The following is a 54489-nucleotide window of genomic DNA, read 5'->3' as shown; positions in this document are numbered from 1 at the left end:
CGGCGCGAGCGACAGGCCCGGGACGCTGGAGACGGAGGCCGGCCCGGGCATGGGCGAGGCCGAGAGCGACGTCCGCGAGCGCGTCCAGCACCTCGGGACGGGCGGGCACGGCGACCTCGGAGACCGGGCGCCGGAGTCGGAGGGCGCCGAGGCCCGAGCGGACGTGCGGCGGCGCGTCCAGGGCGTGGGCACGGGCGCGAGCGAGGCCGCCGGGACGCTCGGGACGGACCCGGCGCCCGACACCGGCGGCGCGCGCAGGGACGTCGAGCGGCGGGTCCGGCACCTCGGGACGGGCGCGAGCGGCACCGCCGGAGACAGGACGGCAAGCGAGGAGTGAAGACCTGCCGCGTCGCCGGACTCAGGAAGGCGTGGAGGCGGTGAGCGGAGAAGAGGCCGCCGGGGTGGGAGCCGTCGTCGCGGTGAAAGAGGCGTAGCCGGCGACGGTGCGGGGCGGGGGCCCGTCCACTTCTTCGCCGGGCGGCCGGTTCTCGGGCATGCTCGCCTGGTCCCCGTCGGGTTCTTCCGCAAGCGGCATGACTCGTCTCCCCGAGGCGGCCGAAGTGATCGGTCCGCTCTACCGCACCGCGCCCGGTCTAAACATTCCCCTGGTCGTCAGGGCGGCGCGCCGGCCCGCCGGGGCGCATCCGCCAGGGGCTCGGGATCAGGGTGCGGGCGTGGGCGGCGGCTGCGAGGTGGGCCGGGTCGCCGGTCCGGTCGAAAGCTTCGACGGCGGTGTCGGTGAACTTCAGGACGTGCTCGTCGCCGTGGTCCGCCGCGCGTTCCAGCGCTGCGGCGGGGGTGAGCCCGGCGGGTTCCGGATGCGGGGCCGGATCGGCGGGGGCGTAGGTCGCGACGATCGCGGCGGCCGCCGCCCACGCGGCCGCGAAGCCGCCCGTCCACAGCCGCGCCGGCAGCACCGGCAGGATGTGCCGGACGGCGTTCGGGGCCGTGGCGGCGTGCACCAGCAGGACGGGCGCGGCGCGGCCGAGGCCGAGGTACGCCGAGACCGCCGCGTCGACGAGGGATTCGAGGCGCTCGGGCACCTCCTCGGCCGACGCCGGGCCGCGCAGCCGGCGGACGCTCGCCGGCCAGCCGGACGTCCCGGCGAGCCGGTCCAGGCGGTGCGCGATGTATCCGCTCTGGTCCGCCAGGCGCGCGACGCCGCGGAGGGCGTCGGCCGGTGCGAGCACTCCCCCGGGCGGGACTGTCCCCGGCAGCTCGCGGTACCGCGCGGCCCAGAAGGCGAGCCCGTGCGCGAGCTCCTCGACCAGCTCCGGCGCGGGCGAGGCGCCGGGGGCGTCGCGCAGGGCCCGTACGGCGTGCCCGACCCGGATGACGCCGTGCGTCGACCCCGCCACGATGCCGGGGAGCAGGCGCGGCCACCATTCGGTGAGGACGTCCGTCCACGGCCGCTCGCGCAGCTCGGTGCGGAAGAAGCGCGTCCAGGCGGGCAGGCGCCGGGCGGACCCGAGCGCCGCGCGCCAGTCGCGGCGGGAGATCTCCGCGCCGGAGGAGGGCGGCTCCGCGAGGCGCCGCACGTAGCGGTCGAGCCAGCGGTCGACGTCGACGTCCAGGCCGCGCCGCACGATGACCTCGACCGCCATCGGCCCGTGGTTGGTCATCCCGTGGTCGCCCTCCTCGTCGCCGCCGAACTCCGGGCCGTAGGCGTGAAGGCGCTGGTAGGACTCGAGCAGGCGGTCATGCGCTGTGGTCATGCGGGCAGTGTCCGCCCGCCGCCGGGACCGGGGCGACGATTAGGCTCTGCCCTAATCGAAGGGGCGGTCGGTGATCCACCTGCATTTCACCGCGGCCGACCTCGGCCGCGTCCGGTTCGCGTCGTCGCCGCTGTGGGAGTGCGTCGCCAGCGTGCGCACCCTCCAGAGCGCGCGCGACGGATGGCACCTGCACCGCGCGTGGTGCGACCGGTTCCGCGCCCGGGTTCACGAGCGGCTCCCGCCGCACGTGATGGAGCTGCTCACGGCGCTGGTGCGGCCCGCCGGCTACATCCCCGACTTCCTGGTCCCCTCGCCGCCCCGGCGTCCAGAAGATGATGCGCGACCTGCACCCGTCGGTCGGGTTCGCGGACGGCGTCATCCGGGTCGTCAAGGACTACGAGGGGCACGCCGACCTCGGCGGCCGCGGGCTGGTCCTGGTGCCGTGCGCGTTCGCCTGGCCGGACGTCATCGTCCTCACCGCGCGGCCGAACGTCCCGACCGTGTCCTACGCGCCCCGCGGCGTCGGCAGGCTCTGGGCCCGGCGCCCCACCCCCGCCGCCGCGGCGCTCGCCGAGGTGCTCGGGCGGACCCGCGCGGCCCTCCTGGCGCAGCTGGACCTCCCGATGTCGACCACCCAGGCCGCCGCGCAGCTCGCCCTGTCGGCGCCCTCGGTCAACGCGCACCTCCAGGCTCTGCGGGCGGCGGGCCTGCTCGCGGCTCGGCGCGACGGGCGGCGCGTCCTGTACTCCAGGACGGAGCTGGGCGACCGGCTCCTCGCGGGCCGCTGACTCAGCGGGAGCTGCTCTGCGTGGCGCGGTAGTGGGAGGGCGAGACGCCGTAGAGGCCGCGGAACGCCTGGCGGAGCGCCTCCTCGCTGCCGAACCCGCAGCGGGCGGCGATCGTCTCCACGGTCAGCGCCGTGCCGGTCAGCAGGTGCGCGGCGGCCTCGCCGCGCGCCCGGCGCACGAACCGCCCCGGGCTCATGCCGAGCTCGGCCATGAACAGGCGGGACAGATGGCGCCGGCTGACGCCCGCGCGGGCGGCCAGCGCCGCCGTCGACAGGTCCGCCGCCGGGTTCCCGGCGATGTGCGCGACGGCGTCCTGGACGAGGGAGTGGCGTGCCGAGGGCGCCGTGAACATGCTCATCTGCGCCTGGTTGCCGGGCCGCTGCAGGTAGGTCACGAGTTGCCGCGACACGCTCCGGGCCAGGTCCGGACTGACGTCGGCCTCTATGAACGACAGCGTGAGGTCCAGGGCGGCGGTCACTCCGGCGGACGTGCACACTCCCCCGTCCGTCACGAAGATCGGTCCGCTGTCGAACTCGACGGCCGGGAACCGGCCCGCCAGGTAGTCGGCGTGCTCCCAGTGCGTCGACGCGCGGCGCCCGTCCAGGAGCCCGGCGGCGGCGAGCACCCCGGCGCCGGTGCACACCGACGCCACGCGGCGGGACTCCAGGCCGAGCCTGCGCACGTGCGCGACCAGCCGCCCGTCCTCCATCGCGTCGACATAGCCGATGCCCCCGGACACCACCAGCGTGTCGAGCGGCCCGGTGACCCGCTCCAGCGAGCACTGCGCCTGGAGCGTCAGGCCCGTCCCGGTGTGGATCGGCCGGCCGCCCGGCGAGGCGAGCGAGACGTCGTAGACGCCCCGGCGGTTCAGGAAGTTGGCCACCTGGAGCGCCGAGACGACGCAGGCGATGTCCAGCAGTTCGGCCGCCGGGTAGCCCACCACGAGGACGCGGCGCAGTTCGTGCATACCGCCACGGTATTGCCCGTCGGCGTCTCTATCACCTATGTCCGATAGACCGCTACCCCAAGTTTTCGGACCTCCCCGCGTCCGGAGCTGGCGGGGCCGGGCCCGGCGCGCCGAGAGTGATGCCATGGCTACCTCGTCCCACACCCTGGACTCCGATTCACGGGCCGCCGCCCGCCCGCGCGCCTCATGGCGGCGGCTCACCCTGCACTACGTCGAGATGGTGCTCGCGATGTTCGCCGGGATGATCGTCCTCGGCGCGCTCCGCGCGGCTCTCGGGCTGACCGTCGACTTCGACGCGCATCCGGGCGCCCACTACCTGCTCATGGCCACCGACATGGCGGTCGGCATGGCCGCCTGGATGCGCCTGCGCCGCCACGGCTGGGGCTGCACACTGGAGATGTGCGCCGCGATGTACGTTCCGGCGGTGCTGGTCCCGCTCGTCTGGGCCGGCGTCATGAGCGGGATGGCGTTCATGACGGCCGCGCACGTCCTGATGATGGTCGCGATGCTCGCCGTGCTGCTCCGGCGCCGGCGCGAGTACCACCACTGAGGCCGCCGCCATGACCGCACCCGAGACCACGGTCGTCATCCCGCTGTACGACCGCTTCACCGCGCTGGACGTCGTCGGCCCGTACCAGATGCTGGCGCTCACGCCCGGCGTGCGCGTGGTGTTCGCCGCCGAGCAGGCGGGCCCCGTGCGCGACGACTGCCGCACCCTCCAGATGACCGCCGTCGGCCTCGACGAGGCGCCGCGCCCGGACGTGGTGGTCGTCCCCGGCGGCCCCGGCACCGTCCACGTCCTGGAAGGGGCGCTCCCGGACTGGCTGCGCGACGTCCACGCCACCACCCGCTGGACGGCCTCGGTGTGCTCCGGGTCGCTCATCCTCGGCGCCGCGGGCCTCATCAAGGGGCTGCGCGCGACCACCCACTACCGGCACCTGGACAAGCTCCCCCTCTTCGGGGCCGACCCGACGCCGGAGCGCGTCGTGGTCGACGAGGACGCCCGCATCGTGACCGCCGCGGGCGTCTCCAGCGGGATCGACATGGCGCTGCGCCTCGTCGAGCTCCTCACCGACACGCGGACCGCCCAGGCCGTGCAGCTCTGGACGGAGTACGACCCGCAGCCCCCGTTCGACGCCGGCTCCCCGGCGCGCGCTCCCGAGGACGTCGTGGAGCTGGCCGCCGAGTACGAGGCGGCCGCGCTGGAGGACGCGATGCGGGCGCGCTGACCCGCGAGCGCGGCGGCCCGCGAGCAGGCCGCCGCCTCGACGGTCGCGGGGGCGCCGCCGAGGCGCGTCCCGGCCGCCCTCCGGGCCGCCGCGCCCTACAATTCCACGGGTGACCGCCTACAGTGATCTTGATCCGTTCGGGGACCTGGACGCCTCCGCGCTGCCCCCGCGCCAGCAGCGGATCCTGGCGATGATCCGCGACTGGGCGGTCAGGTACGGGTACGCGCCGAGCACGCGCCAGATCGGCGACGCCGTCGGCCTGCGGTCGCCGTCGTCGGTGTCGCGCCATCTGGCGAGCCTGGAGGACAAGGGGTTCCTGCGGCGCGGCGCCGCGGTCTCCCGGCCGATCGACGTGCGCATGTTCCTGCCGGACCGTCCGGCGCGCGAGTCCGCCGACGGCCCGGTGACCGTGCCCGTCGTCGGGGACATCGCGGCCGGCGTCCCCATCCCGGCCGAGGAGCACGCCGACGACACGCTGGTGCTGCCCCGCGAGCTGACCGGGCGCGGCACCGTCTTCGGCCTGCGCGTGCGGGGCGACTCGATGATCGACGCCGCGATCTGCGACGGCGACATCGTCGTGGTGCGCCGGCAGCCCGAGGCCCACTCGGGCCAGATCGTCGCCGCCATGATCGACGGCGAGGCCACCGTGAAGGTGTACCGGCGCCGCGAGGGCCACGTCCTGCTCGAACCCCGCAACCCCGCCTACGACGTGATCGACGGCGACGAGGCGACCGTCCTCGGCATCGTCGTCTCGGTCCTCCGCAACGTCTGACCGCCGCGGCGCCGGCGCCTGCCCGCCCCCTCAGAAGACGATGAAGATCACCCGGAAGCGGCCGCCTCGGAACAGGTAGCGGACGTACAGGGCGGACAGCCCCGCGATCGCGAGCCCCACGAAGCCCGCGCCGACGGCGGCGTGGGTGAAGAAGAAGAGGCTCGCCAGCGTGCAGAGCGCGGTCACGCCCAGCCACCACCAGAAGTAGAACCCCATGTACGTGGTCTTCGGGTGCGCCAAGGGAGTGTTGTGGTCTGACATGGCCGCTCCGTGTCTCGATGGGTGCGGGGCAATCCACGCCAGGCTTCCCGATGACTCCCTCGATCGGCAGCAATGCTGGACAACTCTGGAATGCATTGACATTCACCGATGGATGGCGTGTCACCGTCCAGGGGAAATGATGCAGGTGCGCCATACCGATGAGTAGTTTCCGCTGTCGTGGCGACCGGTCCTCGGCGGGCGTCCCCGCCGGTCAGATGCCGTCCACCACCTCCGCCGCCCTCCTCATCTGGCACTTCGCAAAGGCCGTCGGCGACGCCGTCGCGGTATCGCCGTGATCGATTTCGGCGCGGGATGAGAGTTCGTTATTTACGGCGTTGACCCACCTATCCCGATAGCGCGAAAGTTGGGCCGTTATGGAGCCATCGTGCGCAGAGGTCAACACCGCACGGTGAAGATCCAGGAATGGGGGACGGCATGGCCGTACCGAACCGTTTTCTCCGCCGTGTGACGGCCGGCGGCGTCGTGCTGGCGCTCCTCGCCGGCTGCGGTGGCGGGCCGGCGTCGAGGAAGGACCTCTGCGACGCGTACGGCAAGTACCAGAAAGAGGTCTCGCGGCCGCACTTCCTCTCCAACAAGGGGGTGTTCGACGCGCTGCGGGACCTCGGCGACACCGCCGAGCGCTACGAGGGGAACGCCTCGGTGCGGCAGGCGGGGCCGGCGCTCAAGAAGATGGGCGAGTCGGACTCCTACCGGCCGATGGAGGCCGAGTACCGCGCCCTCCCGATACGGGCGGAGTGCAGGACCGGCTGAACACCGCACCCGGCCGCTCACGGCGGCCGGGGCGTCCCGACGGCGGCCGGATCGACGGTGATCCGGCCGCCGTCAGTGCTGGGCGGCGAAGCCGAGCACGACGACCGCCAGCAGGAGGAGCCCGATGACGGCCACGGCGAGGAGGGAGATGCCGCCGCCTATCTCGATGTTGCTGTTCCGATAGGTGTCGCGCCCCGACGCCTGGAACGTCCCTCCGCTGACGTCTCGGACGTCCATGCGCACGCTGTTGCTCTGGGGCTGCGGGCGGGCGCGCTCGATCGCGGCGTCCAGCGATCGGGCGAAGGCCTCGTCACGCTCGGCGCCCTGGCGCAGCAGTGCCCGCACCCCCTCGTCGCGCCGCGGGTCCGCGGCGAACACCTCGAACGCCGCCAGCCGGTCGTGCAGCAGGAACCACCGCCTGACCAGGTCGTGCAGATCGGCCGCGCCCGCCGCGGCCGCCGGGTCCACGACGGCCGCGGCGAGCACCTCGACGGCCTCGGACGCCAGTCTCTCCGCCCGCATGGGGGCCTCCCTCCCGTTCATGCGGACGTCGGGCAGACGCGGGCCTGCCCGTTCGGGGCCAGGAGCTGCGCGTCCCCCCAGACCGCCCTGTAGTCGCCGCCGTACTCGCTGCCGTTCCTGGAGGTGATCAGCGTGACTCTCAGGTAGAGGGTGGCGTAGGCCGAGACGTCCTGGTCGAACTCGGCCGGCTTGCCCGGGCTCACCGTCTTGTGGTCGATCACCCTCTGATCGTCACCGAGCAGGGCGAACTCGGTGCTCGCCCTCACGTCCTCGTCGTCCGGCATGCCGGCCAGCGCCGTGAAGCGCTTGTACCGCTTGCTGGGAGTCAGGACGATGAGGCGGGCGCGGCCGACCTCGGACACCGGCATGAAGACGCTGCGGGCGCACTGCCGCCCGGCGAGGCGCGCCCCGGCTTGGGGCGCCGAACCGCCGGTGGAGACGCGGATCTGCTCCTCGGGCAGGTCGCGCAGGAAGACCGGTTCGACGGCGGTGGCGGGCGGCTTCCGCTGAACGGTCTCCGTGTTCTCCGGCCGGTAGTAGCGTCCGCCGGGCACCTCCGTCGACACGTGCGCGACCAGCGCCCCGTTGAGCACGATGATGAACGCCGCGCCCACGACCGCGCTGAACCCTCCCGCGTTCAGCGTGAAGCTGCGGTTGTGGGTCATGTGCGCGTCCCGCCCGGCCGCCTGCGCGCTGATGCTCCCGCGCCCGGCACCGCTCGGCGCCGGCTGCCATGCGCCCCGCAGGACGATCACGGCCGTCAGCATCAGCGCACCGGCGAACCCGGCCCACACCCAGTCGCCGCCGAATATCCGGCCCGCCGCTCCGGCGCCCAGGCACAGCAGCACCAGCACCGCCTTCAGCAGCGCACGGCGCGCACGGCGGGGGCGGGGCCCGCCCATGGACGCCTCCACTCCCACGCCGTCGCCCGATCGGGCCCTGGTCGTCATAGGTACAGATCCCTCCCCGCGATCGTCGAGTCGGAGATCCTCGCGTCCCCCCCGATGTTCAGGTAGACCCCACTGGGCGGCCGCGGCGCGTCGCCCGCACGGTCGGCCGGACGTTCGACGGGCTCGCCGCCCTCGGCGGCCAGCCTCGCCGCGATCCCGTCCTCACAAGGCACATGGAGCCACGCCCGCAGCGTCGACTCCTTCTCCCTCACCACGGTGGGGTGGAAGGCGGCGGGGTCGAGGTCCTCGTAGCCGTACCCGACGACGGTCTTGTGGACGGTTTCGGAGAGCAGGTAGGCGACCGGGCCGTCCGCCTGCGCGAGGGCCGCCCTCAGGACGCGGGCCTCGTTCAGCCGGAAGGTCTCGTCGACGCCGGCACCGACGAACCCGTACTCGTCCTGGAACGCCTGCCCGATGTTGACCGCGACGCGCAGCCGCGGCGGGTGGGGTCCGGTGGGCGCCGTGCTCGACAACCGCAGCAGCCCGGAGACGATGACCTTCGGCGGCACCGGATCCGGCACCGAAAGCGGCCACAGCATGAGGACCCCGTCCCCCCGGTCGAGGTGGACGCACGCCGTCCACGCCGACCCCAGCGCCTGCTCCAGCCAGGCGTACATCTCCTGCCGCGCCCAGCGCCTCCCCATGTCGTTGCGGGACGCGCTGCCCTTCATATCGGCGACCGCCATCACCGCGGTCTGCGGATACTCGGTCATGCTCGGGCGACCTCCTGTGGTATCGCGAGCCGCATTTCGGCTCGGCCCCGCGGACTCCTGACCGAAAGGCGTCCGATTCGCCTTCATCTTGCTCAGTCCCCCCAAGGCGCGGGCGGCGTGCGGGCCGGGTAGCTTGTGCCCCGCTCCGGCAGGGAAGCGAAAATTTCCGCCATTCCCCATGAAACCGCAGGCCAGATAATTGATCACTGATCTTGAAAGGGCCGGCCCCGCGCACCGGAGGCCGGAGGAACGCAGGGAGATCGGCCGGGGAAATGGCGCACTTGCGCCATTCAGCACTTCCGCTGGCCGGCCTCCTCCAGGAGTCGCGCGAGCCCTGCGGGGTCGGCCACGCTGACGGTCCCGTGACCGGTGACGACGAGGCCGCGCCTCCTGAGCTCGGTCAGCGCCCGGACCACCGAGCTGCGCGACACCCCCAGCACCTCGGCGATCTCCCGCTGGAACCGGACCGGCGCCCCGCCCGCGCCGACGGCCGGGCGGGCCAGCAGGTTCGCCACCCGGACCAGCGTCGGCCCGCGGTCGGTCCCCCTGATCGCGTCGGCGCTGCGCAGCCGATGGGCCAGCACCCGCAGCAGCGCGCGGGTGATGCCCTCGTGCCGCCGCATCACCCGGTCGAACGCCTCGTGCGAGAGCTGCACGACCTGCCCCGGCCGGACGATCCGCACCGTGGCGGAGTGCGGCCGGCCGTCGACCAGCGACAGCTCGCCGAGGATGTCGCCCGGTACCCGCGACGCGAGCCACCGCTCCCCCTCGCACGCGCGCGTCACCACCTCCGCGTGCGCGGTCAACAGGATCGCGATCCTCGGTGAGCGGCGTCCCTCACTGTAGATGCCGGCACCCGCCGGAACGAGCCGGACGACGCCGGCGGAGATCAGTTCCCGCTTTTCCTCGGCGCGCAACTGCTGAAGGAAAGGACGCCCCGCCAGCTCCCCGCCCATAAGCGACGTCATTCTCCTGGTACCTTCCTTATCGGCCGCCGTCGGCCGCAGTGGTCGCCCCTTTACCGCGCCCGCCCAGCGGGGGCCGGGGCCGTTCTCCTGTTGACGAGCATCGGACGAGCGTCGAATGAGCAATGACAGCCCGCGAAAGCGCCGGTGGAACATCGACCATGTCGCTGAGGACCTCGACCACGCCGACAAGGACGCCGACCACGGCGACGGGAGCGCCGGCCGGGCCGCCGAGGAATCCGCCCGCGCCGGCGGGGATTCCGGCGGCGCCGAACGTGCCGCCCTCCGGAACGGAGCCCGGCGCGCGGCGGCGCCCAAGCGCGTTCTCGTGATCGCGGACGAGTGGTTCCCCGCGCGCGGCGGCCTGAGCTCGCTCAACCGCCACCTGTGTGCGGCGCTGGCCGCGGCGGGGGCGGAGGTGCACTGCCTGGTGCCCGGCGCCTCCGCCGAGGAGCGGGCCGACGCGGCGGCTTCCGGCGTCCGCCTGCTGGAGGCGCGGCGGAGCCCCGGGACGAGCGAGCGCGAGGCTCTGATGCGCAGGCCGCCCCTCCCGCCGGGGACGGAGCCGGACGCGGTCATCGGGCACGGCCGGGTGACCGGCCCGATCGCGAACGCGGTCACCGAGGACCACTATCCCCGCGCCGCCCGGTTCCACCTCGTCCACATGGCCCCCGACGAGATCGAGTGGTACAAGCTCGACGGCGGGAACGACGCCGGCCTGCGGGCGGACACGCGCAGCCGCATCGAACTGGACCTCGCCCGCGACGCCACCGCCGCCGTGCCCGTGGGGCCGCGGCTGCACGGCTGGCTGGCGCGGGACCTGCCGGCGGGCCGCGACGGGCACCGCGCCAGGCTGATCCAGCTCGATCCGGGCTTCGACATGGCCGGGCCGCCCGAGCGCGGGATCCGGGCCGGTCGCCCGCTGGTCATGATCATGGGCCGGATGGACGACGTGCGGCTCAAGGGGGTGGATCTGGCCGCCAGGGCGATCGGCCGGGCGCGCGGGCTGTACGCGGGCGCCGCGGACTGGGAGCTGCTCGTGCGCGGAACCCCCGCCGGCACCGAGCAGGCGCTGCGCACGCAGGTGCTCGGCTGGATCGGCGACCCCTCCGCCTCCGTGACGGTGCGCCCGTACTCCGCCGAGACCGCCGCGATCCAGGAGGACCTGGACCGGGCCAGCCTGCTGCTGATGCCCTCCCTGGTGGAGGGCTACGGGCTGGTCGGGCACGAGGCGATCGTCAACGGGACGCCCGCGCTGATCAGCGCCAACAGCGGGCTGGCGGAGCAGGTGGCGAAGGTGGCGCCGGACCACGCCGGCGCGCTCGTCGTGCCGGTGCGGCACCGGGTGGAGGAGGACGTGCCCGCCTGGGGCCACCGCATCGCCGCGGTGATGGGCGACCGCGAGGCCGCCTTCGCCCGGGCGGCCCGCGCCCGCCGGGCCCTCGCCGAGAAGGCGAGCTGGGCCATGGCGGTCGACCGCCTGCTCACCGTCCTGTGACCGATCCGCCATGGCCCGCCTTCGCCCAACCGGCCTCCAGGAGAGCAGAAGGCGGGCCCGGTCCGGGCCGAGGCTGGAAGCCGCTGGACGGCTCTGGACGGCGGCGCCGCTAGGACGCCTCGTCCTCCGCCCCCGCACGGGCCGGGTCGGCGAGCGGTTGCCCCATCGCCTCGAACATGGCCGCCGCCTCCGCGCGGTACGTCCGGCCCAGGGCCGGGTTTCCGGCCGCCTCGTGGGCCGCGGCGAGGTCCCGCAGGACGTGCGCGGTCCAGAAGCGGTCGCCGAGCAGGCGGTCGAGCTCCAGCGACCGCTCGAACAGCGCGATCGCCTGTTCCGGCCGGTTCAGCCGCCGCTCGATCCGTCCGAGGCACCGCAGCGCGTCGGCCTCGCCCTCCGCGTAGCCGAGCCGCCGGTACAGGGCGAGAGCCCTGCGCCCGAGCGGCAGGGCCTCCTCGTGCCGGCCGAGCCGCTCGCGCTGCTTCGTCACGTGGGTCAGCCCGTCGGCGCGGGCCAGCAGGTCGCCGACCGCGGTGGACGCGCGCAGCGCCCGCTCCGCCTGCCCGAGCGCCTCGGGTAGGTCGCCCAGGGAGTCGTGCAGCCGGGTGAGCGACAGGTGCGCCTGGAAGACGCCCCTGGCGTCGCCGATGGCCGAGCACTCCGCCAGCGACGTCCGCAGCAGCGGCAGCGCCTCGTCCTGCCGGCCCAGCCTGGTCAGCCCGTCGCCGAGGAGCCGCATCGAGGTGGCCTGGACGGCGCGGTCCCCGGCGCGCAGCGCGGCCTCCAGCCCGATCCGGTGCAGCGCCACCCTCTCGGCGCGCCGCCCGCTGCGGCGCAGGAAGACGGTCGCGGCCCAGGCGAGCCCCCAGACGTGCCGGTCGAAGCCCTCGGCCGCGGCCTGCCTCATCGCGGCCTGGAGCGCGGGCATCTCGGCGGCGAACCACGCCATCGCCTCCGGCCGGTCCCGGAGCGGGGGGCCGGGGCGATCCGGGACGGCGGGCGGGAGGTCGGCCTCCCGGCACGGCTCGAGCGCCCGGGCGGCCCGGACCGCGGTGCCCAGGTAGTGGTCGAGGAGGCGCTCCGTCGCCTTCCCGCGTTCTTCCGCGGGGTCGCCGCCGGCCAGCTCGCGGGCGAACTCCCGCAGCAGGTCGTGGGCGGAGAACCGGCCGAGGGCACCCTCGGTGAGGAGGTTGGCGCGGGTCAGGGCGTCGAGTTCGGCGGCCGGCGGCCCGCCGGCGCCGAGCAGTGCCCGGCAGGCGTGGGCGTCGACGTCGGGGTAGGGCCCGATCAGCCGGAAGAGCCGGGCCGCCCGCTCGGGGAGCAACGCGTAGGAGGCGCGGAACACCGTGCGCGGGTCGAGGTCGAGGGAGCCCTCCCCCAGCGCGCCGAGCCGGTCGGGCGCCTCGCGTAACCGGGACGCGAGGGCGGCGAGCCGCCAGTCCGGGCGGTCGGCGGCGCGGGCCACGACCACGCATAGCGCGAGCGGCAGCCCGGCGCACAGGTCGATCAGCTCGTCCGCGGCGCCGGTCTCGGCGGCGACCCGCGCCGGGCCGAGCCAGCGCCGCAGCAGCTCGCGCGCCTCCGCGCGGGGCAGCACCGGAACGGTGACGCGATGCGCGCCCTCCCGCACCACCAGGCCGTCGAGCCGGTCCCGGCTGGTGACGATCACCAGGCTGTGGCGGGTGCCGGGCAGCAGGGGCCGGACCTGGTCGGACGACCTCGCATCGTCCAGCACGACCAGCGTCCTCCGGCCGGCCAGGAGGGTGCGGTAGAGCGCGCTCTTCTCGTCGAGGCCGTCCGGGATCGACTCCGGCGCGGCGCCCAGCGCGTGCAGGAACCGGTGCAGCGCCTCACCCGGGTCGAGCGGGCCCTCCGGATCGAAACCGCGCAGGTCGATGTGCAGCTGGCCGTCCGGGTAGCGCTCCTTCACCCGGTGCGCCCACCACAGGGCCAGCGTGGTCTTGCCGACCCCGGGCGCGCCGTCGATCGCGGCGATCGTCGTGGTGACGCCGCCCGGGTCCTCCAGCAGGGCCGCGAGCCGGGCGAGCTGGGCGTCCCGCCCGGTGAAGCGCTCCGTCACGCACGGCAGCTGGCGCGGCACCGCCGCCTCGGCGCCGCGCGGTCCGCGCTGCTGCGCGACCTCGATCTCGTCGCGCAGCGTGCTCAGCCGGCGGCGCGCCTCGCCGCCCGCGTCCAGGGCGGTGAGCAGCTGGTCGAGGACGGAGGTGGGCGGCAGCGTCGTGCCGTTCAGATAGGCGTAGACGCTGCTCCGCGAGACGTTGGTCCGCCGGGCCAGCTCCGCGCGGTCCACTCCGCGCCCCTGTCGCCGCTCCCGGTCGAAGAGGAGGTGGTTCAGCTGCTGGGCCAGCTCGCGCCGCATCTCCCCCGGGTCGTCGGCGGGCCTGCGAGACACCATGGCCCTCCGCGCTCGTCTCTCCCCACAGCGGGCTCAGCGTATTACGGGCCATTCCGGCTCAACCTCCCTTCGCGGTGACTTCGCTGGCCGGAAGAGGTCCGAGCGGCGCGGGGCGTCAGCGGCGGCCGCCGAACTCCCAGGCATGGACCTCGATGGCGGCGTAGCGGTCCTCGGTCAGGACGGCGCGGGCCGTGTCCGCGTCCGGGGCGCGGAGGAGGGCGGCCGTGCCGAGCCAGGCGGAGCCGTCGTCGGAGAGCAGGGGGCCGAAGGCGATCAGGTCGTCGTTCGGCGGCGCCTCCAGGTCGGCGGCCTCCCCCTTCCCCAGGCCGATGACGAGGAAGCGGTCGCCGCCGGTCCGGCCGCCGGGGAACTCCCACATCGTGCGGCCCAGCGTGTTGCGCCACCGGCGGATCATGACGTCCCGGTACGCCCCGGCCTGGTAGCACGGCTCGTCGAAGGCGAACTCGCGGGCCGCGGCGGGATCCGGCAGGTCGACGATGTGGACGCTGCCGGTGGCGTCGTCCCCCACGAAGGTGGGGCCCCGGGCGATCAGCTCCTTCTCGAACCGGTCCATGTAAGACCAGTGCTCCTCCAGCAACTCGACGCGCAATCCTCCCGAGCCGGGACGGTCACGGTGATAGCAGAAGAATTCCATTCGTGATTTCTATCAGCTGCGGGGTCAGGCGGGCTCGCGCGGACTGACGGTCATGTGGATGTCCTCGGCGGCCCAGAGGACGAAGCGTTCGATGGGCGTGACCGTCCGGTCGGGCACCGGCCGGAACGCGAGGCGCTTGAGCAGGACGGCCAGGACGAGCTGGGCCTCGACCATCGCGAGCGCGGCGCCCTCGCAGCTGCGCGGGCCGATCCCGAAGGGGATGTAGGCGAGGCGCGGGCGCCTGGCCGACGCCTCCGGCGCGAACCGGCCGGGGTCGAACGTCTGCGGGTCGGGCCAGTGGTCGGGGTTCGTGTGCACGGCCCAGAACGGATAGAAGATCGTGGTGCCGGCCGGGACGGTGTACTCGCCGAGCACGATGTCCTCGGTCGCCTCCCGCGCGCCGTACGGTCCCGGCGGGTACAGCCGCATGGTCTCGCGGAGGACCATGTCCAGGTAGGTGAGCTGCTTGAGGTCGCCGTACTCGGGGACGGGGCGGTCGCCGAGCACCCGGTCCAGCTCCTCGACGACGCGCTCGGCGGCGTCCGGGTGGCGGCCCAGCAGGTACAGCGTCCAGGAGATGGCGACGCCGGTGGTGTGGTGGGCGGCGAGCATCGTCATGAGGACCGTGTCGCGGATCCGCGCCGGGGACTCGCCCGCCTCGGCGAGGGCCGCGATGAGGTCGCTCCGGCCGGCCGGCTCGGAGCCGCGCTCGCGGTGCGCGGTGAGCACCTGGTCGACGGTGGCGCGCAGGTAGGCCAGGGCCTCCTGGGCGCGGCTACCCTCCCCGTCCCCGGCCTGGCCCATGTACTCGGTGAGGACGGTCTCGAACGCCGACACGACCCGCGCGGCCGAGTCCGGCGACTCCAGGCCGCTGCCGAGCGCGTACTGGCAGATCATGCGCAGCGACAGCTCGCTCAGGTCCTGCTGGAGCGCGATCGGGCCGTCATGCGCCTGCCAGCGGTCGGCCAGCTCGGCGGCCAGCGCGGTGAAGCGGGCGAAGTGCGCCTCGTGCGAGGGGCGCCCGGCCAGCACAGACAGCATCACCCGCCGCCAGGGGCCGTGCTCGTCCGCCGGGATCGTCTGCAGGTTGCCCGACTCCTGGAGCGGCGCCAGGAACTCGAACAGCTTCTCCGGCCGCTTGTTGATCTTCGCGGTGGCCTCCAGCAGCACCGGGTCGGCGACCGACACCGCGAGGCCGGCACCGGGCAGCGGGAACCGCACCACCGGCCCGTACTCGGCGTGCAACCTCAACTGGTACTCGTGCAGCCCTCCGGCCGCCGCGATGGCGGCGGAGCCGTCGTCCCGGGCGGGCGGTCCCGGGATCTGGGAAGGGGTGCCGGCGTCGACTCGCATTCGCGCTCTCCCGCGTTGGCATCGTCGTTTCGGTTGTTTCCGAGTTGATCGCAATGCTTACATGTCACGGGTAACTTCGCGACATTTCCCGGGCGGAAAGTCGCGGCGCCGCAAGCCGGGGAGAGGACGCTGGACACCGTCGATCCGCACACGCCGAACGTTCCGCGAATGTACGACTACCTCCTGGGCGGGAAGGACAACTACGCCGCCGACCGGGAGGCCGTGGAGGAGGTCGTCCGGCACGCCCCCGACACCCCGTTCATGGCGCGCGAGAACCGCGCGTTCCTGCGGCGCGCGGTGCGGTTCCTCGCCGAGTCGGGGATCCGCCAGTTCATCGACATCGGCTCCGGCCTGCCCACCCAGGGCAACGTGCACGAGATCGCCCACCAGGTCGCGCCCGACGCCCGCGTCGTGTACGTCGACGTGGAGCCGGTCGTGCTGGTCCACGGGCGGGCGCTGCTGGCCGGGACGCCGCAGGTGACCGTCATCCAGGGCGACGCGCGCAGGCCGGGCGAGATCCTGGCCGACCCCGAGGTGACCGGGCTCATCGACTTCGACCGGCCGGTCGCCGTGCTGATGCTGGCGGTGCTGCACTTCATCGGCGACGGCGACGACCCGCCCGGGATCGTGGCGCGGCTCCGCGACGCGGTCGCCCCCGGCAGCTACCTGGCGGTGTCGCACGTGACCGGCGACTTCGACGCCGACAAGCGGGTCCGGGACGCGGGCGCGGTGTACGAGCGGGCCACCTACCAGATCACCCTGCGCGGCCGCGCGGCCGTCACGCGGCTGTTCGACGGTTTCGAGCTCGTGGACCCGGGCCTTACGACCCTGTCGATGTGGCGCCCCGATCCGGGGACGACCATGCCGCCGGCGGCGGACCGCCAATGGTGCTACGCGGGGGTGGGGCGAAAGCCCTGAAACTCGGATCCGCCGGCCATTGTGACGTGCTTTTCGGACAAGCCCGGCAAAATGGGTTAAGGACCCCTTGCAGGGATAGGGCGCTCCGCCTCGGCGCACCCCCTTCCACGCGGGGCGCGGTATGCGGGGAAGGCCGAGGCGCACGCCGGCATCGCATCGGCGCGCCGTTCCGAGGAGCGTTCCATCGGCGCGCCGATGGAACGCCTACGCCTTCCGTCCGCCGCGCAGGGCGCGAGGGAGGGCGGTGGCCGCCCGGCCGACCCTGAAGCTCACCGAGCCGCGGACGGCCTCCAGTTCCTTCCGGGCGCGGGCCAGCCTCTCCTCCGAACGCGCGAGCCGCTTCTCCGCCTGCGCGAGCCGCTCCTTCAGCCGGCCCGCCTCGTTGTAGGGGCGCGTCGCCCCCTTGCCCTTGAGGCGGACGAGCCGCCGTCCGGCGACCTGCTGGACCTCGTGCCAGGCGTCGTCCCGCGTCCCCAGCCAGTCGAGGAGGTCGTCCTGGACGGTGTCGGCGTCGCCCCACGTGCCGTAGAACTTCTGCGTCGTGACGCAGATCGGGCGCAGCCCGCCGGCGGCCACCGCGCCCCACACCGCCGCGGACACTCCGGGGGTGTGCTCGGACCGGTAGTCGTCGCACACGATCAGGCCCCCGGCGGGGAGCATCACGTGCGCCGCCTCGATGTCGGCCCGCACGTGCTCGTACAGGTGGGACGCGTCCACGTGCACGAACCGGCAGGTCTCGGGCTGGACGTGGTCCAGGATCAGCGAGGTCGGGCCCTGGACGATCTCGGGGAGGCGGTCGTGGAAGGCGCGGTAGTTCGACTCGAACGCCCGGCGGGTCAGGGTGGAGTACGACCCCTGCATCTCCGCCTGGTTGGAGTCGTCCGGCGCGTCGGTGTCGAACAGGTCGCACACCGTGAAGGTCTCGCCGTCCCGCAGGTGGCGTCCCATCAGGATGGCGCTCTTGCCGAGGTAGGAGCCGAGCTCCACCAGGTCTCCGCGCTCGCCGAGGCGCTCCTGGCGTTCCAGGAACCAGGTGAACAGGAGCTGGTCGAGCTTGGGGAACCACCCCTTGACGTCGTCGAGGGAGGAGGGGGCGGCGGGGGAGGCGGGGGGCGCGGTCTCTGGGCTGATCATGTACGGGGCTCCAACGTCGGGTTTCGGGAGCAGGGGACGCGAGACGAATTCGCCATGATAGGTGAGTCCCTCTTCATGGCAACAAAGCTGGATATCGGGCACTTGGCACCCTCGGTCCGCCCTGGTGGCCGCCGGTGGCGGGGCCCCGGCGGCCCCGAGCCGCCGGGGGCGCCGCCGGTGGGGCGCTGTTGACAGGGCGCTCGCCCGGCCCGTAGCGTGCGGCTGATTCACGGTTGCCCGAGGGAAATCCGGTGAGATGCCGGTGCGGACGCGCCACTGTATCCGGGACGCCGATCCCGGGAGCCAGGTCGCTCGGGTGATCGCGACCTCATTGTCCGGGACGCGCTAGATCCCCTACGGAGGCTCCGTGAGCACGCTGTCGGCTCCGCACATCCCCCTCTCCCGCCTCGTTCCCTGGCTGCTCGCGGTGCCCGCGCTGCTGCTCCTCGGCTACCTCGTCCTCATGGACAACGGCGCCGTCTCGCAGACCGGCGGATACCTCCACGAGCTGATGCACGACGGGCGGCACCTGCTCGGCGTGCCCTGCCACTAGGCCGCCGCATGGTGCGCACCCTGCTGGTCAGGGGCCTGCTTCTGGGCCTGCTGGCCGGTCTCGTCGCGGGCGTCTTCGCCTTCGCGGTCGGCGAGCCCCGCGTGGACGACGCGATCGCCCTGGAGAAGGCCGCCGCGACGCACGAGCACGAGACCACGACACACGAGCACGAGACCGCGACACACGAACACGAGGGAGCACACGAGCACGGCGGGGAGGTCGGCCGCGGCACGCAGAAGGCCGGGCTCTTCCTCGCCACGGGCCTCTACGGGCTCGCGGTGGGCGGCGTCTTCGCGCTCGTCTTCGCGGGCCTGCGGGGACGCGTGGGGCCGCGCTCGGACGCCGGGCTCGCCCTCGCCGCCGCCGGGACGGCCTTCGCCGCCGTCATCGTCGTGCCGTTCCTGAAGTATCCGGCGAACCCGCCCGCGGTGGGCGATCCGGAGACGATCAACACCCGGACCGTGCTGTACCTGGCGATGATCGGGGTCGGGCTGCTGTCGACCGCGATCGCGGTGACGACGGCGCGAAGCGTGCGCGGCGGACCGTGGGCGCGCTGGCCCGCGGCCGTGCTGGCGTTCGTCGTCCCGGTGGCGGTGGCGTCGCTGCTCCTCCCGGCCGTGGACGAGGTACCGGACGGGTTCCCGGCCACGCTGCTGTGGCAGTTCCGCATCACCTCGCTGGGGACCCAGCTGGTGTTCTGGGCGTCCTTCGGAACCCTGTTCGGGTGGTTCTGCAACCGGGCCGCCCGTGCCCCGGCCCCGGCGTGAGCGGGCCGGGCTGACCGGGCTGCTGCTCGTCCGGCACGCCACGTCGGCGGGGATGCGGCAGGCCCGCTTCCCCGCCGGCGACGCCGCCGACCCGGCCGGCCTGGCCAGGGCGGAGGCGCTGGCGGGCGCGCTCCCGGACGGCGACGCGTGGACCTCGCCCGCCCGCGCCGCCCGGGAGACCTGCACCGCGCTCGGCCTCGCCGCCCGCCCGGTCGCGGCGCTCGCCGAGGCCGACCCGGGTACCTGGGCCGGCGTCCACTACGCGGACATCGCCCCGGACGCGCTGGCCGCCTGGCTGGCGGATCCGGACGCCGCGCCCCACGGCGGCGAGAGCCGGTCCGCCCTCGCGGCGCGGGTCGCGGCGTGGCTCGGCACCGGGCCGTCCGGCATCGCCGTCTGCGACGCGGGCGTGATCCGTGCCGCGCTCGCCCATGCGCTGCGCGTCGACGTCCTCGCGGCCGACCGGTTCGACGTCGCGCCGCTGTCCACCACGAGGCTCACCCCCGCCGGGAACGGCTGGCGGGTCGCCCACGTCAACCGGAAGGTCCAGGTGTGAACGTCGCCTATCCGTTCAGCGCCGTCGTCGGGCTGGACGACCTGAAGCTGGCGCTGCTGCTCAACGCCGTCTCGCCGCGGGTGGGGGGTGTGCTGGTGCGCGGTGAGAAGGGCACGGCCAAGTCGACGATCGTGCGGGCCCTCGCCGGGCAGCTCCCCGCCGTGGACACGGTGGCGGGCTGCCGGTTCGCGTGCGACCCGGCGGCGCCCGACCCGTCCTGCCCGGACGGCCCGCACGAGCCGGGCGGACCGGCCGAACGCCGGCCGTCCGCGCTGGTGGAGCTGCCGGTGGGCGCCTCGGAGGACCGGCTCGCCGGGTCGCTGGACGTCGAGCGGGCCCTGACCGAGGGCGTCAAGGCGTTCGAGCCGGGCCTGCTCGCGGCGGCCCACCGCGGCGTCCTGTACGTGGACGAGGTGAACCTGCTGCACGACCACCTGGTCGACCTGCTGCTGGACGCCGCCGCGCTCGGCACCTGCTACGTGGAGCGCGAGTCGGTGTCGGTGCGGCACGCGGCCCGGTTCCTGCTGGTCGGGACGATGAACCCCGAGGAGGGCGAGCTGCGTCCCCAGCTCCTCGACCGCTTCGGGCTGACGGTCGAGGTGCGGGCGTCGCGGGACCCGCGGGAGCGGGCCGAGGTCGTCCGGCGCCGGCTGGCCTTCGAGGCCGACCCCGCCGCGTTCGCCGCGCGCTGGCGGGACGCCGAGGCCGAACTGGCGGGGCGCATCGCGGCCGCGCGGGAGAGGCTCACCGGGGTCCGGCTGCCGGACGAGCGGCTGGAGCAGATCGCGGCCGTGTGCGCGGGCTTCGAGGTCGACGGTCTGCGCGCCGACCTCGTCACGGCGAACGCCGCGCTCGCGCACGCCGCGTGGCGGGGGCGAGACGAGGTGACGGCCGAGGACGTGCGCGCGGCGGCCCGGCTGTCGCTGCCGCACCGGCGCCGGCGGGACCCGTTCGACGCGCCGGGCCTGGACGAGTCGCTGCTCGACGAGCTGCTCGACAGCACCTCCCCCGGCGACGACCCTCCCCCGGACGGCGGAGGCGGCGGCGAGCCCTCTTCCCCTCCGCAGGGCGGAGGGCAGGGCCCGTCGCAGAACCCAAGCCCGGAGCAGGACACGAACAGGGAGCAGAACGCGAGCCGGGAGCAGAGCGCGAGCCCGTCACGGGACGCGAGCCCCGAGCGGAACGCAGGCTCGTCAGATGACGCGGGCCTGTCGCAGAACAGGGGCCCGTCGCAGGACGCGGACCTGGCGCAGGAGGAGCGGTCCGGCGGCGGGGGCGGCGAGCGGGTCGCCTCGGTCGCGGCGCCGCACGCGGTGCCGCTGCTGGAGGTGCCGGGCGTGGGCGAGGGCTCCGCGGGACGGCGGTCGCGGTCGCGGACGGCCCGGGGCCGGGTCACCGGGGCGCGCCGTCCGGCGGCGAAGGTCCGCGACCCCCACGTGGTGGCGACGCTGCTGGCCGCCGCACCGCGGCAGCGGGCGCGCGGCCGGTCCGGCGCGGGCCTGGTGCTGCGCCCGGACGACCTGCGGGAGGCGGTCCGCGAGGGCCGCGAGGGCAACCTGGTGCTGTTCGTCGTGGACGCCAGCGGCTCGATGGCCGCGCGCCGCCGCATGGAGACGGTGAAGACGGCCGTGCTGAGCCTGCTGCTGGACGCCTACCAGCGCCGCGACAAGGTCGGCCTGATCACCTTCCGGGGGCGCGCCGCCGACCTCGTCCTGCCGCCGACGTCGTCGGTCGAGGCGGGCGCGGCGCGGCTGCGGGCCCTGGCCACCGGGGGCCGCACGCCGCTCGCCGCCGGGCTCGCCCGCGCCGCCGAGGTGCTGCGCGCCGAGCGGCTGCGCGACCCGGCGCGGCGCCCGCTGCTCGTGGTCGTCACCGACGGGCGCGCGACCGCGGGCGGCGACGTCGACCGGGCCGCCGGGCTGCTGGCGGGCACGGCCGGGATCGTCGTGGACTGCGAGGACGGTCCGGTCAGGCTCGGCCTGGCGGGACGGCTCGCGGCCCGGCTCGGGGCGCGGCTCGTCCCGCTCGGCGACCTCGACGGGATCGTGCGCGCCCACCGCGGGCGCGACGCAGGAAAGGCGGCCTGAGATGCCCCAGGGAAAGCCCGTGTCCGTCCCCGACGACGGCCTCACCACCCGGCAGCGCCGCAACCGGCCACTGCTGATGGTCCACACCGGCCCGGGGAAGGGGAAGTCGACGGCGGCGTTCGGGATGGCGCTGCGGGCGTGGAACCAGGGCTGGCCGATCGGGGTGTTCCAGTTCGTGAAGTCGGCGAAGTGGCGCATCGGCGAGGAGCGCGCGCTGCGGGTGCTCGGGGCGAGCGGCGAGGGCGGCCCGGTCGCCTGGCACAAGATGGGCGAGGGCTGGTCGTGGATCCAGCGCCCCGGCACCGAGGAGGACCACGCGGCGGATGCCCGCGAGGGCTGGGCGCAGATCAAGCGGGACCTGGCCGCCGAGACGTACCGTTTCTATGTGCTCGACGAGTTCACCTACCCGCTCAAGTGGGGCTGGCTCGACCTGGACGACGTGGTCGAGACCCTCACCGCGCGCCCCGGGACCCAGCACGTCGTCGTCACCGGGCGGCACGCGCCCGCGCGGCTGGTCGAGGCCGCCGACCTGGTGACGGAGATGGGCAAGGTCCGGCATCCGATGGACGCCGGGCAGAAGGGGCAGCGGGGCATCGAGTGGTGATCCCCCGGCTGGTCGTGGCCGCGCCGGCGTCCGGCAGCGGCAAGACGACCGTGGCGACCGGGCTGATGGCGGCGCTGCGGGCGCGCGGCCTGGCGGTGTCGCCGCACAAGGTCGGCCCCGACTACATCGACCCCGGCTACCACGCCCTCGCGGCGGGGCGGCCGGGCCGCAACCTCGACCCGTGGCTCGCGGGCGAGGAGCGGGTGGCGCCGCTGTTCCTGCACGGCGCCGCCGGCTGCGACGTGGCGGTGGTCGAGGGCGTGATGGGCCTGTTCGACGGGCAGGGCGACACGGGGTTCGCCTCCACGGCGCATGTCGCGGAGCTGCTCGCGGCGCCGGTGGTGCTGGTCGTGGACGCCGCGCGGCAGAGCCGGTCGGTCGCGGCGCTCGTGCACGGGTTCGCGACGTTCGAGCCGGGCGTGCGGATCGGCGGCGTCGTCCTGAACCGGGTGGGCTCGCAGCGGCACGAGGAGCTGTGCCGGAGCGCCCTGGAGGCGACGGGCGTGCCGGTGCTCGGCGCGATCCGGCGGGACGACGCGGTCGCCACCCCGTCCCGCCACCTCGGGCTCATCCCGGCGGCCGAGCGGGGCGCGGAGGCCGTCCGGGCGGTGGAGCGGCTCGGCGCGCTGGTGGAGCACTCCTGCGACCTGGACGCCCTGCTCCGGCTGGCGGCCACCGCTCCCCCGCTGCCGGGGCCCGCCTGGGACCCGTCGGAGCATGTGACGCCGGTCGAGGGCGGCCCGGTCGTCGCGGTGGCGGGCGGGGCGGCGTTCACCTTCTCCTATGCCGAGCACGTGGAGCTGCTGCGCGCGGCGGGCGCCGAGGTGGCCGTCTTCGACCCGCTGCGCGACGAGGCCCTGCCGGACGGGGCCGGCGCGCTCGTCGTCGGCGGCGGCTTCCCGGAGGTGCACGCCGCCGAACTGGCCGCCAACGCGCCGATGCTCGCGGAGGTGGCGGCGTTCCCCGGCCCGATCGCCGCCGAGTGCGCGGGGCTCCTTTATCTGTGCGAGGAACTCGACGGCCGGGCGATGTGCGGGCGGGTGCCGGGACGGGCGCGGATGACGTCCCGGCTGACGCTCGGCTACCGGGAGGCGGTCGCGGTGGCGGAGTCGCCGCTGACCCGTCCGGGCGAGCGGTTCCGCGGGCACGAGTTCCACCGGACCGCGCTGGACACGGAGGCCGGGCCGCTGTTCCGGTGGCGGGACGGCCGCGACGGCTACGGCGACGAGCGGATCACCGCCTCGTACCTGCACCTCCACTGGGCGGGTTCCCCGGAGGCGGCTCAGCGGCTGGTGTCGTCCTCCAGGTCGCCCTCCGCCTTGAGGTAGACCTCCTGCAGCCCTTGGAGGATCTCCGGGTCGGGGTGCTCCCACATGCCGCGTTCGGCCGCCTCCAGCAGCCGCTCGGCGATGCCGTGCAGCGCCCACGGGTTCGACTCCGCCATGAACGCGCGGTTCTCCTCGTCCAGGACGTAGGCGGCGGTGAGCCGGTCGTACATCCAGTCGGCCATGACGCCGGTGGTGGCGTCGTAGCCGAACAGGTAGTCCACGGTCGCGGCCAGTTCGAACGCGCCCTTGTAGCCGTGTCGGCGCATCGCCGCCAGCCACCGCGGGTTGACGACGCGGGCCCGGAAGATCCGCGCGGTCTCCTCCGAGAGGGTGCGGGTGCGGACGGCGTCCGGGCGGGTGCTGTCGCCGACGTAGGCCTCCGGCGCCCGGCCGGTCAGCGCGCGGACGGTGGCGATCATGCCGCCGTGGTACTGGAAGTAGTCGTCGGAGTCGGCGATGTCGTGCTCGCGGGTGTCGACGTTCTTGGCGGCGACGGCGATCCGCCGGTAGGCGCTCTCCATGTCGGCGCGGGCGGGCACGCCGTCGAGGTCGCGGCCGTAGGCGTGGCCGCCCCACACCGCGTACACCTCCGCGAGGTCGGCGTCGTCGCGCCAGTTGCGGCTGTCGATGAGCGGCAGCAGCCCGGCCCCATAGGCGCCCGGCGCGGACCCGAACACGCGCATCGTGGCGCGGCGCTCGTCGCCGTGCCGCTCCCGGTCGGCCCGCACATGCGCGCGGACGTAATTGTCGGCGTCCGGTTCGTCCAGCCCGGCGACGAGCCGGACGGCGTCGTCCAGCATGGCGACGACGTGCGGGAACGCGTCGCGGAAGAAGCCGCTGATGCGGACGGTCACGTCGATGCGCGGCCGGCCCAGCTCGGCGAGCGGGACCGGCTCCAGCGCCGTGACGCGGCGGGACGCCTCGTCCCAGGCGGGGCGGACGCCGAGCAGCGCGAGGACCTCGGCCACGTCGTCGCCCGCCGTGCGCATCGCGCTCGTCCCCCACACCGACAGCCCGACCGAGCGCGGCCACTCCCCGTGGTCGGCGCGGTAGCGCTCCAGGAGCGAGTCGGCCATCGCCTGCCCGGTCTCCCAGGCGAGGCGGCTCGGGACGGCGCGCGGGTCGACCGAGTAGAAGTTGCGGCCGGTCGGCAGGACGTTGACGAGGCCGCGCAGCGGCGACCCGCTCGGTCCCGCCGGAATGTAGCCGCCGTCCAAGGCGTGCAGGACGTGGTCGAGTTCGTCGGTCGTCCGGGCCAGGCGCGGGACGATCTCGGCGGCGGCGAACTCCAGGACCCGCGCCACCGCGTCGCGGCGGTCCGCCGGGACGTCCCCGGCGACCTCGCGGGCGGCGTCCGCCTCCCAGCCGGCGTCCTCCATGGCCTGGACGAGGGCGCGGGCGGCGGTCTCGGCGGCGTCCACGTCGGCGCGGCCTTCGCCGCCGTCCTCGCTGAGGCCGAGCGCCTCCCGCAGGCCGGGCAGCGTCTCGCGCCCCGACCAAATCTGGCGCGCGCGGAGCATGGCCAGCACGAGGTCGACGCGGGTGGCGCCGGCGGGCGCCTGGCCGAGGACGTGCAGGCCGTCGCGGATCTGCGCGTCCTTCACCTCGCACAGCCACCCGTCGACGTGCAGGAGGAAGTCGTCGAACTCGGTGTCGTGCGGGCGGTCGTCCAGGCCGAGGTCGTGGTCGAGCTTGGCGGCCTGGATGAGCGTCCAGATCTGGGCGCGGATCGCGGGCAGCTTCGCCGGGTCCATCGCGGCGATCGTCGCGTGCTCGTCGAGGAGCTGTTCGAGGCGGGCGATGTCGCCGTAGGTCTCGGCGCGGGCCATCGGCGGGACCATGTGGTCCACGAGGACGGCGTGCGCGCGGCGTTTGGCCTGCGTGCCCTCGCCGGGGTCGTTGACGAGGAACGGGTAGACCAGCGGGACGTCGCCGAGCGCAGCGTCGGTGCCGCACGAGGCCGACATGCCCGCCGCCTTGCCCGGCAGCCACTCCAGGTTGCCGTGCTTGCCGACGTGGACGATCGCGTGCGCGCCGAACTCGTCCGACAGCCACCGGTACGCGGCCAGGTAGTGGTGGCTGGGCGGCAGGTCGGGGTCGTGGTAGATCGCGATGGGGTTCTGGCCGAAGCCGCGCGGCGGCTGCACCATGACGACGGCGTTGCCGGCGCGCAGGGCGGCGAGGACGATGCCGCCGTCCTGGACGAACAGCTCCCCGGGCGGCGGGCCCCAGTGCCGCTCCATGCCTTCGCGCAGGTCGGCGGGCAGGGTGCGGTACCAGCGCTCGTAGGCCGCGGCGGAGATGCGCACGGGGTTGCCCGCGAGCTGCTCCTCGGTGAGCCAGTCCTCGTCCTGGCCGCCCGCCGCGATGAGCGCGTGGACGAGGGCGTCGCCGTCCTGCTCGTCGACGCCGGGGAAGCCCTCGCCCAGGTCGTAGCCCGCGTCGCGGAGCCGGGCGAGCAGCCGGACGGTGCTGGCCGGGGTGTCGAGGCCGACGGCGTTCCCGACGCGGGCGTGCTTGGTCGGGTACGCCGACAGCATCACCACGACGCGGCGCTCGGCGGCGGGGGTGTGCCGGAGCCCGGCGTGCCGGACGGCGATGCCGGCGACCCGCGCGGCCCGCTCGGGGTCGGCCGCGTAGACGGTGAGCCCGTCCTCGTCGACCTCCTTGAACGAGAACGGGACCGTGATGATCCGGCCGTCGAACTCGGGGATCGCGACCTGCGACGCCGCGTCCAGCGGGGACAGCCCGTCGTCGCTGGCCTCCCAGGCGGCCCGACTCGTGGTGAGGCAGAGGCCCTGGAGAATCGGGACGTCCAGCGCGGCGAGGGCGCCCACGTCCCACGCCTCGTCGTCGCCGCCCGCCCCGGCCGTCGCGGGCCGCGACCCGCCCGCCGCGAGCACGGTCACCACCAGCGCGTCCGCCCGGCGCAGCGTGTCGAGCAGCTCGGGCTCGGCGGTGCGCAGCGACGAGCAGAACACCGGCATGGCGCGCCCGCCCGCGTCCTCGACGGCCGTGCACAGCGCCTCGACGAACGCGGTGTTGCCCGCCATGTGGTGGGCGCGGTAGTAGAGCACGCCGACCACGGGCCCGGCGCCGTCGCGGGCGGCGCGGTCGAGCCGCCCCCAGGCCGGCGCCGGGGCCGGCGGCGCGAAGCCGCGCCCGGTCAGCAGCACGGTGTCGGACAGGAACGCGTGCAGTTCGGCGAGGTTGGCGGGGCCGCCGTGGGCGAGGTAGGCGTGCGCCTCGGCGCACGCGCCGCCGCTGACCGTGGACAGCTCCATCAGCTCGGCGTCGGGCGCCTGCTCGCCGCCGAGGACGACGACCGGGCGCGGGCCCGCGAGCAGCGCGTCGAGGCCGTCCTCCCAGGCGCGGCGCCCGCCGAGCAGCCGCACCACGACGAGGTCGGCGCCGTCGGTCAGGTCCGGGAGGTCCTCGGCGGTGAGCCGCGCCGGGTTGCCCAGGCGGTAGTCGGCGCCGGACGCCCGGGCGCTCAGCAGGTCGGTGTCGGACGTCGACAGCAGCAGGACCGTGCGGCCGTGCTCGGACACGGAGCATCCTCCCCCTGGGGTCCTCGCCCCGGTAGCGGGTTGTCGCGACGGCAGGAGTCTCCTGGCTCCCGGATCGACGCTCGCCCCGGCCTTCCCGTCCTCGCGGACAGTGGCCTACAGCGGGGTTCGCTCCCCGGTCACAGTGGCGGGACCGCGCCGGATTCGCACCGGCTTCCTCCCATTGCCATCGCCTGGGCAGAAGAGTACGGCAGCGCGGTCGCCCTGCAAACTGTGGTTAACATCCTCCCCGTGCCGAATGTCAGAGCCCGCGCCGACGCGTGCCCCGGGGCGCTGCGCACCCACGACGCCGCCGACGGGCCGCTGGCGCGCGTCCGCGTCCCGGGCGGCGCGGTGTCCGCCGCGCAGCTCGCGGTGCTCGGCGCCGCCGCCCGCGAGCTGGGGCGGGACGTGATCGAACTCACGTCCCGCGGCAACCTCCAGGTGCGCGGCGTCCGCGATCCGGCGGCCCTCGCGGCCCGGCTGGAGGCGGCCGGGCTGCTCCCGTCGGCGACGCACGAGCGGGTGCGCAACATCGTCGCGTCCCCGCTCGGCGGGCGCGGCCCGCGCGGCGCCCTCGCGACGGACCCGCTGGTCACGGCGCTGGACGAGGCGCTCCGCGGGCGTCCGGGGCTGGCCCGGCTGCCGGGCCGGTTCCTGTTCGCGCTCGACGACGGCACCGGCGACACGGCCGCGCTGGAGGCCGACGCGGCGCACACCCCCAGCGGCCTCCTGCTGGCCGGAACGCGGCTCGGCCCCGTCTCCGGCGACCCCGTCGCGGCGCTGCTCGCGGCGGCGGAGGCGTTCCTGGAGATCCGGGGGGACGCCTGGCGGCTCGCCGAGGTGCCGGACGGCGTCCGCCGCGTCGCGGAGCGGCTGGCCGCGGCCGTGCGGGAGACGCAACCGCGCCCGGACCCCGCCCCGCCGCACGCCGGGCCCATCGCGCAGCGGGACGGGCTCGTCGCGCTGGAGGCCGTGCCCCCGCTCGGCCGGCTGTCCGGCGCGGAGGCCGAGGCGCTCAGCGAGGTCACGGACGAGGTGCGGGTGACGCCGTGGCGGAGCGTCGTGCTGCGCGACCTGGACCGCGACGAGGCGGGCCGCGCGGCGGAGGCGCTCGCGGCTGCGGGCTTCGCGACCGACCCCGCGTCGCCGTGGGTGGGCGTGACGGCCTGCACCGGGAGCCCCGGGTGCGCGAAGTCGCGCGGCGACGTGCAGGGCGAGGCGCGGCGCTTCGTGGACGGCCTGGGCCGCGCACCCGAGACCCCCGTCCACTGGGCGGGATGCGAGCGGCGCTGCGGGATGCCCCGCGGCCCGGTCGTGCTGAGGACGGCGGAGGGACAGCAGTGATCGATTACGTCCGGGACGGCGCCGAGATCTACCGGCGGTCGTTCGCGACGATCCGCGCGGAGGCCGACCTGTCGGGCCTGCCTGAGGACGTGGCGCGGGTCGCGGTCCGCATGATCCACGCCTGCGGCATGACGGACCTGGTCGAGGACCTGGCCTGGTCGCCGGGGGTGGTGGCGCGGGCGCGGGCGGCGCTGCTGGCCGGCGCGCCGGTCCTGTGCGACGCGCGGATGGTCGCGTCCGGCGTGACCCGCGCGCGGCTGCCCGCCGGGAACGAGGTCGTGTGCACCCTGGGCGAGCCAGGCGTGCCGGAACTGGCGGAGCGGCTCGGCACCACGCGGAGCGCGGCGGCGCTGGAGCTGTGGGGCGACCGGCTCGGCGGCGCGGTCGTGGCGATCGGCAACGCGCCGACCGCGCTGTTCCGGCTGCTGGAGTTGGTCGAGGCGGGCGCGCCCCGCCCGGCGGCGGTCCTCGGGATCCCGGTCGGGTTCATCGGGGCGGCCGAGTCCAAGGAGGCGCTCGCCGCGAGCGGCCTGGACCATCTGGTGGTGCGCGGGCGGCGCGGCGGCAGCGCGATGACGGCGGCGGCGGTCAACGCCGTCGCCAGTGAGGCGGAGTGATGGCGGGACGGCTGTTCGGCGTGGGCGTCGGGCCCGGGGACCCCGAACTGGTCACGGTGAAGGCGGCGCGGCTGATCGGCGAGGCGGACGTGGTCGCGTTCCACAGCGCGCGGCACGGCCGCAGCATCGCCCGGGCCGTCGCCGAGCCGTACCTGCGGGACGGCCGGATCGAGGAGCAGCTCGTCTACCCGGTGACGACGGAGACGACCGACCACCCCGGCGGCTACCAGGGCGCGCTCGAGGAGTTCTACGCCGACTGCGCCGCCCGGCTCGCCGCGCACCTCGACGCGGGGCGGACGGTCGTGGTGCTGAGCGAGGGCGACCCCCTGTTCTACGGGTCGTACATGCACCTGCACAAGCGGCTCGCGCCGCACTACCCGGCCGAGGTGGTGCCGGGCGTGACGTCGGTGAGCGCGGCGTCGGCGGCGGCGGGGCGCCCGCTGGTGGAGCGGGAGGAGACGCTGACCGTCCTGCCCGGGACGCTGCCCGGCGAGGAGCTGGCCGAGCGGCTGCGCACCGCGGACGCGGCGGCGGTCCTCAAGCTCGGCCGGACGTTCCCCAAGGTCAGGCAGGCGTTCGAGGACGCGGGCCGGCTCGCCGACGGCTGGTACGTCGAGCGCGCCGCCACGGGTCGGCAGCGCGTCCTCCCGCTCGCCGAGGTCGACCCGGCGGACGTGCCCTACATGTCGCTCGCACTGCTGACCAGCCCGGCGGAGCGCACGTTCGAGGCCCCTCCCCCGGCGCGTCCGGAGGGGGCCGGGTGCGTGTGGGTGGTCGGGCTCGGGCCGGCGGGGCGGCCGTGGCTGACCCCGGAGGCGCAGGACGTCCTGGCGTCCGCCACCGACCTCGTCGGGTACGGCCCCTACCTGGACCGAGTGCCGCCGAACCCGAGGCAGCGGCGGCACGGGTCCGGCAACCGGGTGGAGGCCGACCGGGCCCGGCACGCGCTGGCGCTCGCGCGGGACGGGGCCCGCGTCGCCGTCGTCTCGTCCGGCGACCCCGGGGTGTTCGCGATGGCGACGGCCGTGCTGGAGGCGGCGGCCGAGGATGAGTTCGCGGACGTGCCGGTGCAGGTCGTGCCGGGGCTGACGGCGGCGCAGGCCGTCGCCGCCCGGGCGGGCGCTCCGCTCGGGCACGACTTCTGCGTCCTGTCGCTGTCGGACATCCTCAAGCCGTGGGACGTGGTGGCGCGGCGGCTCCGGGCCGCCGCCGAAGCCGACCTGGTGCTGGCCCTCTACAACCCCTCGTCGAGCCGGCGCAGGCACCAGCTACCGGCGGCGCGCGACCTGCTGCTGGAGCACCGCTCCCCCGAGACCCCCGTGGTGGTCGGGCGGGACGTCGGCGGGCCGGAGGAGAGCGTGACGGTGACGACGCTCGGCAAGCTGGACCCCGAGCAGGTCGACATGCGGTGCCTGCTCATCATCGGCTCGTCCGCGACGCGGGTGACCGACCAGGGCGTGGTCTACACCCCGCGCCGCTACCCCTGAGCCCAGGCCGCGGCAGCGGCCGCGTCCGCCGTTGACCGGACGCCTGCGGGGAGGGCCGGACGGTCGACCATGACGACCGGCAGGCCCGCCTCGCGGGCGGCGGTGAGCTTGGCGCGGGTCATCGCGCCGCCGCTGTCCTTGGTGACGAGGACGTCGAGGCGGTGCTCGCGGATCAGCGCGCGCTCTCCGTCCACGGTGTAGGGGCCGCGCGCCAGCAGGACGTGCACGTTGGACGGGACGGGCGGCTCCGGCGGGTCCACCGACCGGGCGAGGAACCACGCATCGGTCCGCGCGGCGAACACCGGAAGGCTGCGGCGGCCGGTGGTGAGGAACGCGCGGGCGCCGGCCGGGAGCGCGGCGGCGGCGTCCGGCAGGGACGGGACGCGCCGCCAGTCGTCGCCGTCCTCCTCGTCCCAGCCGGGGCGGCGCAGCGCGAGCAGCGGCACGCCCGTCAGCCGCGACGCGTGCGCGGCGGAGGCGCTCATCCGCTCGGCGAACGGGTGCGTCGCGTCCACGAGGCGGTCGATCCGGTGCTCGCGCAACCATGCCGCGAGCCCTTCGGCGCCGCCGAACCCGCCGATGTGGACCTCGCCGGCGGGCAGCCGCGGGTCCGACACCCTCCCCGCGAGGGAGGACACGACGTGGACCCCGTCCTGGCGCGGGCCGGTCAGCCGGGCCGCGAGGGCGCGGGCCTCCGCCGTCCCGCCGAGGATCAGGACGCGCCGCACGCCCGGTCCCGCCCGGCGCTGTAGAGGTGGCTGTCGGGGAACGCCGACGCGGTGAGGACGCGCCCGACGACGATCACCGCGGTGCGGCGGACCCCGGCCTCGCGCACCCGGGCGGCGATGTCGGCGAGGGTGCCGCGCAGGACGAGCTCGTCCGGGCGGCTGGCGCGGGCGACGACCGCGACCGGGCAGTCCGCGCCGTAGCGGGGCACGAGTTCGGCGGCGACCTCCTCGATGCGCTGGACGGCCAGGTGCAGCACCATCGTGGCGCCGCTCGCGCCGAGGGTGGCGAGGTCCTCGCCGTCCGGCATCGGGGTGGCGCGGACGGCCGTGCGGGTCAGGATGACGGTCTGGCCGACGCCGGGGACGGTCAGCTCGCGCCCGAGCGAGGCCGCCGCCGCGGCGAACGCCGGGACCCCGGGGACGACCTCGTAGGGCACGCCCTCCGCGTCGAGCCGGCGCATCTGCTCGGCGACCGCGCTGAACACCGACGGGTCGCCGGAGTGCAGGCGCGCGACATCGAGGCCGTCGCGGTGCGCGGCGGTCAGCTCGGCGACGATCCCGTCCAGCGTCATGTCGGCGGTGTCGACGAGCCGGGCGCCGGGCGGGCACGCCTCCAGCAGCTCCACCGGCACCAGCGACCCCGCGTACAGGCAGACGGGCGCGGACTCCAGCACGCGCAGCCCGCGCACGGTGATGAGGTCGGCGGCGCCTGGACCCGCGCCGACGAAGTACACCGTCACAGGGTGTCCTTCCGGGTGGTCCAGACGGTGACGGGCATGGCGGGGCGCCAGCCGGTGAACCCGCCGAGCGGGGCGGCGCGCTCGACGCCGACGCGCACCAGCTCGCCGCCGTGGGTCCGGCGGAGCTCGACCAGCCGGGCCTCCGATTCGAGGGTGACGGCGTTGGCGACGAGGCGGCCACCGGGCCGGAGCGCGTCCCAGCAGCGGTCCAGCAGGCCGGGGACGGTGAGCCCGCCGCCGATGAAGACCGCGTCGGGGGTCGGGAGGCCGTCCAGCGCGTCCGGGGCGCGGCCCTCCACGACGCGGACGCCGGGCACCCCGAGGACCTCGGCGTTGCGGCCGATCCGCTTGGCCCGCTCCGGGCCGTCCTCGACCGCTATCGCCTCGCACGACGGATGCGCCCGCGCCCACTCGATCGCGACGCTGCCGGAACCGGCGCCCACGTCCCACAGCAGCTCACCGGGCAGCGGCCCGAGGCGCGACAGGGTCACCGCCCTGACCTCGCGCTTGGTGATCTGCCCGTCGTGCTCGAAGGCCTCGTCGGGCAGCCCGGCGACCCGCGGCAGCGGGTCGGCGTCCGGTCCGGGCAGGCACTCCACGGCCACGACCGCGAGCGCCGACGCGGCGGGCTCGGTCCACTGGGATGCGACGCCGTGCGCGAACGTCTCGCTCTCGGCCCCCAGGTCGGCGAGGACCGTCATCCGGCTCGGGCCGAAACCGCGGCCGGACAGCACCGCGGCGACGATGATCGGGGCCTCGCGTCCGGCGCCGAGCACGATCAGCCGCCGCCCGGGGGCGATGACCGCGTTCAGCGTCGAGGCGGGACGGCCCACGATGCTGAGGACGTCCACCCGGTCCAGCGGCCAGCCGAGCCGGGCGCACGCGAGCGACGCCGACGACGGATGGGGCAGCACGCGGAGCCGGTCGGCGCCGAGCATCCCGGCGAGGGTGGAGCCGATCCCGTGGAACATGGGGTCGCCACTCGCCAGCACGGCGATCGCGCGCCCCTCGTACCGCTCGATCAGCCCCGGCAGCGCGGGGAGCAGGGGCGAGGGCCAGGCGACCCGCTCCCGGTACTCGCCGGGGACGAGGTCGAGCTGCCGCTGGTTGCCGAACAGGACCTCCGCCGACCGCAGCGCCTCGCGCGACTCCTCCGCGAGCCCGTCCCACCCATCGGCGCCGATCCCCACGACGGTGATGACACGCGCGTCCACTGGCCTCCTCGGTCGAACGGGACGCCAAGCCTATAGGAGCGCTCTGGCACACTTGGCGCCGTGAAGCGGCTTTTGATCATCGGCATCGGCGCGGGGGACCCGGACCACCTGACGTTCCAGGCGGCCAAGGCCATCGCCGCCGCCGACGCCTTCCTCGTGGTCGACAAGGGCGAGGCCAAGCACGACCTGGCCGGGCTGCGGCACGACCTCATCGCGGCGCACGGCCGGCACCCGTACCGGATCGTGGAGGCCCGCGACCCCGACCGCGACCGCGACGCCGCCGCCTACACCGCCGCCGTCGAGGACTGGCGCTCCCGCCGCGCGGGGATCTACCGGTCGTTCGTCGAGGACGAGCTGGCCGACGGGGAGACCGGCGCGCTCCTGGTCTGGGGCGACCCCGGCGTCTACGACAGCACCCTCGCGGCGCTGGAGGAGGTCGGCGCCGAGTTCGAGTACGAGGTGATCCCCGGCATCAGCAGCGTCTCGGCGCTCACCGCCCGGCACCGCGTCGGGCTCACGCGGGTCGGGCGGCCCGTCCACATCACCACGGGCCGCCGCCTCGCCGCCGGGGGCGCCACCGCCGACGACGTCCTCGTGATGCTGGACGCGCACTGCGCGTTCGCCGAGGCGGGCGAGGGCTACCACATCTACTGGGGCGCCTACCTCGGCACGCCCGACGAGATCCTCGTCTCCGGCCCGGTCGCGGAGGTGGCCGAGGAGATCCGCGCCGTCCGCGCCGAGGCCCGCGCCCGCAAGGGGTGGATCATGGACACCTACCTCCTGCGGCGCGAGTCCCCGGCGCGGCCCTGACCGGTGCGGGGCTGACCGGCGTCAGGCCTTGGACGCGGCGGGCTCCCCCGCCTGGGCCGCCTGCTCGGCCGCGGCGGTGACCGAGCGCCCGCGCCCGGGGATGGCCAGCGCGACGGCCCCGGCGACCAGCGCCACGCCGCAGCCGATCAGCAGGCCGGCGCGGAAGCCGTCCTCGGACGGCAGCACGTGCCCGCCCAGGTCGATGGTCATCTGGGACAGCACGACCCCCACCACGGCGGCCGACACCGAAGTGCCGACGGAGCGCATCAGCGTGTTGAAGCTGTTGGCCGAGGCGGTCTCCGAGCGCGGCACCGCACCCATGATCAGGGCGGGCATCGCGCCGTAGGCGAGGCCGACGCCCATCCCGCAGATCGCGGTGACGACCATCAGGCCCCACGCAGCGCCGATGAGCAGCGTGGACGACCCGTACCCGAGCGCGATCACCAGGCTCCCGGCGACCAGGGTGACCTTGGGCCCGCGGGCCGCCGACAGCCGCGCGCCGAGCGGGGACACCGCCATCATCAGCAGGCCGGACGGGACCATCCACAGGCCCGCGGCGACCATCGACTGGCCGAGGCCGTACCCGGTCGCCTCCGGCAGCTGGAGCAGCTGCGGCACGATCAGCGACTGGGCGTACATCGAGAACCCGATCACGACCGAGGCGGCGTTGGTGAGCAGCACCTGCGTGCGCGCGGTGACGCGCAGGTCGACCAGCGGGTCGCGGGTCCGCAGCTCCCACCAGCCCCAGGCGAGCAGGACCGCGACGGTGGCGGCGAACAGGCCGACGGTCGTGCCGCTCGTCCAACCCCAGTCGGCGCCCTTGGAGACGCCGAGCAGCAGGCACACGAGGCCGGTGCCGAGGCCGATCGCACCGACGGCGTCGAAGCGGCCCCTCGCCTGGACGGGCGTGGCCGGGACCAGCAGGTAGATCAGCGTGGCGACGAGCGCGCTCAGCGCGGCCGAGCCCCAGAACAGCACCCGCCAGCTCGTGTTCTCGGCGATGACCGCCGCCAGCGGCAGCCCGAACGCCCCGCCGATGCCCATGGACGAGCTCAGCAGCGCGATCGAGGACCCGAGCCGCTCGGGCGGCAGCAGGTCGCGCAGCGCGCTGATGCCGAGCGGGATCATGCCCATGCCGACGCCCTGCAGGCCCCGTCCGACGACCATCGGGATCAGCGAGCCCGACAGCGCGCACAGCACCGACCCGGTGATGAGCGGCACCATGCAGGCCAGCAGCATCCGGCGCTTGCCGTACAGGTCGCCGAGCCGCCCGATCATCGGCATGGCGACCGCGGAGGCGAGCAGCGTCGCGGTGACCACCCAGGTCGCGTTGGAGGGCGTGGTGTGCAGCAGCCGCGGCAGCTGCGCGATCAGCGGCACCACGAGGGTCTGCATGAACGCGGCGACGATGCCGCCCACGGCGAGCACGCCGACGATCCCACCGGGTCGGACGGCGGGCGCGGACTCGTCCACGTGACATCCCTTCTGTCGGGTCGGAGAACTTGTGCACCATACATACGATGTGGTGGATACACAACATATGTATGACGCACATCACCGTGGTAGGGATGAGGTGCGAGGATCGAGGCAGGAGCGACCCGGACGGCCCGCCGCCGGGAGAAGGACCGGCATGGACAAGCCCACGGAACTGATCGAGTACGAGACCATGGTGCTCGGGCGGCACAGCCTGGCCACCCGCCGCTCCCGGCGCGAGGGCGGCCTGCTGGAGCGCAGCGCCTACATCCTGCTGAGCCGGATCCGCATCGAGGGCCCGATGTCGATCCGGCAGCTCAGCGAGGCGTTCGACCTCGACCCCTCGACGCTCAACCGGCAGACCTCGGCCATGCTGCGCGACGGCCTCGTCGAGCGCATCCCCGACCCGGCGGGCGGCATCGCCCGCAAGTTCCGCATCACCGCCGAGGGCGAGCGCCGCCTCGACAGCGAGCGCGGCCAGATCGTGGCCGGCATCGACAAGATCATGGCGGACTGGCCGGCGGAGGACGTCGAGGCGTTCGCCTCCTTCCTCCAGCGCTTCAACACCGACATCGAGCGCCTCGCCGGAAGGCCCTGGCCCCGCCCCTGACCGTTCCGGCCGGCGGCCGCGGCGAAAGCCGTCTCGCGACGGCGCCCGCCCTCGAGGCCCCGGGGCGGGCTCATTTCCCGGCCGGCCATTGTCCGCCCTTGGGAACGTGCCTAAATTGACTGGAGCGATGCCGCGCCTTCCGGAAGGAGCGAGCCATGCCCGAGTCCGTCCGAGACCAGCCGCCGTTCCGGGCCGACCATGTCGGCAGCCTCCTGCGTCCGCCCGCCCTCCTGGCCGCCCGCGAGGACCACGCCCGGGGGCGCCTCGACTCCGCGGCCCTGGCCGAGGCGGAGGACGCCGCCATCCGCGACGCCGTCCGGATGCAGCGCGAGGCCGGGCTGCGGTCGGCCACCGACGGCGAGTTCCGCCGCACGTCCTGGCACATGGACTTCATCTACCGGCTCGGCGGCATCAGCCCCGCCGACGAGGAGATCAAGGTGCGGTTCCACGGCGCGGCCGGGGACATCGAGTTCACCACCGCGGCGCTGCGCGTGCACGACCGGGTCCGGCTGGAGGAGACCATCTTCGCCGACCACTTCGCCTTCCTGCGGGACGCGGTCGGCGACGGCGTCACCCCGAAGCTGACGATCCCGTCGCCGAACATGGTCCACTACCGGGGCGGCCCCGCGGCGATCGACCCGGAGGTCTACCCCGACGTCGAGGAGTTCTGGGCCGACCTCGCCGCCGCCTACGCCGAGCAGGTGCGCAGGCTCGGCGCCATGGGCTGCCGCTACCTGCAACTGGACGACACCAGCCTCGCCTACCTCAACGACCCCGCGCAGCGGGCCCTGGTCACCGAGCGCGGGGACGACGCCGAGCACCTGCACCTGCGGTACATCAGGCAGATCAACGCGGCGCTGGCCGACCGCCCCGAGGGCATGAACGTCACCACCCACATGTGCCGGGGCAACTACCGCTCGTCCTGGACGGCCGAGGGCGGCTACGACTTCGTCGCCGAGGCGCTGTTCGGCGAACTGGACGTGGACGGGTTCTTCCTGGAGTACGACGACGCCAGGTCAGGCGGCTTCGAACCGCTCCGGTTCGTCCCGCCGGGCAAGATGGTCGTGCTCGGCCTCGTCACCACCAAGCGCGGCGAGCTGGAGTCCAAGGACGACCTCAAGCGCCGCATCGACGAGGCGTCGCGGTTCGTCCCGCTGGAGCAGATCTGCCTGTCCCCGCAGTGCGGGTTCTCCTCCACCGTGGAGGGCAACGTGCTGACCGCCGAGCAGCAGGCCGCGAAACTGCGCCTCGTCGCCGAGACCGCCCAGGAGGTCTGGGGCTGAGCATGTCCGGAATCGGTCGTATCGGTTAACGGCGGGTGAAGTTATCGGCCTCGGGACGGGACCCGCCCGCGGGCCGGCAGTAGGCTCGGCGCGGAACAGGCGCAGGTCGGAGAGGAACCGGGTACTTGAGCGTGATCAATGTCGGGCAGGCGATCGTCCTCGGGATCGTGGAAGGCCTGACCGAGTTCCTCCCGGTCTCCTCGACCGGCCATCTGAAGATCACCGAGGGCCTGATGGGCATCCCGGTGGACGACAAGTCCGTCGTCGGGTTCACGGCGGTCATCCAGGTCGGCGCCATCGCGGCCGTGCTGGTGTACTTCTTCTCCGACATCGTCCGGATCGTCAAGGCGTGGGGAGTCGGGATCGCCCGGCCGTCCGAGCGGTACCACCACGACTACAAGTTCGCCTGGTGGGTCATCTACGCCACGATCCCGGTCGTGATCGTCGGGGTCGCCGCCAAGGACCTCATCGAGGGGCCCCTGGCCTCACTGTGGGTGGTGGCCGGGTCGCTGATCGTCGGCAGTGCCGTGATGTTCGCCGCGGACCGGCTCGGCACGCACAAGCGCGGCGAGGACGACACCTCCCTCACCGACGCGATGCTGATCGGCTCCTCGCAGATCCTCGCCCTGCTGTTCCCGGGCTTCTCCCGGTCGGGCGCGACGATGTCGACCGGGCTCATGCTCGGCCTCGACCGGGTCGCCGCGACCCGGCTCTCGTTCTTCATGGGCATCCCCGCGCTGACCGGCGCCGGCATCTACGAGCTGCCGTCCGCGCTCGGCTCGGGCGCCGGCGCGCTGCCGCTCGCGGTCGGCACCGCGGTGTCGTTCGTCGTGGCCTACGCGTCCATCGCCTGGCTGCTGCGCTTCGTGGCCCGGCACAGCTTCACCTCGTTCGTGGTCTACCGGATCGTCATCGGCCTCCTCCTGTTCGGCCTCCTCGGCGCGGGAACGTTGAACGCCTGAGCCTGCAAGACTGAACATCTGTTGCGACACTTATCAGCGAACCTCGGTCTTTCTCATCCCTCGATCGGGGGAGCCCGAGTGGAGCGGCTTGCAACCTAGACGACCGATGATCTGGTGCGGGACATCACAGAGGTGCTGACTTCGATGTGCGCGTGGTTGTACGGGCGCCGGACGGGGAAGAATCGCGCGGTCCGCGCCGTGATGGTGGCCGCGGGTGGAGTCGCGGGGTGAAGAAGTTCCGGCCGCGGCCGGGTTTCGTGGTGCAGGCGTACCGGTTCGCGCTGGACCCCAACGCCGCTCAAGAGGCTGCGCTGCGCTCGCATTGCGGTGCGGCCCGCGCCGCCTACAACTGGGCTGTGGCGTGGGTCGAGGCGTCCTGGTGGCAGCGCCGTGCGGAAGAGTCGTACGGCATCCCCGAGGAGGAGTTGACCGGGTGGCGACCATGGTCGCTGCCCGCGCTGCGCAAGGCGTTCAACGCCGCCAAGCACACCGATCCGAGATTCGCCGCCTGGTGGCAGGAGAACTCCAAGGAGGCCTACTCCACAGGCCTGGCGAACGCAGCCGCCGCGTTCGACAACTACGCAAGGTCGAAACAGGGCAAGCAGCGGGGCAAGCGGGTCGGGATGCCGCGCTTGAAGTCCAGACGCACAGCGCGCCTGGCCTGCCGGTTCACCACCGGCACCATCCGTGCCGAGCCCGACGGCCGGCACGTGACGCTGCCCAGGCTCGGCACGATCCGCACACACGAGCCCACCTGCAAGCTCCTGACCCGCCTCCAGGCCGGGACGGCAAGGATCCTGTCCGCGACCGTCAGATTCGAGCGCGGGCGCTGGTTCGTCTCCTTCCAGACCGAGGTCAAGCGCGACCTGATGAAGGTCTCCCGGCCGGACGCGGCGGTCGGCATCGACCTCGGAGTGAGGACCCTCGCGGTCATGGCCGACAGCACCGGCCGAGTCCGCCGGGAGCCCAACCCCAGGCACCTGGACACGGCGCTCAAGCAACTGCGCCGCGCCTCCCGCGTCGTCTCCCGCCGACAGGGCCCCGACCGCAGGACCGGACGCAAGCCGTCCAAGCGGTGGGAGAAGGCAAATGCGGTCCGCAACCGGGTCCACCACCGCGCCGCCAACCTCCGCCAGGACGCACTGCACAAGCTCACCGCCAAGGTGACGGCCGAGTACGGCACCGTCGTGGTCGAAGACCTCAACGTCGCCGGGATGCTCCGCAACCGGCGCCTCGCACGCCACATCGCCGACGCCGGGTTCGCAGAGATCCGCCGCCAGTTCACCTACAAGACCAAGCGCAACGGCTGCCGCATCGTGGTCGCCGACCGCTGGTTCCCCTCCTCCAAGACCTGCTCGGGGTGCGGCGCGGTGAAAGCCAAGCTGCCGCTGCACGTCCGGACCTTCGAATGCGACGCCTGCGGCCTGGTCATCGACCGGGACGCGGGCGCCGCACTCAACCTCGCCGCACTCGCCGCAGCCGCGGCAACAGGTACCGGAGTGGCCGGAGACCTGGGCACCCCCATGGTGCCGAAACCTCGTGGAGCCGACCAGAAGACCCGCACCACCCGCCCCAACCGCAAGGCCGGGACGGGGCGGGCAGGTGGCGCAACCCTGCCGCACCAGCGGCAGACGGAAACGAGAGACCGTACTCAAACCAAAGCCCCACGCTTCGGTGATGTGACGGACCTTCCGGGCAGAAACGCCCTGAATACTCAGAGCCACTAAGGCTCCGAGTAACGGTATGCGAGAGACTGTCACGGTTCGCGCGCCGGGGGGAGCACGGCGTGCGCGCAGACCCCGCCGAGGAACGGAGCGCCGAGCATGAACGACGCGATGTGGGCCGGAACGGTCGCCATCACCGGGCACGGGAAGGACGAGCTGGAGGCGTACCTGGCGCGGCCGCTGGGCGACGCCCCGCGCGGCGGCGTCGTGGTCGTCCACCACATGCCCGGCTTCGACCCCGGCACCAAGGAGTTCGTCCGGACGTTCGCCGCGCACGGCTACGCCGCGATCGCCCCGAACCTGTACTCGCGCGAGGGCGCGGGCGTGAGCCCGGACGACCAGGCCGCCGCCGCCCGCGCCAAGGGCGGCGTCCCCGACGAGCAGCTCGTCGGGGACGTGGCCGGGGCCGCCGCCCATCTGAACTCGCTCGACCACGCCAACGGCCGGATCGGCGTGATCGGCCACTGCTCGGGCGGGCGGCACGCGTTCCTCGCCGCCTGCGAGCTGGACATCGACGCGGCCGTCGACTGCTACGGCGCCTTCGTCGTGAACGACCCGCCGGAGGACTACCCGACGAGGGCCCGGTCGATCCTGTCCAAGGCGCCGGGCCTGTCCTGCCCGCTGCTCGGCCTGTTCGGCGAGGAGGACCAGTTCCCGTCGCCCGAGGAGGTGGCTTCGCTGGACGCGGAGCTGACCAGGCTCGGCAAGGAGCACGAGTTCCACACCTACCCCGGCGCGGGGCACGCGTTCTTCGCGGTCGAGCGGCCCGCGTTCCGGCCCGCCGCCGCGAAGGACGGCTGGCAGCGGATCTTCGCCTTCTTCGACCGCCACCTGAGCGCCTGAGAGGAGACCCCATGTGCACCTACCAGACGGTGAAGGTGGAACTGGACGGCGCGGCGAAGGGCGCGACCGGCTGGTTCACGCTGACCGGCGGCGCGGTCTACGTCGACCACCCGTACCACGCCTGCCACGAGCACACGGTGAACATCGACTTCACCAACGCCGGGGAGGGTCCGTCCGCGCGGGTGGCGGTCGAGCTGACCGAGGAGTCGGCACTGGCGCTGGTCGAGGCGATCCAGCAGGCCCTCGCCGCCGCCCCGCCCGGCCTCGCCTCGGCCGACCGCTCCGCGGGCGCGGCCTGACAGCGGGCCGGCCCGGGGCCTGAACCGGTGCTGCGGAGGGCGCGTACCGTCTTGCGTGCCATCGGACCAGATCGATCCGAGCCTGCTGCGCCAGAGCGCGCACAGCCCGTCCTTCTTCGCCCTCCAGCGGGCCTCGCCCGGGCGCCACGACCTCGTCGACTTCTGCATCCCGTGCAACCCGTACTTCCCGACGCCGGGGATGTTCTCCCGGCTCGCGGGCTCGCTGGAGCAGATACTGAAGTACTACCCGAGCGACGCTGACGCCATTGCCGCCGAGCTCTGCGCCGTGCTCGGGCACCACCCGCAGACGGTCGTCATGGGCAACGGCTCCACGGAGCTCATCACCTGGATCGACCATCTGCTGGTGCGCGAGAGCCTCGCCACGCCGATCCCGACGTTCGGCCGGTGGACGGACCAGCCGATGGAGACGGGCAAGCGGGTGGACATGTTCCAGCTCCACGAGCTGCTCGGCTTCGAGTTCGACGTGGACGCCTTCGTGCGGTTCGTGCGGGCGCGGGGATCGCGGACCGCGGTCGTGTGCAACCCCAACAACCCCGACGGCGGGTACGTCCCGCGCCGCGAGATCGTCCGGCTGCTGGACTGCCTCATCGACCTGGACCTGGTCGTGGTGGACGAGTCGTTCCTCGACTTCGTGGACGCCGAGGCGCACCCCAGCGTCGCCGACGAGGCCCGCATCCGGCCGAACGTGATCGTGCTGAAGAGCCTCGGCAAGAACTTCGGCCTGCACGGCGTCCGGTTCGGCTACCTGGTGGCGAACCCGGCCCTGGCCCGGACGGTCCGGGGGGCGCTGCCGAAGTGGAACCTCAACTCCTTCGCGGAGTTCGTGGTGTTCCTGCTGCGCGAGCACGGCGCCGAGTACCGCGAGAGCCTGCGGCTGCTGGCCCGCGACCGGCTGCTGATGGCGCAGCAGCTCGCGTCGCTGCCGGGCCTCAAGGTCTTCCCGTCCCAGGGCAACTTCGTCATGGTCAAGCTGCCGGACGGCAAGGACGGCGTCGGCCTGCGCGACCACCTGGTCGCGCACCACGGGGTGTTCGTCCGCGAGTGCGGCAACAAGCTGGGCTCGACGAGCCAGTTCCTGCGGCTGGTCGTGCGGCCGCAGGAGGACGTCCAGCGGTTGCTGATCGGGCTCGGCTCCTACCTGTACGGCTCCGCGTCGGAGGTTCCGCCCGACAACGTGGTGGCGCCGGGCCACCGGTGGGGCGAAGGGGAGCCGCAGCACGCCGAGACACGTCCTGAGGATTTCCGCGCCGCCATTTAAGGAAAGGCCGAAAAGGCGGGAGTGCGTCTGTTTCCTGGGGAATTGGCGGCATGCTGCCGCCACCCTCTACGTTGGCCGGGTCGCTCATCGCACGCACGCCATTACGGACGTGTTCCCATCCCCCGCCTGGAGAGGCCCATATGGAGACTCCGCTCGTCATCGACCCGGCCGGAAGCGACGTCCAGGGGGAGGCCGCGAAACTGCGGGCCCGGGGGCCGGTGACCCCCGTGGAACTGCCCGGCGGCGTCGTCGCGTGGGCGGTGACCGGCCAGGAGCAGCTCAAGCGGCTGCTGGCCGACCCGCGGGTGTCCAAGGACCCGAACCTGCACTGGACGAAATGGATCGACGGCGAGATCGCCGAGGACTGGCCGCTGAGCCTGTGGGTCTCGGTGCGGAACATGTTCACCGCCTACGGCGAGGACCACCGGCGGCTCCGCACCATCATCTCCCGGGCGTTCACCCCGCGCCGCACCGAGGCGCTGCGGCCGGACGTCGAGGAGATCACCCGGTCCCTCCTGGACGGCCTGGCCGCCTCCCCCGGTGGCCGCGCCGACCTGCGCGAGGCGTTCGCCTACCCGCTGCCCATCGAGGTGATCTGCCGGCTGTTCGGCGTCCCGGACGAGACCCGGCCCGCGCTGCGCCGCTGCGTGGACGGCATCTTCAACACGGCGCTGACGGCCGAGGAGGCCCTCGCCAACCAGACCGAGATGTACGGCATCCTGCAGGACTTCGTGGCGTTCCGGCGCCGGGAGCCCGCCGACGACCTGGCCGGCGTGCTCATCTCCTCCCGCGACGAGGACGGCTCGCAGCTGAGCGAGCAGGAGCTGGTCGACACCCTGATCCTGATGATCTCCGCCGGGCACGAGACCACGGTGAACCTGCTCGACCAGGCGATCACGGCGCTGCTCACCCACCCGGCGCAGTACGCGCTCGTCCGGTCCGGCGAGGCGCCGTGGACGGAGGTGATCGAGGAGGCGCTGCGCTGGCAGGCGCCGGTCGCGAACCTGCCGCTCCGCTACGCCGTGGAGGACATCGACGTCGACGGCGTGACGATCGGCAAGGGCGAGGCGATCCTCGCGGCCTACGCCGCCGCGGGGCGCGACCTCGCCCTGCACGGCGACGACGCCGACCTGTTCGACCTCCGGCGGGCGAACAAGGAGCACCTCTCGTTCGGGCACGGCGCGCACTTCTGCGTCGGCTCGCACCTCGCGCGGCTGGAGGCCGAGATCGCGCTGCCCGCGCTCTTCGGCCGCTTCCCCGGGATGGAGCTCGCCGTCGACCCCGCCGAGCTGAGGCCGGTGGAGTCGTTCATCTCCAACGGCCACCGGGCCCTGCCGGTCGTGCTCGGCTCCTGAGACCCCGCGCTAGCCGTTCCGGCGGGCCCGGGCCCGGCGCTTGCCCTCGTGCATCGCCTGGACCCGGGCCACCGGGATCGTGCGGCCCTGCTCGACGAGGTCGGCGGGGACCGGCTGCGGCTCGGGCATGAGTTCGGCCCAGGGGTCGCGGTCGGCGAGCAGGGCGGCGGCAGTCCTGATCGTGAAGTCCTGCGGCACCACGCTGCCGAGGTCGTCCCAGGACACCGGGAAGGAGACCGGCGCGCCCGGCCGGATCCGCGGGCTGTAGGCGGCGACGACGGTCGCGCCGCCCGCGCGGGTCGAGTCGAGGAACACCTTGCCGCCGCGGTCCTCGCGGATGAACGCCGTGGTGGCGAGGCCCGGGTCGAGCCGCTCGGCGCGCACGGCCAGGGCGCGGGTCGCGGCGGCGACGTCCTCGGTGGACGTGGCGCCGTCCAGGGGAGCGAACACGTGGACGCCCTTCGCGCCGCTGGTCTTGACGGCGCCCCGCAGGCCGGAGTCGTCCATCGCGCGGCGGACGAGGTGGGCGGCGGCGACCGCGGCGCCGAAGTCGTCCGAGCCGGGCGGGTCGATGTCGATGACCAGGTGGGTGGGCGCGTCCCACGCGTCGGCGCGCACCAGCGGCGGGTGGTACTCGACGGCGCGCTGGTTCGCGAACCACAGCAGCGTGCGGCGGTCGTCGCACAGCGCGTAGGAGACCTCGCGCTGGGAGGTCTGCGCCCACACCGTCACCGTCCGGACCCAGGACGGGGTGTACTTCGGCGTGTTCTTCTGCATGAACGGCTTCTGGCCGCGCAGCACGCGCTTGACCGACAGGGGACGGCCCGCCAGCTGCGGGACCAGGCGCCCGGAGACGGCGTCCAGGTAGTCGACCAGGTCGCGCTTGGTCGCGTCGGCCCCCTCGAACAGGGACTGGTCGAGGTTCGTCAGCCGGACCCCGTCGCGCTCTTCATCGCCGCTCACCCCTCCAGCTTCGCACGCGGCTCCGACAGCCCCGTGGGATAGCGTCGCGTCCATGTACGTACCGGCGCATTTCTCGGCGGACGACGCCGAGGTCAGGGAACTGCTGGCCGGCTGCGGGGCGGCCGACCTCGTCACCGCCTCCCCGCGGGGGCTGATCGCGACGTACCTGCCCGTCCTGTACGACCCGTCGGTGGGCGAGCACGGCGCGATGCTGGCGCACGTGGCGCGCAACAACGACCAGTGGCGCGAGCCCGCCGCCGGGGAGTCGCTGCTCATCGTCCACGGCCCGGACGCCTACGTGTCGCCGTCCTGGTACGCGTCCAAGGCCGAGCACGGGCGTGTGGTGCCGACGTGGAACTACCTCACCGCCCATGTCTACGGCCGGCTCGTCGTGCACGACGACCCGGCATGGGCGGAGTCGATGGTGCGCCGCCTGACCGACCGCCACGAGCAGGGCCGCGACCCGTCCTGGGCGGTCGACGACGCCCCGCCCGCGTTCGTCGCCGGTCAGCTGCGCGCGATCGTGGGCCTCGAACTGGTCATCACCCGCATCGAGGCGAAGGCGAAGATGAGCCAGAACCGCCCCGAGGCCGACATCGCCGGGGTCGTCGAAGGCTACCGGGCCCAGGGCGACACCGCCATGGCGGACGCGGTCCAGACGGCGACGGGCCGGAAGGGGCGCGAGGGGTAGCGCGGCGGGTCAGCGGGGGCGCCAGGGGGATTCCGGGGAGGTGGGGCGGGCGTCGGCCGCCACCCGGAGGGCGTAGGTGGGCGTGGGGGCGCCGTCCACCGGGCCCAGGTAGTCGTGGCCGGTCAGGTGGCACCAGGCGGGAAGGTCGATGGGGGCCGCCGGGTCGGCGGCGATGAGGTGGACGACGGTGCCGGGGGCCAGGTCCGCGATATGGCCGCGCAGTTCGAGCAGGAGGCGCACGCAGGAGCGGTCGCCGCCGTCGATGACGACCGGATTCGAGCTCATTCCCACCCCCGGGTCCGCGAGGTTAGCAGGACGCTGTGGGAAATATAGGGCTTTAGTGCGACAAGGGCGGTGGTCAGTCCGACGCGGCCCGGACAACCCGCCCGATTCCGGGCCCCCGCCTGGGCGGCGACGCGGTCGGCCGGGGCGCCCGCGAGGGCGACGGCGTCCGTCGCGGCGCACATTTCGATCAAGGATTCCAGGCGCGGGTCATCCGGAGCGAGGTCCTGAGCGTCAAGTTCGTATCCGGTCAGGGAAGCTCAGGGAAGAGGACGGGCCTGGAGTGGGCGGCACTGCTCGCGCGGACGCGCTCGGCGACGCTCGCCTCCGCGTCGCGGGACGCGGACGGCGGCCGGACGGCGGCGCGGGCAGGCGGCGCCGGCGCGGTCCCCCAACGCGACAAAACGGGATCAAACGCGAGTGAACGAGATCGTCGGCGATATGGCGGAGGGAGGTCCTAGACTTGACTCTTTCTTTCAGGTTTCGTCCAGCTTTGGAGCTTACAGTCGCAGTGGAGTACCCCCCGTTGTCATCCAGGTGAGGAAATCGGCTTTGGGGCGAGTCATGGATCTCGGAGTGGGACGAGTGGAGCGCACGGAGACCTGCGGGACGCTGACGTTCCCGGACGAGGTCGACCTGAGCAACGGCGAGGCGGTCCTCGCGCAGGCCGTCCGGCTCCTGGACTCCGGGACGCCCGCCCTCATCCTCGACCTGACCGGCTGCACGTTCTGCGACTCCAACGGGCTGAACGTCATCACGCGCTCGCAGATGCGCGCGACGGAGCTGGGCGTGCCGATGTGGGTGGTGCTGCCGCCGCGCGGGATCGTGCGCCGGGTGTCGGAGGTGGCGGGGCTGCAGCGCCGGGTCGCCATCGCGCCGGACGTGGCGACGGCCCGCGAGGCGCTGGCCGCGTCGGCGGGCGGCTGACCGGCTAGCGTTCCAGGGCGCGGTCGATCCACTCGTCCGCGACGCCGAGGAGCAGGTGGCCCGCGCCGAGGATGCTGGCGTCGCGGCCCGCGCGGGAGGTGGCGATCTCCAGGTTGCGGGTGGCGAGCGGCAGGCACCGCTCGTAGATGACGCCCCGGATGGTCGCGACGAGCGGCTCGGCGTTGGACAGGCTGCCGCCGATGACGAGCGCGTCGGGGTTGAAGAAGTTCACGAGCGCGGTCAGCACGTCGCCGATGAGGCGCCCGGCCGTGCGCACCGCGCTGGTCGCCTGCGGGACGCCGTCCGCGACGAGGTCGACGATCCGGGACGGGTTGTCCACCTCGATGCCCTGGGCGGCGAGGGACGCGGCGAGGGCGGCGCCGCTGGCGTGCGCCTCCAGGCAGTCGGGGTGGCCGCAGGAGCAGTCGACCGTGGCCTCCGACAGGATCCGGACGTGGCTGATGTCGCCGGCCGCGCCGCGGCCCCGGTGCAGCCGCCCGTCGACGATGACGCCGCAGCCGATGCCGCTGCCGAGTTTGATGACCATGACATTGTCGAGGGCCGGCCATGAGCCGCGGTGCTCGCCGACGGCCATGAGGTTGGCGTCGTTCTCGACCAGGGCCGGGACGCCGACGCGGCCGGTCACGTAGTCGCGGACGGGGAAGTCGTTCCAGCCGGGCATGCGCGAGGGCGACACGACCTGGCCCGTCGCCGGGTCGACCGGCCCCGGCAGCCCGACCCCGACGCCGCGGACCGGGACGTCCTGCAGTCCGTGGTCGCGGGCGAGGGCGTGCAGGCCGGCCAGGACCGCCGTCAGCGTCTCCTCGGGTCCGACGGCGATGTCGCACGCCAGGTCCGCGAGCGCGAGGGGCGTTCCCGCGAGATCCACGACCGCGAGGCGGGCGTGGTGCGCGCCGAGGTCGGCGACCAGGTACACGCCCGCCGCGCGGGCGAGCCGAAGGCGGCGGGGCCGCCGGCCCCCGCGCGAGGCCCCGGCGCCTTCCTCGGCGAACAGGCCGGCCTCGATGAGCTGCTCGACCCGCAGCGAGACGCTGGAGGCGGCGAGGCCGGAGAGCCGGGCGAGTTCGGCCCGCGACTCCGCCTGGCCGGTCGCCACCAGCCGCACGAGTGCCGCCGGTCCGTCGTCTCTGCTGTTGCGCACCCCAGATAGATAGCATGCGCGAACTTGGTACGGCAACGCGTTGACTTACGTCGATTTGACGCTCTATGGTCCTCGTTGACTTCGATTTCGAAGGAAGTTGGAACGTAGGTGACCGAATGATCGAGGTTCGCGGCCTGTACAAGCGCTTCGGCGCCCACACCGCCCTGCGCGACGTGGATCTGGACGTCGCCCGCGGCGAGGTCGTCGTGGTGGTCGGCCCGTCCGGGTCGGGCAAGTCGACGCTGTGCCGGTGCCTGAACCGGCTGGAGACGCCGGACGCGGGCGTCGTCCGCATCGACGGCGAGGAGCTGCCCGAAGAGGGGCGCGCCCTCGCCCGCCTCCGCGCCGACGTCGGCATGGTCTTCCAGTCGTTCAACCTGTTCCAGCACAAGACCGTCCTGGAGAACCTGATGCTCGCGCCCACCCGGGTGCGCGGCGTCCCGCGCGCCGAGGCCGAGCGGACCGCGCGCGACCTGCTCGACCGGGTCGGCATCGGCGACCAGGCGGGCAAGCTGCCCGCGCAGCTGTCCGGCGGCCAGCAGCAGCGCGCGGCGATCGCCCGCGCGCTCGCGATGCGGCCGAAGGCGATGCTGTTCGACGAGCCGACCTCGGCGCTCGACCCCGAGATGGTCGGCGAGGTCCTCGACGTGATGACGGGCCTCGCCCGCGACGGCATGACGATGGTGGTCGTCACCCACGAGATGGGCTTCGCCCGCCGGGTCGCCGACCGCGTCGTGTTCATGGCGGACGGCGAGGTCGTCGAGACCGGAGCGCCGGCCGCCTTCTTCGACTCCCCCGCCAGCGACCGGGCCCGGGACTTCCTGGCCAAGGTCCTCAGCCACTAGTGCGACCCCCGGCGCGCCGCCCATGGCGCGCCATCCCAGAAAGGTTGATGATCATGGTGCGTACCCCTGCGGGGATGCGGCGGGCGGCGGTGGCCGCGGTCGCGGCGCTGTCGCTGACGGGCCTCGCGGCCTGCTCCGGCGGCGACTCCGACGCCGCGGTGCCCGGCTCCGGCGGCGGCAAGGGCGACGACCTGGCGGCCTCGGCCCCGGTCGCCGCGAACCTGCCCGCCGGCTCCACCATGGAGAAGATCAAGCAGCGCGGCGAGCTGGTCGTGGGCGGCTCGCTGGACGCGCCGCTGCTGTCCCAGCAGAACCCGGCGACCAAGAAGGTCGAGGGGCTGGACGCCGACTTCGGCCGGCTGCTCGCCAAGTACATCATCGGCAAGCCCAACGTGAAGATCGTCAACTCCGCGTCGGAGACCCGCGAGGCGCTGCTGGCCAACGGCACCGTGGACGTGGTGTTCCAGACCTACAGCATCACTCCGGATCGCGCCAAGCAGGTCGCGTTCGCCGGGCCGTACTACAGCTCCGGCCTGGTCATCGCCACCAAGAAGGACGAGACCGGCATCAAGGCCCCGGCCGACCTGAAGGGCAAGACGGTCATCGCGGGCGCCAACACCCCGGCGATCCCCGCCATCAAGAAGGCCGCCCCGGGCGCGAAGATCATCACGTTCGGCAGCGACCCCGAGTGCGTGCAGGCGCTCAAGCAGGGCCGCGGCGACGCCTACGTCCAGGACGAGGCCGTGCTGCTCGCGACCGCGAAGCAGGACCCCTCCATCCAGATCCAGGGCAAGCCGTTCACCAGCGACCCGTACGGCATCGGCCTCAAGCACGGCGACGCGCAGATGAAGCAGTTCGTCAACGACTGGCTCAAGCAGATCGAGCAGTCGGGCCTGTGGGCGAAGGTCTGGAAGAACTCGATCGGGACGGTCGTGCAGGGCGAGGCCCCGCAGCCGCCCGCGATCGGCTCCGCGCCGGGCTCGGAGTGAGCGGAGGCCCCGCCCTGTCATGAACGTCATCACCGACCACCTCGGGGAGTTCGGCGACGGCCTGCTGCGCACCGTCGAGCTGACGCTGCTGGCCCTCGCCGGAGCCCTCGCGACCGGGACCGCGGTCGCCGCGATGCGGGTCAGCCCGGTGCGCGTGCTGCGCGCCGCCGGGATGGCCTACGTCGAGGTGCTGCAGAACATCCCGCTGCTGGTGTGGCTCGTCATCGCCGTGTTCGGGCTGCCGGAGATCGGAGTGATCGCCGGGCTGTTCACCACCTCGGTCGTCGTGATCGCCCTCTACCAGGGGGCGTACACGGCGGAGGCGATCCGCTCCGGGATCAACGCGGTGCCGGCGGGGCAGGGCGAGGCCGCCCGCGCGCTCGGGCTGACCTTCGTCCAGTCGCTGCGGCTGGTCGTCCTGCCGCAGGCACTGCGGACGGTCGTCCAGCCGCTCGGCAACATCGCGATCATGACGCTGATGAACACGGCGCTGGCCGCCGCGGTCGGCGTGGTGGAGCTGACCGCCGCCGCGAACCGGGTCAACCTCGCCGAGGCGCGGCCGATCTGGATCTTCGTGACGGCGGGCCTGGCGTACATGGCGCTCTCGGCGGTCTTCGGGCTGGTGACCGGCGGACTGGAACGGAAGCTGGCGATCCTGCGATGAGCTCCTCGCGACTGCTGTTCGACGAGCCGGGGCCGCGCGCCCGGCGCCGCATCCGGATCGCCACCGCGCTGACCCTGCTCGGCGGCGCCGTCCTCGTCGCGCTCGCGCTGCGCCAGTTCGGCGAGAACGGCCAGCTCGCCGCCGACCGGTGGCGCCCGTACGGGACCTGGCCCATGTGGCGGTACCTGCTGGAGGGTCTGCGCTCCACGCTCTACGCCGCGGCCGTGTCGATCGCCCTCGCCATGGCGGCCGGCGTCGCGCTCGCGCTCGGGCGGCTGTCGCCGGCCCGGTGGCTGCGCGTCCCGTCGGCGGCCTACGTGGAGATCGTCCGGACGGTCCCGGCGCTGCTGCTGGTCTACGTCGTGCTGTTCGCGCTGCCGAAGTACGGCCTCGACCTCCCGCTGTTCTGGAAGCTCGTCGTCCCGCTGTCGGTGTCCAACGCCGCCGCGTTCGCGGAGATCTTCCGGGCCGGGATCCGCTCGGTGGAGCGCGGGCAGCTGGAGGCGGGGCTCGCGCTCGGCCTGACCCGGGGGCGGGCGATGCGGCTCGTCGTGCTGCCGCAGGCGGCGCGGCGCGTCCTGCCGTCGCTGGTCAGCCAGTCCGCCGGGCTGCTGAAGGACACCTCGCTCGGCTACGTCGTCAGCTACGCCGAACTGCTCTACAGCGGGAAGGTGCTGGCGAACTACAACCACCTGCTCATCCAGACCTACCTGGTGATCGCGCTGATCTACCTGGTGATCAACGCGTCGCTGGCCAAGCTCGCGCGGACGCTGGAGGCGCGGCAGCGGACCCGTCCGTCTCGCGCCGTCCGCGAGGCCGTCCCGGCGGCGCGACCGTGAGGACCGACATGTACGAAGTACTGGCCGAGGTCGTGCGCAACGGCTTCGCCGAGAGCCGCCACTACGGCAGCGTCGCCGGGTTCGCCCCGGACGGCTCCCTCGCCCACGCGCGCGGCGCCGTCGAGGAGACGGTCCTGCCGCGCTCCACGACCAAGCCGTTCCAGGCGCTCGCCTGCCTGAAGGCGGGCGCGCCGCTGGACGGGGAGCGCCTCGCGATCGCGGCGGGCAGCCACACCGGCGAGGACTTCCACGTCAAGGCCGTCGAGGGGATCCTCGCGGACGCGGGGCTCGGCGCGGACGCGCTCCAGTGCCCGCCGTCCTGGCCGGAGGACGAGGCGACCAAGGCCGCGCTGATCAGGGCGGGCGAGGGCGAGTCGCGGGTGCGGATGAACTGCTCCGGCAAGCACGCCGCCATGCTCGCCGCCTGCGTCGCGAACGGCTGGCCCCTGGACACCTACCTCGACCCGTCGCACCCGCTGCAGCAGCTGGTGCGGCAGGTGATGGCCGACTGCGCCGGGGAGGACCCCTCGCCCGTCGCGATCGACGGATGCGGAGCACCGCTGTTCGGCCTCACCCTGACCGGCCTCGCCCGCGCCGCGCGGTCCCTCGTCCTGGCGCCGGACGCCCGCCCGGTCGCCGACGCCATGCGCGAGCACCCCGAGTACGTGGGCGGGACGGGACACGCCAACACCGAGTTCATGCGGGCGCTGCCCGGCTCGGTCGCCAAGGGCGGCGCGGAGGGCGTGTTCGTCGCCGCCACCGCCGAGGGCCGCGCCGTCGCGGTGAAGGTCATCGACGGCAGCCCCCGCGCCACCACCGCCATCGCGCTGCGCGCGCTCGCCGCGCTCGGCGCCGACACCACCCCGGCCGACCCGCTGGGCGCCGTCCCCGTCCTCGGCGGCGGACGCCCGGTGGGCGAGATCCGCACCATCCCGGAAGGACGTACGTGAGCCTCACCTACGAGATCTGCATCGACGACGTCGCGGGCGCCGTCGCCGCCGAGAAGGCGGGCGCCCAGCGCGTCGAGCTGTGCGCGGCGCTGTTCGACGGAGGGCTCACCCCGACGCTGGGCACGGTCCGCGCCGCGCTGGCCGCGGTGTCGTCGATCAGGGTGCACGTCATCATCCGCCCGCGCGGCGGCGACTTCATCTTCGACGAGCACGAGGTCGCGGCGATGGAGCACGACGTCGCGCTCGTCCGGGAGGCGGGCGCGCACGGCGTGGTGATCGGCGCGCTCACCCCGGAGGGCGCGGTCGACCGCCCGGTCGTCGAGCGGCTCATGGCGGCGGCAGGCGGGCTGCCCGTCACCTTCCACCGGGCCTTCGACATGGCCGCCGACCCGTTCGGCACGCTGGACCTCCTCGCCGATCTCGGCGTGGCGCGCGTCCTGACGTCCGGGCAGGACGTGAGCGCGCTGGAGGGCGCGCCGCTGATCGCCGAGCTGGTGCGGCACGCCGGCGACCGGATCATCGTGATGCCCGGCGGCGGCGTGACCGACCGCAACGTGGCGCGCGTCGTGGCGGCGACCGGCGCCCGGGAGATCCACTTCGCGGCGCTCAGCGAGGCGCCGAGCCCGGCCGTGCACCGCAACCCGTACCCGTTCATGGGCGGGGAGCTGCGGCGGCCGGAGTACCAGCGGCTCGTCACGACGTCCGACGGCATCGCCTCGGTGATCCGCGCCGCCGGCTAGCGCGCCTCCGCCGACGCCCGCAGGCCGTCCGCCCCCGCGCGGGGAGGTCAGGGCTTGCGGGCGACGGCGGCGTAACCGGCCACTTCGGCGGGCTCGCCCCAGGGAGTGTGCTCGGGACGCCACCTGGACATGGAGACGACTCCCGGGTCCAGGAGTTCGAGGCCGTCGAAGAAGCGGGTGACGGCCTCGCGCGTGCGCGGCACCATCGGATTGGCCGACTTCTCGTTCCAGTCCTCCTGCGCCTCGGCCTGGGCGGTCTCCCCCGCGTCGAAGTCCAGGGTGGCGTGCGTCATCACCAGGTGGCTCCCGGACGGCACGGCGTCCAGCAGCACGTCGAGGACGCGCCGGGCCTCGCCGTCGTCGTGGACGAAGTGCATGATGCCCAGCAGCATGATCGCCACCGGCTTCCCGAAGTCGAGCGTCGCGGCGGCCTTCGCCAGGATCTCGCCCGGTTCGCGCAGATCGGCGTGGATGTAGTCGCAGGCGCCCTCGGGGCTGCTGCTGAGCAGGGCCCGCGCGTGGGTCAGCACCAGGGGATCGTTGTCCACGTAGACGATGCGCGCGTCCGGCGCCACGCGTTGCGCGACCTCATGGGTGTTGTCCATGGTCGGCAGACCGGTGCCGATGTCGAGGAACTGGCGGATGCGGGCCTCGCCCGCGAGGTGGCGGACGGACCTGCCGAGGAACGCGCGGTCGGCGAGGGCGATGTCGACGATCTGCGGGAACATCGCCCGGAACTGCTCGGCGGCCCGCTGGTCGATCTCGTAGTTGTCCTTCCCGCCGAGCAGGTAGTTCCAGACCCGCGCCGAATGCGGAACGTTCGTGTCGATCTCCGGCCCCTCGGCCACGGCGGCACCTCCTGGATCTTCTGTTTCCGCCCAACCTAGCGCCGCGGCGAGCCGCCCGCCCATCAGTCGGCCCACCCCGGACGCGCGCACCGCGGTCGGGCGGTTCTTTACTTGATCTTGTGGCTCCGGGGATGCCGGAGAGTTGCGGACGGGGCATGGATGTCTGCGACCGGGACGACGGGGCCGGGACGGCGAGACGAGCGGGAGCGGGGAGCATGCAGGTGAAGCTGGAGGCGGAGCTCGGCCGCATCCCCATCCTGGACGTGGCGCCGGTGGTGGGGTGCGGCCGGTGGCCGGCGAAGGCGGTGGCGGGTGAGACGGTCGAGGTGTCGGCGACGGTGTTCCGTGAGGGGCACGAGCGGTTGGGCGCGGCGGTGGTGCTGCGCACGCCGGAGGGTGAGGAGCTGGCGCCGCAGCGGATGAGCGAGGTGGGGGTCGGGCTGGACCGGTGGTCGGCGCTGGTGACGCCGACGGAGATGGGGTCGTGGTCGTTCCGGGTGGAGGCCTGGGGTGATCCGATCGCGCACTGGCGGCACGACGCGGAGATCAAGGTTCCGCGGGGGCAGGACGTCGAGCTGATGCTCGCCGAGGGCGTGGCGCTGTTCACGCGGGCGGGAGGTGGCGTCCCGTCGAAGGATCGCCGGGTCCTGGCCCGTGCCGTCCGTTTCCTGTCAGACGAGGACGAAGACGCCTTGGAGCGGCTCTCCGCCACCAAGGAACCTGGCGTACTGGACATCCTGGAGCGGTACCC

56 protein-coding genes, 1 pseudogene and 2 riboswitches (1 of these 59 only partly in view) are annotated in these 54489 nt (G+C 74.1%); of the genes and pseudogenes, 36 read left to right on the top strand and 21 right to left on the bottom strand.

Annotated elements, in window-relative coordinates:
• On the top strand, nucleotides 1-337 hold the 3' portion of the coding sequence (locus K4S16_RS34175; protein ID WP_149263205.1) for a hypothetical protein. The gene continues 47 nt to the left of window position 1, outside the view; the window shows 337 of its 384 coding nt (coding positions 48-384); the start codon falls outside the window, past its left edge; it ends in the stop codon at nucleotides 335-337.
• A gap of 21 nt (nucleotides 338-358) precedes the next feature.
• Here K4S16_RS34175 and K4S16_RS44630 read toward each other — a convergent pair whose 3' ends face one another.
• Nucleotides 359-535, bottom strand: a complete 177-nt coding sequence (locus tag K4S16_RS44630) for a hypothetical protein (protein WP_160161124.1) — start codon at nucleotides 533-535, stop codon at nucleotides 359-361.
• A gap of 58 nt (nucleotides 536-593) precedes the next feature.
• Entirely contained in the window at nucleotides 594-1715 is a 1122-nt protein-coding gene (locus K4S16_RS34170) for a questin oxidase family protein (protein WP_149263204.1), read from the bottom strand.
• A 332-nt stretch (nucleotides 1716-2047) separates the two neighbouring features.
• On the opposite strand from K4S16_RS34170, the gene K4S16_RS46005 reads away from it, so the two are divergent.
• A complete protein-coding gene (locus tag K4S16_RS46005) occupies nucleotides 2048-2503 on the top strand; it encodes a helix-turn-helix domain-containing protein (RefSeq protein ID WP_235037250.1) in 456 nt (151 codons plus the stop codon).
• A gap of 1 nt (nucleotide 2504) precedes the next feature.
• On the opposite strand, the gene K4S16_RS34160 is transcribed toward K4S16_RS46005, so the two are convergent.
• Nucleotides 2505-3470, bottom strand: coding sequence for a GlxA family transcriptional regulator (locus K4S16_RS34160; RefSeq protein ID WP_149263203.1), 966 nt, complete (start codon nucleotides 3468-3470; stop codon nucleotides 2505-2507).
• Nucleotides 3471-3594: 124 nt separating this feature from the next.
• Between K4S16_RS34160 and K4S16_RS34155 the strand changes: the two genes are divergently transcribed.
• The 3 genes from K4S16_RS34155 to lexA all read left to right on the top strand — a co-directional run bounded on the left by K4S16_RS34155 (nucleotide 3595) and on the right by lexA (nucleotide 5471).
• Entirely contained in the window at nucleotides 3595-4020 is a 426-nt protein-coding gene (locus K4S16_RS34155) for an LPXTG cell wall anchor domain-containing protein (RefSeq protein ID WP_235037249.1), read from the top strand.
• A gap of 10 nt (nucleotides 4021-4030) precedes the next feature.
• A complete protein-coding gene (locus tag K4S16_RS34150; protein ID WP_149263202.1) occupies nucleotides 4031-4699 on the top strand; it encodes a DJ-1/PfpI family protein in 669 nt (222 codons plus the stop codon).
• Nucleotides 4700-4808: 109 nt separating this feature from the next.
• Nucleotides 4809-5471, top strand: a complete 663-nt coding sequence (gene lexA / locus K4S16_RS34145; RefSeq protein ID WP_149263201.1) for a transcriptional repressor LexA — start codon at nucleotides 4809-4811, stop codon at nucleotides 5469-5471.
• A 30-nt stretch (nucleotides 5472-5501) separates the two neighbouring features.
• Here the strand turns inward: lexA and K4S16_RS34140 are convergent, their stop codons facing one another.
• Nucleotides 5502-5732 carry a hypothetical protein gene (locus K4S16_RS34140; RefSeq protein ID WP_149263200.1) on the bottom strand — a complete coding sequence of 77 codons (231 nt, stop codon included), beginning with the start codon at nucleotides 5730-5732 and terminating at the stop codon, nucleotides 5502-5504.
• Nucleotides 5733-6167: 435 nt separating this feature from the next.
• Here K4S16_RS34140 and K4S16_RS34135 point away from each other — a divergent pair, with 435 nt between their 5' ends.
• Nucleotides 6168-6503, top strand: a complete 336-nt coding sequence (locus K4S16_RS34135; RefSeq protein WP_149263199.1) for a hypothetical protein — start codon at nucleotides 6168-6170, stop codon at nucleotides 6501-6503.
• Nucleotides 6504-6575: 72 nt separating this feature from the next.
• Here K4S16_RS34135 and K4S16_RS34130 read toward each other — a convergent pair whose 3' ends face one another.
• The 4 genes from K4S16_RS34130 to K4S16_RS34115 form a co-directional block, all read right to left on the bottom strand.
• The gene (locus K4S16_RS34130) at nucleotides 6576-7025 is read right to left on the bottom strand and encodes a hypothetical protein (protein ID WP_149263198.1); all 450 of its coding nucleotides are present in this window, start codon (nucleotides 7023-7025) and stop codon (nucleotides 6576-6578) included.
• 17 nt (nucleotides 7026-7042) lie between these two features.
• Complete coding sequence (locus K4S16_RS34125) at nucleotides 7043-7975, bottom strand: NPCBM/NEW2 domain-containing protein (RefSeq protein WP_149263197.1); 933 nt, start codon at nucleotides 7973-7975, stop codon at nucleotides 7043-7045.
• Nucleotides 7972-8688, bottom strand: coding sequence for a hypothetical protein (locus tag K4S16_RS34120; protein ID WP_149263196.1), 717 nt, complete (start codon nucleotides 8686-8688; stop codon nucleotides 7972-7974). The genes K4S16_RS34125 and K4S16_RS34120 overlap by 4 nt, the downstream gene beginning before the upstream one ends.
• 290 nt (nucleotides 8689-8978) lie before the next feature.
• The gene (locus K4S16_RS34115; protein WP_160161123.1) at nucleotides 8979-9656 is read right to left on the bottom strand and encodes a Crp/Fnr family transcriptional regulator; all 678 of its coding nucleotides are present in this window, start codon (nucleotides 9654-9656) and stop codon (nucleotides 8979-8981) included.
• A gap of 115 nt (nucleotides 9657-9771) precedes the next feature.
• Between K4S16_RS34115 and K4S16_RS34110 the strand changes: the two genes are divergently transcribed.
• Nucleotides 9772-11151, top strand: a complete 1380-nt coding sequence (locus K4S16_RS34110; protein ID WP_149263194.1) for a glycosyltransferase family 4 protein — start codon at nucleotides 9772-9774, stop codon at nucleotides 11149-11151.
• A gap of 109 nt (nucleotides 11152-11260) precedes the next feature.
• On the opposite strand, the gene K4S16_RS34105 is transcribed toward K4S16_RS34110, so the two are convergent.
• The 3 genes from K4S16_RS34105 to K4S16_RS34095 form a co-directional block, all read right to left on the bottom strand.
• Entirely contained in the window at nucleotides 11261-13564 is a 2304-nt protein-coding gene (locus K4S16_RS34105) for a tetratricopeptide repeat protein (RefSeq protein ID WP_200842281.1), read from the bottom strand.
• A gap of 115 nt (nucleotides 13565-13679) precedes the next feature.
• Nucleotides 13680-14219, bottom strand: coding sequence for a YciI family protein (locus K4S16_RS34100; RefSeq protein ID WP_149263193.1), 540 nt, complete (start codon nucleotides 14217-14219; stop codon nucleotides 13680-13682).
• A gap of 24 nt (nucleotides 14220-14243) precedes the next feature.
• Nucleotides 14244-15572 carry a cytochrome P450 gene (locus tag K4S16_RS34095; protein ID WP_149263192.1) on the bottom strand — a complete coding sequence of 443 codons (1329 nt, stop codon included), beginning with the start codon at nucleotides 15570-15572 and terminating at the stop codon, nucleotides 14244-14246.
• 129 nt (nucleotides 15573-15701) lie between these two features.
• Between K4S16_RS34095 and K4S16_RS34090 the strand changes: the two genes are divergently transcribed.
• On the top strand, nucleotides 15702-16490 hold the full coding sequence (locus K4S16_RS34090; RefSeq protein WP_268843292.1) for an SAM-dependent methyltransferase: 789 nt from the start codon (nucleotides 15702-15704) through the stop codon (nucleotides 16488-16490).
• Between the two features lie 204 nt (nucleotides 16491-16694).
• Here K4S16_RS34090 and K4S16_RS34085 read toward each other — a convergent pair whose 3' ends face one another.
• Nucleotides 16695-17624, bottom strand: coding sequence for a class I SAM-dependent methyltransferase (locus tag K4S16_RS34085; protein WP_200842280.1), 930 nt, complete (start codon nucleotides 17622-17624; stop codon nucleotides 16695-16697).
• A gap of 247 nt (nucleotides 17625-17871) precedes the next feature.
• A riboswitch (cobalamin riboswitch) is annotated at nucleotides 17872-17932 on the top strand.
• A gap of 59 nt (nucleotides 17933-17991) precedes the next feature.
• Between K4S16_RS34085 and K4S16_RS34080 the strand changes: the two genes are divergently transcribed.
• Genes K4S16_RS34080 through K4S16_RS34055 form a run of 6 tightly spaced genes read left to right on the top strand, consistent with a single transcriptional unit; the run spans nucleotide 17992 to nucleotide 23519 of the window.
• Entirely contained in the window at nucleotides 17992-18177 is a 186-nt protein-coding gene (locus tag K4S16_RS34080) for a CbtB-domain containing protein (RefSeq protein WP_149263190.1), read from the top strand.
• A gap of 8 nt (nucleotides 18178-18185) precedes the next feature.
• Nucleotides 18186-18944 carry a CbtA family protein gene (locus K4S16_RS34075; RefSeq protein ID WP_149263189.1) on the top strand — a complete coding sequence of 253 codons (759 nt, stop codon included), beginning with the start codon at nucleotides 18186-18188 and terminating at the stop codon, nucleotides 18942-18944.
• Nucleotides 18925-19500: a histidine phosphatase family protein gene (locus tag K4S16_RS34070; protein ID WP_235037248.1), complete on the top strand. Its 576-nt coding sequence runs from the start codon at nucleotides 18925-18927 to the stop codon at nucleotides 19498-19500. Before K4S16_RS34075 ends, K4S16_RS34070 begins: the two co-directional genes overlap by 20 nt.
• A complete protein-coding gene (locus K4S16_RS34065; RefSeq protein ID WP_149263188.1) occupies nucleotides 19497-21587 on the top strand; it encodes a VWA domain-containing protein in 2091 nt (696 codons plus the stop codon). The genes K4S16_RS34070 and K4S16_RS34065 overlap by 4 nt, the downstream gene beginning before the upstream one ends.
• A 1-nt stretch (nucleotide 21588) precedes the next feature.
• Nucleotides 21589-22191 (top strand): cob(I)yrinic acid a,c-diamide adenosyltransferase, encoded by a 603-nt coding sequence (gene cobO, locus K4S16_RS34060; protein ID WP_149263187.1) that lies wholly within the window; start codon nucleotides 21589-21591, stop codon nucleotides 22189-22191.
• Complete coding sequence (locus K4S16_RS34055; RefSeq protein WP_235037260.1) at nucleotides 22188-23519, top strand: cobyrinate a,c-diamide synthase; 1332 nt, start codon at nucleotides 22188-22190, stop codon at nucleotides 23517-23519. Before cobO ends, K4S16_RS34055 begins: the two co-directional genes overlap by 4 nt.
• On the opposite strand, the gene cobN is transcribed toward K4S16_RS34055, so the two are convergent.
• Nucleotides 23474-27070: a cobaltochelatase subunit CobN gene (cobN, locus tag K4S16_RS34050; RefSeq protein WP_149263186.1), complete on the bottom strand. Its 3597-nt coding sequence runs from the start codon at nucleotides 27068-27070 to the stop codon at nucleotides 23474-23476. The two genes, K4S16_RS34055 and cobN, sit on opposite strands and share 46 nt — an antisense overlap.
• A gap of 54 nt (nucleotides 27071-27124) precedes the next feature.
• A riboswitch (cobalamin riboswitch) is annotated at nucleotides 27125-27248 on the bottom strand.
• Nucleotides 27249-27319: 71 nt separating this feature from the next.
• Between cobN and K4S16_RS34045 the strand changes: the two genes are divergently transcribed.
• The 3 genes from K4S16_RS34045 to K4S16_RS34035 are packed head-to-tail and all read left to right on the top strand — an operon-like array spanning nucleotide 27320 to nucleotide 30518.
• Nucleotides 27320-28414: a precorrin-3B synthase gene (locus tag K4S16_RS34045; protein ID WP_149263185.1), complete on the top strand. Its 1095-nt coding sequence runs from the start codon at nucleotides 27320-27322 to the stop codon at nucleotides 28412-28414.
• Nucleotides 28411-29031, top strand: coding sequence for a precorrin-8X methylmutase (locus K4S16_RS34040; protein ID WP_200842279.1), 621 nt, complete (start codon nucleotides 28411-28413; stop codon nucleotides 29029-29031). The genes K4S16_RS34045 and K4S16_RS34040 overlap by 4 nt, the downstream gene beginning before the upstream one ends.
• Nucleotides 29031-30518 (top strand): precorrin-2 C(20)-methyltransferase, encoded by a 1488-nt coding sequence (locus K4S16_RS34035; RefSeq protein WP_149263183.1) that lies wholly within the window; start codon nucleotides 29031-29033, stop codon nucleotides 30516-30518. Before K4S16_RS34040 ends, K4S16_RS34035 begins: the two co-directional genes overlap by 1 nt.
• On the opposite strand, the gene K4S16_RS34030 is transcribed toward K4S16_RS34035, so the two are convergent.
• From K4S16_RS34030 to cbiE, 3 genes are read right to left on the bottom strand one after another with little or no spacing between them, the layout of a single operon-like run.
• On the bottom strand, nucleotides 30509-31246 hold the full coding sequence (locus K4S16_RS34030; protein ID WP_149263182.1) for a cobalt-precorrin-6A reductase: 738 nt from the start codon (nucleotides 31244-31246) through the stop codon (nucleotides 30509-30511). The two genes, K4S16_RS34035 and K4S16_RS34030, sit on opposite strands and share 10 nt — an antisense overlap.
• Entirely contained in the window at nucleotides 31231-31986 is a 756-nt protein-coding gene (gene cobM, locus K4S16_RS34025; RefSeq protein ID WP_149263181.1) for a precorrin-4 C(11)-methyltransferase, read from the bottom strand. The genes K4S16_RS34030 and cobM overlap by 16 nt, the downstream gene beginning before the upstream one ends.
• Nucleotides 31983-33200, bottom strand: coding sequence for a precorrin-6y C5,15-methyltransferase (decarboxylating) subunit CbiE (gene cbiE / locus K4S16_RS34020; protein WP_149263180.1), 1218 nt, complete (start codon nucleotides 33198-33200; stop codon nucleotides 31983-31985). Before cbiE ends, cobM begins: the two co-directional genes overlap by 4 nt.
• A gap of 60 nt (nucleotides 33201-33260) precedes the next feature.
• Between cbiE and cobF the strand changes: the two genes are divergently transcribed.
• Nucleotides 33261-34010 carry a precorrin-6A synthase (deacetylating) gene (cobF, locus tag K4S16_RS34015; protein WP_149263179.1) on the top strand — a complete coding sequence of 250 codons (750 nt, stop codon included), beginning with the start codon at nucleotides 33261-33263 and terminating at the stop codon, nucleotides 34008-34010.
• Nucleotides 34011-34031: 21 nt separating this feature from the next.
• Here cobF and K4S16_RS34010 read toward each other — a convergent pair whose 3' ends face one another.
• A complete protein-coding gene (locus tag K4S16_RS34010; RefSeq protein WP_149263178.1) occupies nucleotides 34032-35483 on the bottom strand; it encodes an MFS transporter in 1452 nt (483 codons plus the stop codon).
• 157 nt (nucleotides 35484-35640) lie between these two features.
• Between K4S16_RS34010 and K4S16_RS34005 the strand changes: the two genes are divergently transcribed.
• The 9 genes and pseudogenes from K4S16_RS34005 (at nucleotide 35641) to K4S16_RS33965 (ending at nucleotide 43838) form a co-directional block, all read left to right on the top strand.
• On the top strand, nucleotides 35641-36093 hold the full coding sequence (locus K4S16_RS34005; protein ID WP_149263177.1) for a MarR family winged helix-turn-helix transcriptional regulator: 453 nt from the start codon (nucleotides 35641-35643) through the stop codon (nucleotides 36091-36093).
• A gap of 155 nt (nucleotides 36094-36248) precedes the next feature.
• Nucleotides 36249-37376: a 5-methyltetrahydropteroyltriglutamate--homocysteine S-methyltransferase gene (locus K4S16_RS34000; protein ID WP_149263176.1), complete on the top strand. Its 1128-nt coding sequence runs from the start codon at nucleotides 36249-36251 to the stop codon at nucleotides 37374-37376.
• Nucleotides 37377-37507: 131 nt separating this feature from the next.
• Complete coding sequence (locus tag K4S16_RS33995; RefSeq protein ID WP_235037258.1) at nucleotides 37508-38338, top strand: undecaprenyl-diphosphate phosphatase; 831 nt, start codon at nucleotides 37508-37510, stop codon at nucleotides 38336-38338.
• A gap of 105 nt (nucleotides 38339-38443) precedes the next feature.
• Nucleotides 38444-38569 (top strand): annotated as a pseudogene (locus tag K4S16_RS46000) (IS607 family transposase); the annotation flags it as partial.
• The gene (gene tnpB / locus K4S16_RS33985) at nucleotides 38566-40065 is read left to right on the top strand and encodes an IS607 family element RNA-guided endonuclease TnpB (RefSeq protein WP_235037247.1); all 1500 of its coding nucleotides are present in this window, start codon (nucleotides 38566-38568) and stop codon (nucleotides 40063-40065) included. The pseudogene K4S16_RS46000 and the gene tnpB, both read left to right, overlap by 4 nt.
• A 96-nt stretch (nucleotides 40066-40161) precedes the next feature.
• Nucleotides 40162-40905, top strand: a complete 744-nt coding sequence (locus tag K4S16_RS33980; RefSeq protein ID WP_149263174.1) for a dienelactone hydrolase family protein — start codon at nucleotides 40162-40164, stop codon at nucleotides 40903-40905.
• A gap of 11 nt (nucleotides 40906-40916) precedes the next feature.
• Nucleotides 40917-41204: a DUF6295 family protein gene (locus K4S16_RS33975; protein WP_149263173.1), complete on the top strand. Its 288-nt coding sequence runs from the start codon at nucleotides 40917-40919 to the stop codon at nucleotides 41202-41204.
• Nucleotides 41205-41259: 55 nt separating this feature from the next.
• A complete protein-coding gene (locus tag K4S16_RS33970) occupies nucleotides 41260-42483 on the top strand; it encodes a histidinol-phosphate transaminase (protein WP_149263172.1) in 1224 nt (407 codons plus the stop codon).
• 140 nt (nucleotides 42484-42623) lie between these two features.
• Entirely contained in the window at nucleotides 42624-43838 is a 1215-nt protein-coding gene (locus tag K4S16_RS33965; protein WP_149263171.1) for a cytochrome P450, read from the top strand.
• 9 nt (nucleotides 43839-43847) lie between these two features.
• Here the strand turns inward: K4S16_RS33965 and K4S16_RS33960 are convergent, their stop codons facing one another.
• Complete coding sequence (locus tag K4S16_RS33960; protein ID WP_149263170.1) at nucleotides 43848-44801, bottom strand: DNA polymerase domain-containing protein; 954 nt, start codon at nucleotides 44799-44801, stop codon at nucleotides 43848-43850.
• A 52-nt stretch (nucleotides 44802-44853) separates the two neighbouring features.
• Here K4S16_RS33960 and K4S16_RS33955 point away from each other — a divergent pair, with 52 nt between their 5' ends.
• Nucleotides 44854-45492, top strand: coding sequence for an FMN-binding negative transcriptional regulator (locus K4S16_RS33955; protein WP_149263169.1), 639 nt, complete (start codon nucleotides 44854-44856; stop codon nucleotides 45490-45492).
• Nucleotides 45493-45501: 9 nt separating this feature from the next.
• On the opposite strand, the gene K4S16_RS33950 is transcribed toward K4S16_RS33955, so the two are convergent.
• On the bottom strand, nucleotides 45502-45777 hold the full coding sequence (locus K4S16_RS33950; protein WP_149263168.1) for a sulfurtransferase TusA family protein: 276 nt from the start codon (nucleotides 45775-45777) through the stop codon (nucleotides 45502-45504).
• 561 nt (nucleotides 45778-46338) lie between these two features.
• Here K4S16_RS33950 and K4S16_RS33940 point away from each other — a divergent pair.
• Complete coding sequence (locus K4S16_RS33940) at nucleotides 46339-46701, top strand: STAS domain-containing protein (RefSeq protein ID WP_160161122.1); 363 nt, start codon at nucleotides 46339-46341, stop codon at nucleotides 46699-46701.
• A 4-nt stretch (nucleotides 46702-46705) separates the two neighbouring features.
• Here K4S16_RS33940 and K4S16_RS33935 read toward each other — a convergent pair whose 3' ends face one another.
• Nucleotides 46706-47863, bottom strand: coding sequence for an ROK family protein (locus K4S16_RS33935; RefSeq protein WP_200842277.1), 1158 nt, complete (start codon nucleotides 47861-47863; stop codon nucleotides 46706-46708).
• A gap of 116 nt (nucleotides 47864-47979) precedes the next feature.
• Here K4S16_RS33935 and K4S16_RS33930 point away from each other — a divergent pair, with 116 nt between their 5' ends.
• From K4S16_RS33930 to K4S16_RS33905, 6 genes are read left to right on the top strand one after another with little or no spacing between them, the layout of a single operon-like run.
• Entirely contained in the window at nucleotides 47980-48708 is a 729-nt protein-coding gene (locus K4S16_RS33930) for an amino acid ABC transporter ATP-binding protein (RefSeq protein WP_149263166.1), read from the top strand.
• A gap of 53 nt (nucleotides 48709-48761) precedes the next feature.
• Nucleotides 48762-49697, top strand: a complete 936-nt coding sequence (locus K4S16_RS33925; protein ID WP_235037246.1) for a glutamate ABC transporter substrate-binding protein — start codon at nucleotides 48762-48764, stop codon at nucleotides 49695-49697.
• A 19-nt stretch (nucleotides 49698-49716) separates the two neighbouring features.
• Nucleotides 49717-50361 (top strand): amino acid ABC transporter permease, encoded by a 645-nt coding sequence (locus K4S16_RS33920; protein ID WP_149263165.1) that lies wholly within the window; start codon nucleotides 49717-49719, stop codon nucleotides 50359-50361.
• Nucleotides 50358-51200 (top strand): amino acid ABC transporter permease, encoded by an 843-nt coding sequence (locus K4S16_RS33915; RefSeq protein ID WP_149263164.1) that lies wholly within the window; start codon nucleotides 50358-50360, stop codon nucleotides 51198-51200. The genes K4S16_RS33920 and K4S16_RS33915 overlap by 4 nt, the downstream gene beginning before the upstream one ends.
• Before the next feature lie 8 nt (nucleotides 51201-51208).
• A complete protein-coding gene (locus K4S16_RS33910) occupies nucleotides 51209-52150 on the top strand; it encodes an asparaginase (protein ID WP_149263163.1) in 942 nt (313 codons plus the stop codon).
• On the top strand, nucleotides 52147-52890 hold the full coding sequence (locus K4S16_RS33905; protein WP_149263162.1) for a copper homeostasis protein CutC: 744 nt from the start codon (nucleotides 52147-52149) through the stop codon (nucleotides 52888-52890). The genes K4S16_RS33910 and K4S16_RS33905 overlap by 4 nt, the downstream gene beginning before the upstream one ends.
• Nucleotides 52891-52937: 47 nt before the next feature.
• On the opposite strand, the gene K4S16_RS33900 is transcribed toward K4S16_RS33905, so the two are convergent.
• The gene (locus K4S16_RS33900) at nucleotides 52938-53738 is read right to left on the bottom strand and encodes an SAM-dependent methyltransferase (protein ID WP_235037245.1); all 801 of its coding nucleotides are present in this window, start codon (nucleotides 53736-53738) and stop codon (nucleotides 52938-52940) included.
• Nucleotides 53739-53953: 215 nt separating this feature from the next.
• Between K4S16_RS33900 and K4S16_RS33895 the strand changes: the two genes are divergently transcribed.
• A partial coding sequence (locus K4S16_RS33895) for a maltotransferase domain-containing protein (protein ID WP_149263160.1) occupies nucleotides 53954-54489 on the top strand: 536 nt, incomplete at its 3' end.

Source organism: Actinomadura sp. K4S16 (genome assembly GCF_008327685.1).
Taxonomy (GTDB): domain Bacteria; phylum Actinomycetota; class Actinomycetes; order Streptosporangiales; family Streptosporangiaceae; genus Spirillospora.
This window is presented reverse-complemented; position numbering and strand designations above follow the sequence as displayed.

What these genes read in the sequence shown, in the direction of transcription:
- K4S16_RS34075 (WP_149263189.1), top strand. Translation starts at nt 18,186, where the DNA reads ATGGTGCGCACCCTGCTGGTCAGGGGCCTGCTTCTGGGCCTGCTGGCC.
- K4S16_RS33920 (WP_149263165.1), top strand. Translation starts at nt 49,717, where the DNA reads ATGAACGTCATCACCGACCACCTCGGGGAGTTCGGCGACGGCCTGCTG.
- K4S16_RS33930 (WP_149263166.1), top strand. Translation starts at nt 47,980, where the DNA reads ATGATCGAGGTTCGCGGCCTGTACAAGCGCTTCGGCGCCCACACCGCC.
- K4S16_RS34140 (WP_149263200.1), bottom strand. Translation starts at nt 5,732, where the DNA reads ATGTCAGACCACAACACTCCCTTGGCGCACCCGAAGACCACGTACATG.
- K4S16_RS44630 (WP_160161124.1), bottom strand. Translation starts at nt 535, where the DNA reads ATGCCGCTTGCGGAAGAACCCGACGGGGACCAGGCGAGCATGCCCGAG.
- K4S16_RS34085 (WP_200842280.1), bottom strand. Translation starts at nt 17,624, where the DNA reads ATGATCAGCCCAGAGACCGCGCCCCCCGCCTCCCCCGCCGCCCCCTCC.
- K4S16_RS46005 (WP_235037250.1), top strand. Translation starts at nt 2,048, where the DNA reads ATGATGCGCGACCTGCACCCGTCGGTCGGGTTCGCGGACGGCGTCATC.
- K4S16_RS34000 (WP_149263176.1), top strand. Translation starts at nt 36,249, where the DNA reads ATGCCCGAGTCCGTCCGAGACCAGCCGCCGTTCCGGGCCGACCATGTC.
- K4S16_RS33975 (WP_149263173.1), top strand. Translation starts at nt 40,917, where the DNA reads ATGTGCACCTACCAGACGGTGAAGGTGGAACTGGACGGCGCGGCGAAG.
- K4S16_RS34100 (WP_149263193.1), bottom strand. Translation starts at nt 14,219, where the DNA reads ATGGAATTCTTCTGCTATCACCGTGACCGTCCCGGCTCGGGAGGATTG.
- K4S16_RS34115 (WP_160161123.1), bottom strand. Translation starts at nt 9,656, where the DNA reads ATGACGTCGCTTATGGGCGGGGAGCTGGCGGGGCGTCCTTTCCTTCAG.
- K4S16_RS33955 (WP_149263169.1), top strand. Translation starts at nt 44,854, where the DNA reads ATGTACGTACCGGCGCATTTCTCGGCGGACGACGCCGAGGTCAGGGAA.
- K4S16_RS33950 (WP_149263168.1), bottom strand. Translation starts at nt 45,777, where the DNA reads ATGAGCTCGAATCCGGTCGTCATCGACGGCGGCGACCGCTCCTGCGTG.
- K4S16_RS34125 (WP_149263197.1), bottom strand. Translation starts at nt 7,975, where the DNA reads ATGACGACCAGGGCCCGATCGGGCGACGGCGTGGGAGTGGAGGCGTCC.
- K4S16_RS33965 (WP_149263171.1), top strand. Translation starts at nt 42,624, where the DNA reads ATGGAGACTCCGCTCGTCATCGACCCGGCCGGAAGCGACGTCCAGGGG.
- K4S16_RS33925 (WP_235037246.1), top strand. Translation starts at nt 48,762, where the DNA reads ATGGTGCGTACCCCTGCGGGGATGCGGCGGGCGGCGGTGGCCGCGGTC.
- K4S16_RS34170 (WP_149263204.1), bottom strand. Translation starts at nt 1,715, where the DNA reads ATGACCACAGCGCATGACCGCCTGCTCGAGTCCTACCAGCGCCTTCAC.
- K4S16_RS34135 (WP_149263199.1), top strand. Translation starts at nt 6,168, where the DNA reads ATGGCCGTACCGAACCGTTTTCTCCGCCGTGTGACGGCCGGCGGCGTC.
- K4S16_RS34005 (WP_149263177.1), top strand. Translation starts at nt 35,641, where the DNA reads ATGGACAAGCCCACGGAACTGATCGAGTACGAGACCATGGTGCTCGGG.
- K4S16_RS34095 (WP_149263192.1), bottom strand. Translation starts at nt 15,572, where the DNA reads ATGCGAGTCGACGCCGGCACCCCTTCCCAGATCCCGGGACCGCCCGCC.
- K4S16_RS34120 (WP_149263196.1), bottom strand. Translation starts at nt 8,688, where the DNA reads ATGACCGAGTATCCGCAGACCGCGGTGATGGCGGTCGCCGATATGAAG.
- K4S16_RS34130 (WP_149263198.1), bottom strand. Translation starts at nt 7,025, where the DNA reads ATGCGGGCGGAGAGACTGGCGTCCGAGGCCGTCGAGGTGCTCGCCGCG.
- K4S16_RS33980 (WP_149263174.1), top strand. Translation starts at nt 40,162, where the DNA reads ATGAACGACGCGATGTGGGCCGGAACGGTCGCCATCACCGGGCACGGG.
- K4S16_RS34105 (WP_200842281.1), bottom strand. Translation starts at nt 13,564, where the DNA reads ATGGTGTCTCGCAGGCCCGCCGACGACCCGGGGGAGATGCGGCGCGAG.
- K4S16_RS34155 (WP_235037249.1), top strand. Translation starts at nt 3,595, where the DNA reads ATGGCTACCTCGTCCCACACCCTGGACTCCGATTCACGGGCCGCCGCC.
- K4S16_RS34035 (WP_149263183.1), top strand. Translation starts at nt 29,031, where the DNA reads ATGGCGGGACGGCTGTTCGGCGTGGGCGTCGGGCCCGGGGACCCCGAA.
- K4S16_RS33910 (WP_149263163.1), top strand. Translation starts at nt 51,209, where the DNA reads ATGTACGAAGTACTGGCCGAGGTCGTGCGCAACGGCTTCGCCGAGAGC.
- K4S16_RS33915 (WP_149263164.1), top strand. Translation starts at nt 50,358, where the DNA reads ATGAGCTCCTCGCGACTGCTGTTCGACGAGCCGGGGCCGCGCGCCCGG.
- K4S16_RS34160 (WP_149263203.1), bottom strand. Translation starts at nt 3,470, where the DNA reads ATGCACGAACTGCGCCGCGTCCTCGTGGTGGGCTACCCGGCGGCCGAA.
- cobO (WP_149263187.1), top strand. Translation starts at nt 21,589, where the DNA reads ATGCCCCAGGGAAAGCCCGTGTCCGTCCCCGACGACGGCCTCACCACC.
- K4S16_RS34110 (WP_149263194.1), top strand. Translation starts at nt 9,772, where the DNA reads ATGAGCAATGACAGCCCGCGAAAGCGCCGGTGGAACATCGACCATGTC.
- K4S16_RS34150 (WP_149263202.1), top strand. Translation starts at nt 4,031, where the DNA reads ATGACCGCACCCGAGACCACGGTCGTCATCCCGCTGTACGACCGCTTC.
- K4S16_RS33940 (WP_160161122.1), top strand. Translation starts at nt 46,339, where the DNA reads ATGGATCTCGGAGTGGGACGAGTGGAGCGCACGGAGACCTGCGGGACG.